At 58.0% G+C, this 54651-nt stretch carries 58 protein-coding genes (2 of these 58 cut by a window edge); 30 read left to right on the forward strand and 28 right to left on the reverse strand.

What is annotated here, in order from left to right; translation table 11 throughout:
• On the forward strand, window positions 1-73 hold the final stretch of the coding sequence (locus ACESMK_RS11955; protein WP_372998732.1) for a DUF6064 family protein. 605 nt of this gene lie to the left of the window's left edge; only the last 73 of its 678 coding nucleotides appear in the window; its start codon lies beyond the left edge, outside the window; the stop codon is at window positions 71-73.
• Here ACESMK_RS11955 and dkgB read toward each other — a convergent pair.
• Window positions 42-851, reverse strand: coding sequence for a 2,5-didehydrogluconate reductase DkgB (gene dkgB / locus ACESMK_RS11960; protein ID WP_372998735.1), 810 nt, complete (start codon window positions 849-851; stop codon window positions 42-44). The genes ACESMK_RS11955 and dkgB overlap by 32 nt on opposite strands.
• A 121-nt stretch (window positions 852-972) precedes the next feature.
• On the opposite strand from dkgB, the gene ACESMK_RS11965 reads away from it, so the two are divergent.
• A complete protein-coding gene (locus tag ACESMK_RS11965) occupies window positions 973-1386 on the forward strand; it encodes a GFA family protein (RefSeq protein ID WP_372998738.1) in 414 nt (137 codons plus the stop codon).
• On the opposite strand, the gene ACESMK_RS11970 is transcribed toward ACESMK_RS11965, so the two are convergent.
• From ACESMK_RS11970 to ACESMK_RS12000, 7 genes are all read right to left on the reverse strand, one after another.
• The gene (locus tag ACESMK_RS11970; RefSeq protein WP_372998741.1) at window positions 1380-2501 is read right to left on the reverse strand and encodes a PQQ-dependent sugar dehydrogenase; all 1122 of its coding nucleotides are present in this window, start codon (window positions 2499-2501) and stop codon (window positions 1380-1382) included. The two genes, ACESMK_RS11965 and ACESMK_RS11970, sit on opposite strands and share 7 nt — an antisense overlap.
• Before the next feature lie 251 nt (window positions 2502-2752).
• Window positions 2753-3574, reverse strand: a complete 822-nt coding sequence (locus ACESMK_RS11975) for a (2Fe-2S)-binding protein (RefSeq protein ID WP_372998744.1) — start codon at window positions 3572-3574, stop codon at window positions 2753-2755.
• Window positions 3561-5591, reverse strand: a complete 2031-nt coding sequence (gene fhuB / locus ACESMK_RS11980) for a Fe(3+)-hydroxamate ABC transporter permease FhuB (RefSeq protein WP_372998747.1) — start codon at window positions 5589-5591, stop codon at window positions 3561-3563. The genes ACESMK_RS11975 and fhuB overlap by 14 nt, the downstream gene beginning before the upstream one ends.
• Window positions 5581-6474, reverse strand: coding sequence for an ABC transporter substrate-binding protein (locus tag ACESMK_RS11985; protein ID WP_372998957.1), 894 nt, complete (start codon window positions 6472-6474; stop codon window positions 5581-5583). Before ACESMK_RS11985 ends, fhuB begins: the two co-directional genes overlap by 11 nt.
• Window positions 6475-6505: 31 nt before the next feature.
• Window positions 6506-7279: an ABC transporter ATP-binding protein gene (locus tag ACESMK_RS11990; RefSeq protein ID WP_372998750.1), complete on the reverse strand. Its 774-nt coding sequence runs from the start codon at window positions 7277-7279 to the stop codon at window positions 6506-6508.
• A 68-nt stretch (window positions 7280-7347) separates the two neighbouring features.
• The gene (locus ACESMK_RS11995) at window positions 7348-9150 is read right to left on the reverse strand and encodes an ABC transporter ATP-binding protein (protein WP_372998753.1); all 1803 of its coding nucleotides are present in this window, start codon (window positions 9148-9150) and stop codon (window positions 7348-7350) included.
• A 102-nt stretch (window positions 9151-9252) separates the two neighbouring features.
• The gene (locus ACESMK_RS12000; RefSeq protein WP_372998756.1) at window positions 9253-9705 is read right to left on the reverse strand and encodes a YaiI/YqxD family protein; all 453 of its coding nucleotides are present in this window, start codon (window positions 9703-9705) and stop codon (window positions 9253-9255) included.
• Window positions 9706-9867: 162 nt separating this feature from the next.
• Between ACESMK_RS12000 and ACESMK_RS12005 the strand changes: the two genes are divergently transcribed.
• Entirely contained in the window at window positions 9868-10440 is a 573-nt protein-coding gene (locus ACESMK_RS12005; protein WP_372998759.1) for a histidine phosphatase family protein, read from the forward strand.
• A gap of 40 nt (window positions 10441-10480) precedes the next feature.
• Window positions 10481-10819: a zinc ribbon domain-containing protein YjdM gene (locus ACESMK_RS12010; protein ID WP_372998762.1), complete on the forward strand. Its 339-nt coding sequence runs from the start codon at window positions 10481-10483 to the stop codon at window positions 10817-10819.
• 3 nt (window positions 10820-10822) lie between these two features.
• Here the strand turns inward: ACESMK_RS12010 and ACESMK_RS12015 are convergent, their stop codons facing one another.
• Window positions 10823-11542: a tellurite resistance TerB family protein gene (locus ACESMK_RS12015; protein ID WP_372998765.1), complete on the reverse strand. Its 720-nt coding sequence runs from the start codon at window positions 11540-11542 to the stop codon at window positions 10823-10825.
• Between the two features lie 227 nt (window positions 11543-11769).
• Between ACESMK_RS12015 and ACESMK_RS12020 the strand changes: the two genes are divergently transcribed.
• Together ACESMK_RS12020 and ACESMK_RS12025 are read left to right on the forward strand one after the other, a co-directional pair.
• Entirely contained in the window at window positions 11770-14046 is a 2277-nt protein-coding gene (locus ACESMK_RS12020) for a putative bifunctional diguanylate cyclase/phosphodiesterase (RefSeq protein ID WP_372998768.1), read from the forward strand.
• A gap of 95 nt (window positions 14047-14141) precedes the next feature.
• On the forward strand, window positions 14142-14654 hold the full coding sequence (locus ACESMK_RS12025) for a copper chaperone PCu(A)C (protein ID WP_372998771.1): 513 nt from the start codon (window positions 14142-14144) through the stop codon (window positions 14652-14654).
• 8 nt (window positions 14655-14662) lie between these two features.
• Here ACESMK_RS12025 and ACESMK_RS12030 read toward each other — a convergent pair whose 3' ends face one another.
• The 3 genes from ACESMK_RS12030 to ACESMK_RS12040 form a co-directional block, all read right to left on the reverse strand.
• Window positions 14663-16681: an oleate hydratase gene (locus ACESMK_RS12030; RefSeq protein WP_372998775.1), complete on the reverse strand. Its 2019-nt coding sequence runs from the start codon at window positions 16679-16681 to the stop codon at window positions 14663-14665.
• Window positions 16682-16809: 128 nt separating this feature from the next.
• Window positions 16810-16986, reverse strand: coding sequence for a DUF2897 family protein (locus tag ACESMK_RS12035; RefSeq protein ID WP_008176045.1), 177 nt, complete (start codon window positions 16984-16986; stop codon window positions 16810-16812).
• Between the two features lie 70 nt (window positions 16987-17056).
• Complete coding sequence (locus ACESMK_RS12040; protein WP_372998778.1) at window positions 17057-17875, reverse strand: zinc-dependent peptidase; 819 nt, start codon at window positions 17873-17875, stop codon at window positions 17057-17059.
• A 146-nt stretch (window positions 17876-18021) separates the two neighbouring features.
• On the opposite strand from ACESMK_RS12040, the gene ACESMK_RS12045 reads away from it, so the two are divergent.
• The 3 genes from ACESMK_RS12045 to ACESMK_RS12055 all read left to right on the forward strand — a co-directional run bounded on the left by ACESMK_RS12045 (window position 18022) and on the right by ACESMK_RS12055 (window position 20355).
• A complete protein-coding gene (locus ACESMK_RS12045; RefSeq protein WP_372998781.1) occupies window positions 18022-18693 on the forward strand; it encodes an SDR family oxidoreductase in 672 nt (223 codons plus the stop codon).
• Window positions 18694-18785: 92 nt separating this feature from the next.
• Entirely contained in the window at window positions 18786-19847 is a 1062-nt protein-coding gene (locus ACESMK_RS12050) for a GGDEF domain-containing protein (RefSeq protein ID WP_372998785.1), read from the forward strand.
• Window positions 19848-19884: 37 nt separating this feature from the next.
• On the forward strand, window positions 19885-20355 hold the full coding sequence (locus tag ACESMK_RS12055) for a MaoC family dehydratase (RefSeq protein ID WP_372998788.1): 471 nt from the start codon (window positions 19885-19887) through the stop codon (window positions 20353-20355).
• 18 nt (window positions 20356-20373) lie between these two features.
• Here the strand turns inward: ACESMK_RS12055 and ACESMK_RS12060 are convergent, their stop codons facing one another.
• Window positions 20374-21228, reverse strand: coding sequence for a PA4780 family RIO1-like protein kinase (locus ACESMK_RS12060; protein ID WP_372998791.1), 855 nt, complete (start codon window positions 21226-21228; stop codon window positions 20374-20376).
• 106 nt (window positions 21229-21334) lie between these two features.
• On the opposite strand from ACESMK_RS12060, the gene ACESMK_RS12065 reads away from it, so the two are divergent.
• A complete protein-coding gene (locus ACESMK_RS12065; protein WP_372998794.1) occupies window positions 21335-22195 on the forward strand; it encodes a DUF6544 family protein in 861 nt (286 codons plus the stop codon).
• A complete protein-coding gene (locus ACESMK_RS12070; protein WP_372998797.1) occupies window positions 22195-23163 on the forward strand; it encodes a M23 family metallopeptidase in 969 nt (322 codons plus the stop codon). Before ACESMK_RS12065 ends, ACESMK_RS12070 begins: the two co-directional genes overlap by 1 nt.
• A gap of 140 nt (window positions 23164-23303) precedes the next feature.
• On the opposite strand, the gene ACESMK_RS12075 is transcribed toward ACESMK_RS12070, so the two are convergent.
• The 3 genes from ACESMK_RS12075 to ACESMK_RS12085 all read right to left on the reverse strand — a co-directional run bounded on the left by ACESMK_RS12075 (window position 23304) and on the right by ACESMK_RS12085 (window position 29447).
• Window positions 23304-24686: a sodium-dependent transporter gene (locus ACESMK_RS12075; RefSeq protein ID WP_372998800.1), complete on the reverse strand. Its 1383-nt coding sequence runs from the start codon at window positions 24684-24686 to the stop codon at window positions 23304-23306.
• A 62-nt stretch (window positions 24687-24748) separates the two neighbouring features.
• Window positions 24749-25936, reverse strand: a complete 1188-nt coding sequence (locus ACESMK_RS12080; protein WP_372998803.1) for an aromatic amino acid transaminase — start codon at window positions 25934-25936, stop codon at window positions 24749-24751.
• Window positions 25929-29447, reverse strand: coding sequence for an indolepyruvate ferredoxin oxidoreductase family protein (locus ACESMK_RS12085; RefSeq protein WP_372998806.1), 3519 nt, complete (start codon window positions 29445-29447; stop codon window positions 25929-25931). Before ACESMK_RS12085 ends, ACESMK_RS12080 begins: the two co-directional genes overlap by 8 nt.
• Window positions 29448-29603: 156 nt before the next feature.
• Between ACESMK_RS12085 and ACESMK_RS12090 the strand changes: the two genes are divergently transcribed.
• Complete coding sequence (locus tag ACESMK_RS12090) at window positions 29604-30083, forward strand: Lrp/AsnC family transcriptional regulator (protein WP_372998809.1); 480 nt, start codon at window positions 29604-29606, stop codon at window positions 30081-30083.
• A 58-nt stretch (window positions 30084-30141) separates the two neighbouring features.
• Here the strand turns inward: ACESMK_RS12090 and ACESMK_RS12095 are convergent, their stop codons facing one another.
• The 3 genes from ACESMK_RS12095 to ACESMK_RS12105 form a co-directional block, all read right to left on the reverse strand.
• Window positions 30142-30348: a cold-shock protein gene (locus tag ACESMK_RS12095; RefSeq protein ID WP_008176018.1), complete on the reverse strand. Its 207-nt coding sequence runs from the start codon at window positions 30346-30348 to the stop codon at window positions 30142-30144.
• A gap of 203 nt (window positions 30349-30551) precedes the next feature.
• A complete protein-coding gene (locus ACESMK_RS12100; protein WP_372998812.1) occupies window positions 30552-34307 on the reverse strand; it encodes a DUF1631 family protein in 3756 nt (1251 codons plus the stop codon).
• Window positions 34308-34450: 143 nt separating this feature from the next.
• Window positions 34451-35422 (reverse strand): ribonuclease Z, encoded by a 972-nt coding sequence (locus ACESMK_RS12105; protein ID WP_372998815.1) that lies wholly within the window; start codon window positions 35420-35422, stop codon window positions 34451-34453.
• Window positions 35423-35532: 110 nt separating this feature from the next.
• On the opposite strand from ACESMK_RS12105, the gene ACESMK_RS12110 reads away from it, so the two are divergent.
• From ACESMK_RS12110 to ACESMK_RS12120, 3 genes are read left to right on the forward strand one after another with little or no spacing between them, the layout of a single operon-like run.
• Window positions 35533-35904, forward strand: coding sequence for a YidH family protein (locus ACESMK_RS12110; protein ID WP_372998818.1), 372 nt, complete (start codon window positions 35533-35535; stop codon window positions 35902-35904).
• 46 nt (window positions 35905-35950) lie between these two features.
• Window positions 35951-36796: a crotonase/enoyl-CoA hydratase family protein gene (locus tag ACESMK_RS12115; RefSeq protein WP_372998960.1), complete on the forward strand. Its 846-nt coding sequence runs from the start codon at window positions 35951-35953 to the stop codon at window positions 36794-36796.
• The gene (locus ACESMK_RS12120) at window positions 36797-37402 is read left to right on the forward strand and encodes a CPBP family intramembrane glutamic endopeptidase (protein WP_372998821.1); all 606 of its coding nucleotides are present in this window, start codon (window positions 36797-36799) and stop codon (window positions 37400-37402) included.
• A gap of 6 nt (window positions 37403-37408) precedes the next feature.
• Here the strand turns inward: ACESMK_RS12120 and ACESMK_RS12125 are convergent, their stop codons facing one another.
• From ACESMK_RS12125 to ACESMK_RS12135, 3 genes are read right to left on the reverse strand one after another with little or no spacing between them, the layout of a single operon-like run.
• Entirely contained in the window at window positions 37409-37828 is a 420-nt protein-coding gene (locus ACESMK_RS12125) for a DUF2721 domain-containing protein (protein ID WP_372998824.1), read from the reverse strand.
• Between the two features lie 36 nt (window positions 37829-37864).
• Window positions 37865-38206, reverse strand: a complete 342-nt coding sequence (locus ACESMK_RS12130) for a gamma-glutamylcyclotransferase family protein (protein ID WP_320407631.1) — start codon at window positions 38204-38206, stop codon at window positions 37865-37867.
• Window positions 38207-38240: 34 nt separating this feature from the next.
• Entirely contained in the window at window positions 38241-39122 is an 882-nt protein-coding gene (locus tag ACESMK_RS12135) for a LysR family transcriptional regulator ArgP (RefSeq protein ID WP_372998827.1), read from the reverse strand.
• Between the two features lie 88 nt (window positions 39123-39210).
• Between ACESMK_RS12135 and ACESMK_RS12140 the strand changes: the two genes are divergently transcribed.
• A complete protein-coding gene (locus tag ACESMK_RS12140; RefSeq protein WP_372998830.1) occupies window positions 39211-39816 on the forward strand; it encodes a LysE/ArgO family amino acid transporter in 606 nt (201 codons plus the stop codon).
• A 115-nt stretch (window positions 39817-39931) separates the two neighbouring features.
• Window positions 39932-40405, forward strand: a complete 474-nt coding sequence (locus tag ACESMK_RS12145) for a DUF4442 domain-containing protein (RefSeq protein ID WP_372998833.1) — start codon at window positions 39932-39934, stop codon at window positions 40403-40405.
• A 20-nt stretch (window positions 40406-40425) separates the two neighbouring features.
• Here ACESMK_RS12145 and ACESMK_RS12150 read toward each other — a convergent pair whose 3' ends face one another.
• A complete protein-coding gene (locus ACESMK_RS12150) occupies window positions 40426-40926 on the reverse strand; it encodes a C40 family peptidase (RefSeq protein ID WP_372998836.1) in 501 nt (166 codons plus the stop codon).
• A 175-nt stretch (window positions 40927-41101) separates the two neighbouring features.
• Here ACESMK_RS12150 and ACESMK_RS12155 point away from each other — a divergent pair, with 175 nt between their 5' ends.
• Window positions 41102-42121, forward strand: a complete 1020-nt coding sequence (locus ACESMK_RS12155) for an Acg family FMN-binding oxidoreductase (RefSeq protein WP_372998838.1) — start codon at window positions 41102-41104, stop codon at window positions 42119-42121.
• A gap of 14 nt (window positions 42122-42135) precedes the next feature.
• On the opposite strand, the gene ACESMK_RS12160 is transcribed toward ACESMK_RS12155, so the two are convergent.
• From ACESMK_RS12160 to ACESMK_RS12170, 3 genes are all read right to left on the reverse strand, one after another.
• Window positions 42136-42516, reverse strand: coding sequence for a ribbon-helix-helix domain-containing protein (locus ACESMK_RS12160; protein ID WP_372998841.1), 381 nt, complete (start codon window positions 42514-42516; stop codon window positions 42136-42138).
• 50 nt (window positions 42517-42566) lie between these two features.
• Window positions 42567-43136 (reverse strand): DJ-1/PfpI family protein, encoded by a 570-nt coding sequence (locus tag ACESMK_RS12165; RefSeq protein WP_343811443.1) that lies wholly within the window; start codon window positions 43134-43136, stop codon window positions 42567-42569.
• A gap of 86 nt (window positions 43137-43222) precedes the next feature.
• Complete coding sequence (locus tag ACESMK_RS12170; RefSeq protein WP_372998844.1) at window positions 43223-43891, reverse strand: SOS response-associated peptidase; 669 nt, start codon at window positions 43889-43891, stop codon at window positions 43223-43225.
• Between the two features lie 72 nt (window positions 43892-43963).
• Between ACESMK_RS12170 and arfB the strand changes: the two genes are divergently transcribed.
• Complete coding sequence (gene arfB / locus ACESMK_RS12175; RefSeq protein WP_014576363.1) at window positions 43964-44377, forward strand: alternative ribosome rescue aminoacyl-tRNA hydrolase ArfB; 414 nt, start codon at window positions 43964-43966, stop codon at window positions 44375-44377.
• Here the strand turns inward: arfB and ACESMK_RS12180 are convergent.
• The gene (locus ACESMK_RS12180) at window positions 44374-45444 is read right to left on the reverse strand and encodes an alpha/beta hydrolase (RefSeq protein ID WP_372998848.1); all 1071 of its coding nucleotides are present in this window, start codon (window positions 45442-45444) and stop codon (window positions 44374-44376) included. The two genes, arfB and ACESMK_RS12180, sit on opposite strands and share 4 nt — an antisense overlap.
• Before the next feature lie 106 nt (window positions 45445-45550).
• On the opposite strand from ACESMK_RS12180, the gene ACESMK_RS12185 reads away from it, so the two are divergent.
• The 8 genes from ACESMK_RS12185 to ACESMK_RS12220 all read left to right on the forward strand — a co-directional run bounded on the left by ACESMK_RS12185 (window position 45551) and on the right by ACESMK_RS12220 (window position 51753).
• Complete coding sequence (locus ACESMK_RS12185) at window positions 45551-45877, forward strand: DUF2007 domain-containing protein (protein ID WP_372998851.1); 327 nt, start codon at window positions 45551-45553, stop codon at window positions 45875-45877.
• Window positions 45878-45943: 66 nt separating this feature from the next.
• A complete protein-coding gene (locus ACESMK_RS12190) occupies window positions 45944-46636 on the forward strand; it encodes an SDR family oxidoreductase (protein ID WP_372998854.1) in 693 nt (230 codons plus the stop codon).
• 30 nt (window positions 46637-46666) lie between these two features.
• Entirely contained in the window at window positions 46667-47425 is a 759-nt protein-coding gene (locus ACESMK_RS12195; protein ID WP_372998857.1) for an SDR family oxidoreductase, read from the forward strand.
• 4 nt (window positions 47426-47429) lie between these two features.
• Entirely contained in the window at window positions 47430-47972 is a 543-nt protein-coding gene (gene thpR, locus ACESMK_RS12200) for an RNA 2',3'-cyclic phosphodiesterase (protein ID WP_372998860.1), read from the forward strand.
• A 73-nt stretch (window positions 47973-48045) separates the two neighbouring features.
• Window positions 48046-49614 carry a GNAT family N-acetyltransferase gene (locus ACESMK_RS12205; protein WP_372998863.1) on the forward strand — a complete coding sequence of 523 codons (1569 nt, stop codon included), beginning with the start codon at window positions 48046-48048 and terminating at the stop codon, window positions 49612-49614.
• Window positions 49615-49637: 23 nt separating this feature from the next.
• Window positions 49638-51158: a YdbH domain-containing protein gene (locus ACESMK_RS12210; protein WP_372998866.1), complete on the forward strand. Its 1521-nt coding sequence runs from the start codon at window positions 49638-49640 to the stop codon at window positions 51156-51158.
• A 53-nt stretch (window positions 51159-51211) separates the two neighbouring features.
• Window positions 51212-51379 (forward strand): YnbE family lipoprotein, encoded by a 168-nt coding sequence (locus ACESMK_RS12215; RefSeq protein WP_372998869.1) that lies wholly within the window; start codon window positions 51212-51214, stop codon window positions 51377-51379.
• 29 nt (window positions 51380-51408) lie between these two features.
• Complete coding sequence (locus ACESMK_RS12220) at window positions 51409-51753, forward strand: YdbL family protein (RefSeq protein WP_372998872.1); 345 nt, start codon at window positions 51409-51411, stop codon at window positions 51751-51753.
• Between the two features lie 20 nt (window positions 51754-51773).
• Here ACESMK_RS12220 and rluF read toward each other — a convergent pair whose 3' ends face one another.
• Entirely contained in the window at window positions 51774-52712 is a 939-nt protein-coding gene (gene rluF, locus ACESMK_RS12225; protein WP_372998875.1) for a 23S rRNA pseudouridine(2604) synthase RluF, read from the reverse strand.
• A 135-nt stretch (window positions 52713-52847) separates the two neighbouring features.
• Between rluF and ACESMK_RS12230 the strand changes: the two genes are divergently transcribed.
• From ACESMK_RS12230 to ACESMK_RS12240, 3 genes are all read left to right on the forward strand, one after another.
• Entirely contained in the window at window positions 52848-53243 is a 396-nt protein-coding gene (locus ACESMK_RS12230) for a hypothetical protein (RefSeq protein ID WP_372998878.1), read from the forward strand.
• Window positions 53244-53291: 48 nt separating this feature from the next.
• Complete coding sequence (locus ACESMK_RS12235) at window positions 53292-54278, forward strand: CobW family GTP-binding protein (protein ID WP_372998881.1); 987 nt, start codon at window positions 53292-53294, stop codon at window positions 54276-54278.
• A 103-nt stretch (window positions 54279-54381) separates the two neighbouring features.
• Window positions 54382-54651: the 5' portion of a class I SAM-dependent methyltransferase gene (locus ACESMK_RS12240; protein ID WP_372998963.1), read on the forward strand. 270 nt of this gene lie beyond the right edge of the window; only the first 270 of its 540 coding nucleotides appear in the window; its start codon is at window positions 54382-54384; the stop codon falls past the right edge of the window.

Here is a 54651-nt window from a genome sequence, read left to right on the forward strand (position 1 = left end):
CCCTGGCGCTACGCTGTTGCTGGTTGGTGCCGGATTCTGGCTCAGTCCCAGGCGGGAGCAAAACCAGGATTAGCGATCCGCTCATTGCGGTCCAGTTCATCAATAGCGCGGATCTCCTCCTCGCTCAACTGAACCTCCAGCGCCTCCAGATTGGCCTTCTGGTGCGCAGGGCGTGTAGAGGAAGGGATGGGCACAACGCCTCTGGCCGCCACCCAGGCGATTGCCACCTGGGCCGGGGACAGGTTTCGCTCACTGGCAATTCTCTGCAGTGTTTCGTCCTCCATAACCTTGCCGACGGCCAGCGGCATGTAGCCGGTTACGGTTATGCCCAGCTTCTGCGCGTGCTCTACCACCTTGCGGTTGGCCAAAAACGGATGCACTTCCACCTGGTTGGTAAAGATGGGGGTATCGCCAAGAATTTCTTTCGCCTCATCCATCTGGGCGCAGGTGAAGTTGGAAATGCCGATGTGTTCGGCCAGCCCTTCGCGTTGGGCATCCCTGAGAGCGCCAAGATATTCTGTCATGGGCACTTCATCGCCGGGGGATGGCCAGTGAATCAACGCCAGGTCCACATGGTCGGTTTTCAGCCGGGCAAGACTGTCGTGCAGGCTGTTGATCAAGTCGCTGGCGTGCAGCTGGTCATGCCAGATCTTGGTGGTCAGAAAGATCTCCCGGCGTGGAATGCCGCTGGAGGTAATGCCATCGCCAACTTCCGCTTCGTTGCCGTACATCTGGGCGGTATCAATGTGGCGGTAGCCCAGGGACAGGGCACTCTTGACCGCATCACGGGCGTCATTGCCCTTGAGTCGGAAGGTTCCCATGCCGATTTTCGGAAGTGCGCTGAATGACATACTGTCCTCCTTAGCGAATCGTGTGTCTCTAAAGTGGTGCCGGTCCACTGGTTCTTCAAGTGGCCCCCGGTTATCATCGCCCCTGAACGACCCTGTCAACTCAAGAAGTGAGGCCCGGACCATGTACACCGGTCGTTGCCTGTGTGGCGATATCAGTTTCGAATACGATGGCCCTCTGGGCCCGGTGGCCCTGTGCCACTGCAGCCAGTGCCGGCGTGCCCACGGCAGCGCGTTTTCAGCCAGCGCACCGGTGCAAAAAGTGCGGTTCCGGTGGGTATCCGGCGAAGACAGGGTTACCGAGTTCGAATCACGTCCCGGCAAGTACCGCGGTTTCTGCAGCCGTTGCGGCAGCCAGCTTTACAGCCGTGTTGATGCCATACCCGGGATTCTCCGACTGCGGATCGGCTGCATCAATGAACCCCTGGACAAGGGCCCGTCCCAGCATGTGTTTGTTGGCTCAAAATCCGACTGGTTCGAGATTACCGACGAACTGCCCCAGTTCGAGAAAACCGAGCGAACCAACGACCCTCACTGATCTGGCACCATCCGGTACACCTTGCCCCGCGGTGAATCTGTCAGCAACCACAGGGCGCCGTCGGGACCCATGCGCACATCGCGGATGCGTTCGCCGAGATCGGTCAGCAAATCTTCCTCTTCGGTCACTTCACCATCGTGAATGCTCAGGCGAACCAGCTTGCGCATCTTGAGTGCCCCCACAAAAAGATCCCCTTGCCACTGCGGGAACCGGTTGCCGGTATAGAACGCCATGCCAGAGGGCGCAATGGATGGGTCCCAATAATGCAGTGGCTGGGCCATGCCTTCCTTCTCGGTTTTGTCAGTGATGGGCAGGCCGGAGTAGTCGATACCGTAGGTTATTGTCGGCCAGCCGTAATCTGTGCCGGCCCGGATGATGTTGATTTCATCGCCACCTCGGGGACCATGCTCATGACTCCAGATCTCGCCGGTTTCCGGGTGGATGGTCATGCCCTGGATATTGCGGTTGCCGGTTGTATAGAAGGTTTCGTTGACGCCGCTGGTGTCCAGGAACGGGTTGCCCGGCGCGGGGGCGCCGTCGGTTGTGATTCGGTGTACGCCTCCAGCGTCGTCGGCGTCGTTCTGGGCGCGATCCATATCTCCACGGTCGCCAACCGCCACGTAGAGGTTGCCGTCCTGGTCGAATTCCATGCGGCCTGCAAAGTGTCGGCCGCCGCTTGAGCGGGGCAGGGCTTCGAAAATCACTTCAACATCGGCAAGGCGTTTATCTTCCAGTCGGGCCCGTGCTACCCGGGTCGTCATGCCGTCGCTGTTTCGATGGGCGTAGCTCAGGAACAGCACCTGATTCTGTTCAAAGTCCGGGTGCAGAATAACGTCCAGAAGCCCGCCCTGTCCGGATACCACAAGCTCGGGTACACCGCGGATGGGTTCCTCCACCAACGCGCCGTCCCGGATCATGCGCAGCTGTCCTTCGCGTTCTGTTACCAGCATGGAACCATCCGGTATGAACGCCAGGCTCCAGGGGTGTTTCAGATCCTCTGCTACGGTCTCCAGTCGGAAATCTGCTTTATCGGAGGAGAAGTTCTGGCTTGCCATGCCGGAAAGGGCAATCAGCAATAAACCGCCTGTCAGGGCCAGGTGCTTGGTGATCGTCATTGAAACCTCCGTTCCTAGCAGTGCCATTTAGCTATTCAGAGTAGCAGTTGAAACAGGCTTCGCCGAGGAGATGCCTCCGGCTATCAGAATATAGGGTGACCAATAAATTACGGATCAACTCCCGTTATTTACAAACGATAATAATTCGCATTAAAGTTGTGAGTGTTAACTCACTTCAAACGGGAGAAAGGGAATGGCACCCGAACAGGAAATGATTGAAGGTCTTAAACTGGCAGCAGGCGCCGGTGTCTTTATCGGCCTGGTTGCCATTGGCCTGGCGTTGTCGTCCGCCGTTGGGGCCTGAGTGCGGCGAGTCGTTCCTTGCGATGCACACCACAGGTGCCGCAGTAACCGCCTTCCGGCAAGAGGTATTTCAGGCAGCACCCCTTGCGTTGTGGGATGGCCGTGGGCTGCCCTCCGAACACCGCCGGAATCCAGTCGATGAACTGGTTTGCATCGTTCTGAAACTGCTCCAGCCAGCCTTGCGCCAACTGGCAGAGCGCGTCTGGTTCGGCCAGATTCCAGACGGCTGAAAATGGCGCCCCCAATCCCAGACCGATACTGCTCCAGTAAGCGCCGGGGCTGACTCCCAACTGGTGCCGGAACACCGGATACCACTCCGCTGTGATTCCTCCTACCGACGTAACAAAGGTCTTCTCATCAACTTGCGTCGCCTCAGGCGCCTGGAACCATCGTGATGCTGTTTGCCCCAGTTCTTCCGCCGGGGCAAGAAAGATCTGGCTGGCGTTGGGCAAAGGGGCGTGGCCGTCGCGGAACAGCTGCAGAGTGAGCGGAGCGATCACGCTGAGGGCGAGGTCCTGCTGCAGCACGGAGAGGAGGGCGCGCACCGCTCTGGGGCCGGAGGTGTTGGGATGGTCGATGCCAACCTGTCGGAGCAGCAAGGATGGCTGCTCCAGGCACTGGGCCAGGGAGATCAGTCCGCGTGGGTGCCCTGCTGAAGGTTGCAGGGCCTGATTGAGAACCAATTGCCGGTCCAGACCCGAAAGGCCCAGGAGGCGGCTGTACGCTCGGGCCCATGGGCCCTCGCCGGGCTTGCAATCAGGCTCTGCCATGGCGACTTAACCCCCAGAGGAAGTACAGGCCACCGACCAGGGCGGCCAGAAGCCCCGCCGGAAGCTGGTTGGGGTAAACAACAATTCTGGACAGGTAGTCGGCGACTCCGAGCAGCAAGCCACCGGCAAGGGCAGCGACAATGAGCTGCCGCCCTACCGTCTGCTGACCCAGAACACGGGCCAGGTGGGGGGCGATAAGGCCAACAAAACTCAGCGGGCCGATCACAACCGTCGCAGAGGCGGTCAGCAGCGCCGCCAACAGAAGTAACAGCAGGCGGACTTTCGCCACCGGTAAGCCCAGTGAGCTGGCCGAGGTTTCACCCAATGGAAGAAGGCTCAGGGGCCGGATAATCACCAATAAACCGACCGAAATCAGCACAATCAGCACCAGCAACCCCAAAGCCTCGGTTTCCGAGACCAGCCAGGTGGACCCGTACATCCAGTTGAGCAGCTGCGAAGCGACCGTGCCACCGGAAGCCATGACCAGGCGAAGGCCTGCATCCATGAAGACGTAGAGTGCGAGTCCACCAAGAAGAAGCTGGTTCCCGGCAAACCGGTGTTTGCGGGCGAGCATAATCAGCAAACCCAACGCCGCTGCAGCGCCCAGGGTGGCCGCGCCCAGCTGCCCGACCCGGCCAATGTCGGCGCCGAACAGAACAATCAGGACCATGACCACCGCTGCGCCCCCGCTGATCCCGAGCATTTCAGGGCTGGCCATAGGGTTGCCGGTCATTCGCTGGATCAGCGTTCCCGAAAGACCCAGGGCCATGCCAGCAAGAATGGCAGCCAGTAATCTTGGGCCGCGCCAGACCCAGGCGTCGTTCCATTGGTCCAGCGGCGTCCAACGCCATTCGTTCAGTCCGGGAGACCAACCCATGGAGACGCCGATGGTGATCAGAAGGAGCGTTGCGATAGCGCCTCCAATCACAAAAGTGGAGCGTCGTCTGGGCAGGAAACCGGCGGGATTGTCATCCTGCCCGGGCATATGATGGGTATTTTTCAGGCCCTGCAGAGCCAGCAGAATAATAGGTCCACCGATCAGGGCGGTGGTCGTGCCGGTGGGCACCAGAGACCCGTCGCCCCAGGTGGATGCCCAGTGGGCGAGGGTGTCCGCCAGTAACAGCAGACCCGCGCCCAGGAGACTGCTCCAGATCAGGCGCTCAGCCAGGGTACGGGCGCCCAGCAGTCTTGCCAGCACCGGTGCCGCAAGACCGATGAAGGCCACGACACCGACCCGGCTCACCACGGTGGCGCTCATCAAAACCACCAGCAACAGAGCCAGCACGCGAATCAGACCGACTTTGGCACCGAGGGACCGGGCGGACGTCTGCCCAAGTTGCATGACCTGCAGAGGGCGCATCAACAGCACCATGCATACCCCCAGCACCAGCACCCGGGGCCAGAGCTCCATGAAAGGTTGCCAGTTATTCTGGACCAGAGAGCCCGCGCCCCAGATAAACAGGTTTCCCAACCATTCCCCCTTGAGCAACAGGAACGCCATGTTCACGGCACCCAGGAAAAAGGTGACGACAAGTCCTGCGAGAATCACAGTGACCGGGGAAAAGCCCAGACGCCAGGTCAGCGCGATCACGAGCCCGATTGCCAGCAGGCCGCCGGATACCGCTACCAGGTCCGGGCTGAAGGCCAGCAGGGCGGGAAAGAACATGGTCGCAAGGGTTACCCCGAACTGGCCCCCGGCCTCCACGCCCAGGGTCGTGGGTGAGGCAAGGGGGTTGCCGAGGATCTGTTGGGTTACTGCTCCGGCGAGACCCAGGCCGCAGCCAATGAGGATGGCAATGGCAACACGGGGTGCCCAGCTGTAGTGGGCAAGTACCGACGCGTAATCGCTGGCCTCGAACGTCCAGAAGGCGGTAACCAGGGCACCGGTTTCGAGCTGACCGAACCAGGGCGCGGCGCTCGCGAGAAACGCGCCACACCAGATCAGCGCTGCAGCCACTGGTAGTCTTGCTGGCAGGGATGGTTGAGCGGCCGGGCTGTTTGCGGATTCAGCGTACATTGTCTGAGCCTCCGTCCAGCAGACCATCGGCAAGTAATGTCGCCAGTCGCTTGACCGGGAAGACCCCGCCGAACGGCCAGACCGGATCAATCTGGTAAACCTGCTCGCGCTGAACTGGTGGCAGATAGGTCCAGAAAGGGCTGTTGGCGAGGGTGTCCGACAGCCCCGGCAAAGTCGGAGAAATCACGACAATCCGGCTTTCCTGATACGGAGCGAGTGCTTCAAGCCCGACGACCGAAAAGCCCCAGTAGTTCCCGGAATAGGGCCACGCATTTTCAAGGCCAAGGGCGTCGAGGGCACTCTGGAAGAGACCATTAGGTGCATAGACACGAACGTGGCGGTCGTCCAGAAAGTTCACCAGCGCCACCGGTCGGTCCGTAAGGCCGGCGTTTTCCAGACGACGACGCTGTTTCTGGAGGGTCTGGTAAATATCATCGAGAACAGCTTCGGCGCGTTCCTCTCGATCCAGCATGTCTCCGAGCGTGGTCAACATGTCGCGGGCCTTCCTGAACGGCCGTGAGCCCTGCTTGTAAACGCTGACAACGTACGTGGGCGCAATGCGCCCCAGCAGGTTGGCGGCAGGCGCCATCTCGGAGCTGGTGACGATCAGGTCCGGCTTGAGTTCGGCAATGGCTTCGAGGCTCGGCGCCACCCGAGTGCCGATATTGGCGACCCCCTCAGGAAGTTTCGGTTCTTTGACCCATGCGTTATAGCCGTCGCGATCAGCAACGCCGATTGGTGTAATCCCCAGCAACAAGAGCGCCTCGGTAGCTGCCCAGTTGAGAGCAATCACCCGTTCCGGCGTTTTATCGAGGGTGAGGGTCCCCTGTTCATGTTGCCAGCTTGCCGCGCTGGCAAAGACAGGCAGCAGGCTCAGCAGCATTGCCACGACGTGTCGCCAAATGCATTCAAACCTAGTGAACATACGATACCCACTGTCCGGGAGCCCGCTCCATTACGCCCATGGGCACGCCATAAATGGATTCCAGGATGCCGGAGTCCATGATGTCCCGGGGGCTGCCATCGGCGACGAGCTGACCGGATTTAAGGGCGACCAGACGGTCGCAAAATCTTGCCGCCAGATCCACATCGTGCAGCACCACCACAACCGTCAGGTCTCGCTGCTCTGCGAGACGATGGACGAGGCGAAGGGTTTCGACCTGGTGTTTTACATCGAGGGCCGATATGGGCTCATCCAGCAGCAGGCATCGGGTCTGTTGGGCCAGCAGCATGGCGATCCAGGCACGTTGGCGTTCACCACCCGAGAGCGTGTCGACGGAACGATTCCGGAGCAGGCTGAGACCAGTGTCTTCAATAGCCTGGTCAATCAACCGATGGTCTTCGTCGTCATAACGGCCCAGCGGCCCGCGCCAGGGATAGCGACCCAGGGCAACCAGCTCGCGAACGGTCAAACCGTCGGTTCCCGGCGGATGCTGGGGCAGGTAGCCCACATTGCGGGCAAACTCCCGTGCACCTGTGCTCTGGAAGGATTTGCCCAGAAGCTGTACTTCGCCAGAAGACGGTGCAAGCTGCCGGGCAAGCACCTTGAGCAGGGTGGACTTGCCGGAGCCGTTATGCCCGAGCAGGGCCGTCACTTCACCTTCAACGAAACCGAGGTTCAGGTTCTGAAGTATGGTGGTGTCGCCGATGCGGACATCGAGACTGGAAACGTCAAAAAAAACAGGCATGCAGGCTCCCGGAAGACTGAGGGCCTGCAGGATAATTTAAATGCGAATCACTATCAATATATATTGCGTTAAACGGCGGCCTGTATCTGCCCGGTCTGCACCCGCCACTGGTTGGCGTAGGCGCCGTCCTGGTCGAGCAGCTCCCGGTGTGTTCCCTGTTCCAGCACCTTGCCGCCTTCGATTACCGCAATGGAGTCGGCATCAACGATCGTGGAGAGTCGATGGGCAATCATAATGACGGTCCGGTTGTGGCCAATACGCTTCAGTGACCGCTGGATGGCGGCTTCCGTTTCGTTGTCCACGGCACTGGTGGCCTCATCGAGGACCAGAATGGGCGGGTCTTTCAGTAGCGCCCGCGCGAGGGACAGTCGTTGGCGCTGTCCTCCCGACAGTCGAACGCCCCGTTCGCCGACCGGTGTATCCAGCCCCTCCGGCAGGGCGTCGATGAAGGACCAGGCTTCTGCGGTTTTGGCTGCCTCGGTTATCTCGGCGTCGCTGGCAGCCGGGTTGCCGTAGGCGAGGTTTTCCCGGATGGTGCCCTCGAACAGATAGACATCCTGGCTCACCAGCCCGATCGCGCCGCGCAGAGATTGCAGGCTGAGATCTCGAATAGGCTGGCCATCGATTCGGATTTCGCCGTTGCTCGGGTCGTAGAACCGGAGCAGTAACTTGATCAGGGTCGATTTTCCGGAACCGGTCGCGCCGACCAGCGCGAGTGTGTTACCCGCTGGCACGGTCAGGCTGATATCGCGGATGCCCGCGCCGCTGGAAGGATAGTGAAAGCTTACTTTTTTCAGCTCGACATCGCCTTTCACCGGTTCCTGAAGATCCTTGCCTCCCTCGTCACGGACGTGCACCGGTTCGGCCAGGAGGTCCAGAATCCGACGGGTGCTGGCCATGGCACGTTCAAACAGGTCAATGACTTCGGCAAGCCCAGTCAGGGGCCAGAGCAGGCGTTGGGTCAGGAACACCAGCACACCGTAGGCCCCCACGTTCAGGCTGCCCTCGAGCGCCATCATGCCGCCGACCGTAAAGGTGGCCAGGAAGCCGGCCAGGATGGCCATCCGGATGACCGGGATAAAGGCGGAGCTGATTCGGATGGCCCGTCGATTGGCCTCCACGTAGGCCTCGCTGCTCTCTTTCAGACGCTTGGCCTCCCGCTGTTCCGCGGTAAAGCTCTTGATGGTGGCGATGCCGCCCAGGTTGTTGGCCAGCCGGCTGGACAGGTCGCCCACTTTTTCACGAACGTCGGCATACAGTGGCCCGGCTTTGCGCTGGAAGTAAAAGGCGCCCCAGATGATCAGGGGAATGGGCGTGAATGCCAGCAGCGCAATGAGCGGCGAGAGCACGAAGAATACAGCACCTACGGCGACGACGGTCACCAGCACCTGAATCATCGCGTTGGCTCCGCCATCAAGGAAGCGCTCGAGCTGGTTTACGTCGTCATTCATGGTGGCCACCAGCTGACCGGAGCTACGGGCTTCGAAGAAGCTCATATCCAGGCGCTGGGCGTGTTCGTAGGCATCCTGCCGCAAGTCCGACTGCAGGCGCTGGGCCAGGTTGCGCCAGAGGATCTGGAACAGATACTCAAACAGGGATTCACCGGCCCAGATAAAGAAGGTGAGTACGGCCAGTATGGTGATCTGTTCCTGAGCGGTTTCAAAACCCAGGCCAGCCACAAAGCTCTCTTCCTGGTTGACGACCACATCAATGGCAACGCCTATGAGGATTTCCGGGGCAATATCGAACAGTTTGTTGAAGATGGAACAGGTGGTGGCGGCGATGATCTGTCGGCGATATCCCCGGGCGTATCTGAGCAGGCGGGCGAGGGCAGAAAAACTGCTGGTGGTTTTGTGGCTGTGTGAGGACATACTCCGTTTCTCTCCCGTGAATCAGGCAGGCCCATGGTTAGCCTGCAAACAGTAAGGCGGGAAGGGTAGCGGATCTGTCTGGATTTTAAAATAGAATCATTATCAACTGCGGGCGTTTCTTTGCAGCCAGCGGTCAAGCTTGTCGGCGAACTCCTTACGGTCGGTCTGGCTGAATGGGGCGGGCCCTCCAGTCACCTGGCCGGCGTTACGCATTTCTTCCATGAAATTGCGCATGGCCAGGCGCTGGCGAATATTTTCTTTGGTGAAGGCCTGGCCACGGGGATTGAAGACGTCGGCGCCTTTTTCAATGGCTTCGGCGGCAAGGGGGATGTCCTGAGTGATCACCAGGTCGCCTTCGTGCATCTGGTCCATGATTTCGTTGTCGGCCACATCGAAGCCCTGGGGTACCTGTCGGCGCTTGATGTAAGGGCTTGGGGGCAGGGTGATGGCGTGGTTGGCGATGAAGGTGGTGTCTATTTGCCAGCGGGTGGCGGCGCGGCAGAGGATTTCCCGGATTGGGACGGGGCAGGCGTCGGCGTCGACCCAGATTGGCATGGTGGTTCCTTCTTTTGGCTTGGCTCTGCTGGGAGTTTACCTTTTGTTGTTGTGAGCTTGGTAGTTGGTATCCGCGTATTTAGGATTGTGGTTCTACGTCAGTGGTGGAGGCATCCGTGGTTTACCCGCGATTGCAGCAACCTTTAATGAGAGGTGTTGGAGATGATTATTCGAATTCTGCTTTCAGGTCTGTTAGCCCTCCTGTTTTTTCTACCAGCGTCGGCTGCCGATAACAACGAAGAAGCCTGGGACGCCCTGAGAGACGGACGGGCTGTGCTGATGCTGCGCCACGCGTTGGCGCCGGGGACCGGGGACCCGGGCAATTTTGATATTAATGATTGCAGCACGCAGCGAAATTTGAACGATACCGGCCGGGAGCAGGCCCGGGCGTGGAAGCCGTTTCTGGCGGAGCATGGTATTACCGAGGCGCGGGTGTTCAGCAGTCAGTGGTGTCGCTGTATGGATACCGCCACGGGGATGGATATGGGGGAGGTGACCGGGTGGCCGTCGCTGAATTCGTTTTTCCGGAATCGTGGTGACGGGCCGACTCAGACGCGGCAGACGATTTCTCTGGTGAATCAGTTGGAGGAAGGAGCGCCGGTGATCATGGTATCGCACCAGGTGAATGTTACGGCTCTGACCGATATTTTCCCATCGTCCAATGAGGGCGTGATCATTGCCTTGCCCCTGTCCGAGACGCCAACGGTTCTGGCGAGGGTGTCGCCCGGTCGTTGATGGTATAATCCTGCACCCATTCAATTAACAGGAAATGATAATGTCGCAGCTTCCCCCATGCCCCCAGTGCAGTTCTGAATACACCTATGAGGACGGTGTTCAACTGGTATGTCCCGAGTGCGGGCATGAGTGGTCGGAGGCGGAGGCAGCGGCGGCTGACGCCGCGAAGGTGATTCGCGACGCCAACGGCAATGAGCTTCAGGATGGCGATTCGGTGACTGTTATCAAGGATCTGAAGGTCAAGGGCTCCAGTTCCGTGGTTAAAGTTGGCACCAAGGTGAAGAGTATCCGCCTGGTTGAAGGCGATCACGATATCGACTGCAAGATCGACGGTATTGGCGCCATGAAACTTAAATCGGAATTCGTCAAGAAAGCCTGACTTTTACCCGGTTGTAGCACTCTGAATCTGTTGCTCGAGTTCCCTGGCAAGGCCCGGGTCGAGTTGCAGGGCGCTGGCCAGTTGGTCCAGCCAGGCCCGTTCCATGGGGTTCTGGTCATCAATCATGACTGCGCTGACGATGTAGATTTCCCGGCTTGCCTGTGGCGAGTCGGCATTGCGGGCCAGGGCAGATGCATCCAGCGGGGCGTCGAACTGCTGTTGGATCCAGGCGTGGAGTTCATCATCCGGACCCAGTTTTTCGATTTCCTGGGTGAGAAGGGCGCGCTCGTTGGCGTCGATGTGGCCGTCAGCACGGGCCGCCATGATCATGGCCTGGAGTATTTCCAGTCCCCGTTGTTCCTGCGCCTGCCCTTGGAGTTGCTCCAATGGTTGGCCCTGTTGCGCTGTTGCCGGCTGGGCCGGAGTCTGACTGTTGCTCTGGTAGTTCTGATATGCCTTCCACGCCAACACGCCCACGCCGGCAAGGGCGCCGTATTTCAGGGCCTTGCCGCCCATCTTCCGTCCACGCTTTGACCCCAGCATCATACCCAGGGCGCCGCCGCCCAGCAGGCTCTTCACGTCGATACCTGAACCGGAACCCTGGCCGCCTTTGAATTGGCTGCCAAGGCTGTTCACCATTTTGTTGACGTCCATGCCCCCACCCTGGGCCTGACTTCCCTGGGCCTGTTTCATGACCTGGTTCAGTACAGACATCACGTTCATAGACACACTCCTGTCATATCGATTGCCGTTCGGCTTTTCAGACTATACCACCGGGTGTTTTCGCTATTGGTGGGCCTGGAATTACTCTGTTGTCATGAATCGACGCATTAAGTTCCTTGGAAAATGACCAGGGTTAAATTAAGGGGGAAATAGTAATGCGGTTTGTAGCCTCTCCCGTATACTGATCCAAAGTTGTCTTTAAACCTCCTGAATTCCTGGAACTGCTTTTGGCGATTCTCAAACGCAACCTGTGGACACTCTTTGCTCTTATCATCCTGGGTGGCGTGGTACTTGTATGTAGCCTGCTGTTTTTTCGGTGGCAGGGGCTGATTTCGGACGAGAAGCTCTACCAGACTGCTCGTGTTGAGCTGGTTGCACAGTCCGTTGATAGCATTCTGCGAACTCAGGAGCTTGTTCTTGATGTTATCGGCCGCGAGTTGCTGAATCAGGACGATATGCTGTCCGCTAGCCGGCAGATTCCTTTCCTGGATAGCATCCTCGCAGCCAATCCGGTGCTCGTAGGCTTCGGGCTGGCGAGGCCTGATGGCACGCTGGTGCGTGTCAGCTCCAATCTCGATCTGTCGAGCCTTCCAAATCTCAGAACCGATCCCGAAACCCGTGAGAGTTTCCTGGAAGCTCTCTCTTCTGAAGCAATGGTCGTGGGGCGGACTTATTTCGTAGGTGCCCTGGGCGCCTGGGTAATACCAATCCGGAAAGCGATACGGTCCGGGACGGGTGACGTGATTGCCGTCATGACAGCGGGAATGCGGCTTGATGGCCGTGATTCGGTGTTTGGGAAGACCTTGCACGACGGCCCCTCTGACACGGTGATGCTATTCCGTGAGGCAGACGGCTATGTTCAGTTCATGTCGGCTGACGAGATTGGTCCGCAACAGTATTCTCGTATTCAGGTGCCGATCGATCAACGGGACAAAAACCGGGCAGCTTATGAGAAAGACCTCGGCCTCAGCATGGAGGAGGTCATGCAGGGGCGCGAATCAGTGGTTATCCGAACCAATCGTCGGGGGGAGGATTATCTGACTGCCGCTATTTTCAACAAGCGCTATCAGTTGTGGACGATCTCAGAGACCCGGTTTGCCCCGTTATACCGGGCGTTTCTCGAATCCCTGATGCAATACCTCCTCGTATTCCTGGTGGTCGGGATGGTTTTCTACAAGGGATTCCGGATCATCGATAATGCCGAGAAAAAGCGGCGTCAGGAACTTTCTTACCTTTCCAGGCACGATGATCTGACCGGACTGTTGAATCGCAATGGATTGCTGGGCCGGCTTGAAGACCTCTTACCAGACAGGAAGCCTTTTTGTCTGGTGGTCGTCAATATAGACAACTTCAAGGGCATCAATGATCGATTCGGGCTGGAAACCGGAGATCAAACCCTTCTGGAGTTCAGTCGGCGACTGGCCGAGCTTGTTGAGAGCAGGGATGATCTCGCCCGCCTCGGCGGCGATGAGTTCGCCATTGTGACTCCCAATACCAACCTTGAGGACGTTGAACAAGGCTGTGTAGCGCTGGCAGGCGACCTGTCCCGTACCTTCGATGTGGGTCGATTGAGGTTGCAGGTGACGGCGAGCATTGGCGTGGCCCGCTTCCCCGATCACGGTGATTCTCTCAGCAAAGTCATACGCAGTGCCCATCTTGCGCTTTACGAGGCAAAGCAAAGCCGCAACGACGTCTGCACATACCGGGCCGAGATGGAAATGGCCTACCTTCGCAGGCTGTCGGTCGAACAGCGCCTCAGATACGGCCTCGCATCCGGTTCCCTGTATATGGTGTACCAGCCTCAGGTGGATCGGGCCCAGGCAACGGTTGGTCTGGAAGCGCTCGTGCGGTGGCAGGACGAAGAACTCGGGTTCGTTTCGCCGGCGGAGTTTGTTGAGGTTGCCGAGAAAAGTGGTCTGATGGTTCCTCTGGGGCGGTTTGTTGTCGAGACCAGTATCCGGGAATTCAGTCTGCTTCGCGAAATCACTGGTCGATCCATAGATCTGGCTATCAATATCTCGGTTATCCAGTTTCGCCAGCCGGACTTTGTCGACACAGTGCTTGAGGCTCTGAAGGTGCATGATGTGTCGCCCGCTGAGCTGGTCCTGGAGATCACCGAAAGTCTGTTCATGAGCGATTTTGATAAGGTGTTGAAAACAATCGAACGATTGCGTGAACACGGTATTCGAATCTCGATGGATGATTTCGGCACCGGTTACTCCTCGTTGAGCCTTTTGCGCAAGCTGCCGCTTGACGAATTGAAAATCGACAAGAGCTTCGTTGACACCATTCTGGAAGACGAGAAAGCGGCGAATATGATTCGCAGTATCATCGCTATCGCACAGAGCCATAACATGGAACTGGTGGCAGAAGGTGTTGAAGAAGAAGCTCAGGCCCGGGCCCTGACAGAAATGGGCTGTCGACGCTTTCAGGGGTATTACTTCAGTCGGCCTCAAGCCCTGGACAGCCTTAAAGCAAATCCGGCTTTGACCGTCGCTGGCTGAACCCCTCTGCGACCATTCGTCGCATCGAAAAGCTTGGATCCCTGGGTCTGTCTTTCTATCCTTTACCCTTACATCATCGACAAGGAACACCGGACATGAAGTACTGCCTGAGCATATTTGTGCTGGCGCTGGCCCTGGTTGCCCCGACAGCTCTTGCCCATGATTACAGTCAGGGTTCGGTCACGGTTGATCACCCGTGGAGTCGGCCCACCCCGCCTGGTACACCCATGGGGGTGGGGTATATGAAAATTTCCAACAGTGGAAGCAGCGATATTACCCTGGTTGGTGCAGAAACGCCCAGAGCGGGTCATGTCTCTATTCATGAAACCAGCATGCACGACGGCGTCATGCGAATGCAGCCCGTCAAAGGTGGGTTAACCATTCCGGCAGGGGAAACTGTGGAGCTGAAACCACACAGCTTTCACCTGATGCTGGAAAAACTGAAAAGCCCGCTGCGCGAGGGTGAGAGCATTCCGCTGACCCTGAGCTTTGAGGGTATGGAAGAGATGCAGGTTGAGCTGAATGTTGCGCCGCTGGACGGGCAAACCATGATGAACGACCAGAAGGAGAATCATTCTGGTCATTCCATGGATCACAGCGGCCACTGAGCGTCGACTCAGTTTCGTCCGCGAAGCTTGTCAAGGACGCCCTGAACCCACCCTTTGGCCTCGTCGAGGGTGTGGTTTTCTTCCACCAACTGGCGGATCGCCTGTAACTGGGTTTCGAACAGCCCGGCTTTGTGCAGATCGGCCGGGGCTTCATCAGGGCCAAGTGGCAGAATATTTTCAAAGTAAGTGCCGCCCAACAGTCGGCGCAGAATACCCTCACCCAGAAACGCGTCGTTGCTGTTAAGGGTTCTGGTTGCCCGCAGCAAACGCCGTATGTCGTATTGTCCCGGATAAATATCGGGCACCTGTTTTTTGATGCCCAGAAGGCTGTAAGCCCCAATGCGGGCGGTCCGCACCGAGCTTTCCAGTGTGAACACAACGTCGTTATGAGTCTCCACGAACTGCCCGATGCAGGCGAGATTGGTGCAGCCTGAAGGCACCACTTGAGGACGGTCGCCTTTGGCCCTTGGCATGAACTGAGACGTGATGTAGGGCATCAACGCGATGCGGGTTTTGGTGGCAGCCAGTATTTCGTCTATCTGGTCCTTCAGGCCCAGGTGGTAGCACAACTCAACCAACACTTCTTTGCCGGTACACTCGGGCATCGTCTTGTTGACGTAATCGCCGGGTTTATCCATCAACAAAGCATAGGTCCACAACACAATCACGTCGTCGGGCTGATCGGGGAAGTGTGGCTGACGGTTGCAGGTGAAGCTCATCAGCCAGGCGGAATCTGTAAAGGTGACAATTCCGCCAGTAGCCGTGAACCCGGAATAAGGGTCATTAACTGACAGCTCTTTGAGCTTTTCCATCAAAGGTGAGGGTTTACAGGTAAGCGTCACTGATTCCCAGGTTGAGCGGGGTATGTCTCCACAGAATTTGTCTGGCCGGCCGAAGACGTCGGATTTCTCGGCCAGATTCCTCCAGAGTTGCCAGCCTGACCCTTGGCCGGCCTTGTCATTATCTTTCAACCTCGGGGCATTGTCGTCGTCGCCGTAAGCGGTATCCTCGGTCATGGATCCGGTTGTGACGAACACCAGATCACGTGCGCCGACATTGAAGGTCTTGTCCCCGTCTGCACTGTGGCACTGGATGGTCTTGACGGTTCTGGTGCCATCCCCGCTCTCCATATCCAGATCCGTCACGGTCATGTCGTACTGGATATTCACACCCTGGTCCTTGAGCCATTGCATGAGAGGCCTGACGAAGCTGTCGTACTGGTTATATTTCGGGAAAACCAGAGACGTCATGTCGTTCAGTCCGTCCATCAGATGCAGGAAACGATGCATGTAGAGCTTCATTTCAAGCACCGAGTGCCAGTTCTGAAACGCGAACATGGTGCGCCAGAAAGTGTAGAAATTGGTGCTCAGAAAACCCTCACTGAACCATTGCTCAACCGTGATGTCGTCAAGGTCCTCTTTCCGGGCCAATAGCAGCCGGATGATCTCAAGCTGCTGGCGCCTGGTAAGATCCATGGTGGAGAAGTCTTTGATCTGTCCCTGGTTTTCCAGGAGCCTGGCTTTCGACCAGTTCTTGTCGGCGTCGTTCACGATGCGATACTCATCAAGCACGGTGAACGGGGCAGGGAGTTCGAGCGCGGGTATTTCCGAGAAAACATCCCAGAAGTTCTGGTAGGTCATCTCCATTTCACGACCGCCACGGACGATATATCCGTCCTCGGCATTACCAGCGCCATCCAGCGAACCACCCTCTATGTCCTGCTCCTCGAGAAAGGTGATATTGCCAGCAGGCATGTGGCCGTCGCGAATGAGAAAAAAGGCCGCAGACAGGCCCGCAATACCGCCACCGATAATCCACGCCCGGCGCTCTGCGATACCGTCTGTCGGAAGTGGTCGGTTGTTGGTATAGCTTCCGTGCAGGTCTGCCGGGGGCAGGGGAGTGTCGATCCCGTTGTGAAGGTGCCTCGATGAGGCGTCGGGTGCCACATCGACGCTCTGCTTTCTCAGTGCTTCAATATGAGGCGCGAGTTTTGAGCCGGGCTTTCTGGTGAGATTGGATCTGGCCATTCAGGAATCTCCTTTCCTTGGGGGGAACTATCCATACAGTATGCTGGACGGGCAGGAATTCCGGGTGACACACATCAAAGGGGCTTGAATCGTCACCAGAAATTCACGGGGGAGGCAGGAGCAGATTGCTACGATTCCCTGTCTTCGGCGCTTTCCTCCGCCTCTACTTCCGCTTTCCGCGCCTGGATTTTCCGCATTTTTTCATCGGAGATCGGGAATTTGTTCGCACTGTCCCGCAGCATCAGAAGGCTGCCAACGACCAGAGCGATAGCGAGTAATAGGAATACCCAACCAATGAGTGGCATAGACCTGTCTCCCTCGGCTATTGGATTCCCCTTATAGTGGACCAGAACAATTGCAGACCACAACCGGTATTCACAGATTCATCGGATCCAGCCTGTAATAGCCCTTCAGGGCCTTGTAAACCTCTGGTTGTTCTTGTTGAAGGTGGCCCGGTTGCTGGAAAAACGCTTCGGTCAGCACGGCGAAAAATTCCGCCGGTTCGGTTGCGCCATAGGGGTCAAGCCACGGTTTATGGTGATGCTGCAAAGAGTGCCTCAGGTCTTCGTAGGCCTTTGTCATCGAACTTTGCCAGTGCCTTGCCTGCTCTCCATGCAGGGGTGGTGCCCCATCCGCGGTGCCGTCGAGATAGTCCAGTTGGTGGGCAAATTCATGGAGTATCACGTTGTGGCTGCTGTGCGGGTTTCCGGCGGCCTCTTCACATTCCTTCCAGGCCAGCACCACCTGGCCCCGGCTTGAAGCCTCGCCGGCCCGGATTTCATTACTCTCGCTGACAACCATTCCGTCGCTTTCAATGTCCCTGACATGATAGGCGTCGGGATAGACCAGAATGCTGCTTACCTCATCAAAATCCGAATACGGGCGGGCAAGAATCAGCAAACAGGCATGACCGGCGATGGTGACCCGCACCTTGTCATCCACTTCAAAGCCGTCGCAGCCGTAGAATTCTTTCTCGGAGAGAAACAGTTGCACCCGCTGCTCCAATGCCTGCTTCAGCGGCTCGGAAAGTTTTCGGTAAAGGGGCACGCTGGACTCAAGGTGTCGCCTCCAGGGTGCCGGAAAAGGGGCTCTCAGTTCCCGTTCTCTTCGCCAGTTGCGGTAAAAGAAGAGGTAGAAAACGGTGGCCGCGATCAGGGTCACTGCGAATATTGCGAAAACAAGTGCTGCTGACATGCTGCTCCGAGCGACCGTTGATTGAATTACCCGTTATCTTACAGAAAAATTGCATCTGCAAGCAGGCAGGTTCCGTATTGCTGGTTGTTCTTGAAGGCAGGGGATGTGAAGCTGCATGAACTGTACTCACCGTCGAGGAGGCTGATATGCCAGAGAATTCCGTTGTAGTGATTACCGGGGCAAACCGGGGCATTGGTCTGGAGCTTGCCCGGCTGTATGCGGGTCGCGGCTGTTCGGTCATCGGTGTGTGTCGGGAGGCCTCGCCGGAGCTGGAAGCGATTGCCAAGCGGATTATCGAGAGCGTCGACGTGACGACCGATGAGGGCGTGGCCAAGCTTGTGGCCGGTCTGGAGGGCGAGCGTATCGATCTGTTGATCAACAATGCCGGTCTGCTGCAGGACGAGAAGTTGGGCAGTATCGATTTCGATTCCATCCGCACCCAGATGGAGATCAATGCCTATGCTCCCTTGAGAGTGGCTGAAGCCTTGTTCGAAAAAATCCCCTCTGGAGGGAAAATCGCCAACATCACCAGCCGGATGGGCTCTATTGCTGACAATGACTCCGGCGGCCGCTACGGCTACAGGGCGTCAAAGGCGGCGCTCAATGCGTTTGGCAAGTCGCTGGCCATGGACCTCAAGCCCCGCGGTATTGCCGTGGCCCAATTGCATCCTGGCTATGTTCAAACCCGTATGGTGAATTTTGGCGGGTTGATCACGCCTGAGGAATCGGCGAGGGGGCTGGCTGAACGTATTGATGCCCTGAACCTGGAAAACACAGGGTCGTTCTGGCACAGCAATGGCGAAGAACTGCCCTGGTGACGCTGAAATCATTTTCATTTGTTTGCAATGTCGGGCAGCAGGATTCCGAATTAACGAGTATTCTTGTTACCTAAAAAGGAATTCTGCCGTCTATGAAAAGAGCGACTGCTCCAGTGAATTATGAGCCCGCGAGGGAGCGCAGGCCGCAATTCTGGCGTCTGGCCATGCGGTGTGCCCAGATTGCCGGGGCTGTGGACGTTATCTTTTTCTTTCTCTTCCACGCCCTGGGTTCGCCGATACTGGCATGGGTGAACGTGGTGAGTGTGGCCATGTATGCCGGAGCCTATTACGCGCTCAAGTATCACAGGAACAGGGTTGCGGTCGCACTGATCTGGTCAGAGGTACTGGGCCATGCCGGCCTCGGCATCGTTCTTATTGGCTGGGAGAGCGGTTTCCACTATTACCTGCTGATGTTCATACCGGCGATCTGTGTTTCCGCATCCCGGAAATGGGCGATCTATGCACTGTTGGCGCTCTGGGGCTACTACATCGCGCTGGATGTCTTGATGTGGAATATTGAGCCGCTGCAGCCCATTCCTCAAACGGCTCTGCAGATCGTCCATCTGTTTAACCTGAGCGTGGTGTTTGCCATGTTCAGTTACCTGGCTTCCTACTACCTCAGAATGGTAGTAACGGCCCAGCGAAAACTTCGGGAAATGGCAACAACGGACTCTCTGACTGGCCTTTTCAACCGTCGCCATATGACCTACCTCGCTGAAAAAGAACTGGCCCGGTTCAAGCGCAGTGGTCATCCGGTTGGCTTTCTCCTGCTGGATGTCGATCACTTCAAATCGATCAATGACCGATATGGCCACGAGACCGGCGACCGGGTTCTGGGTTTTGTGGCCGATGTGATTCGTGAGGAGTTGCGGGCTCAGGATCTGATCGGCAGGTGGGGTGGAGAGGAATTCCTTGCCATCCTTCCTGATACGGATTCCGGCAAGGCACAGGCAAGTGCCGAGCGGATACGACGGGCTTTTTTGGCCATGGACTGGGGCGCGATCATTGGCGGTGAAGCGGATGTCACGATCAGCATCGGGGTAAGCGAACTGCGTGCTGGCGACGATCTGAGTACAGCGGTCAGTCGAGCCGATGAGGCTCTTTACCGCGGTAAAACCGGAGGCCGGAATCGGGTAGAGCTGGAAGCCACCTGAGTGATAGATAACGGGTTAGTTACGATGAGTCCTGCCGATGCCTGATATTCGAAAGAGAGCCATTGCCGGCCTGAAAGCCGGGGATTCCTTTACCCTGGTTCGAACCTTCACTGAAGAAGAGACCCTGCACTTCGGTGAAATCAGTCGCGATCACAACCCGGTGCATTACAGCGACGAGTTCGCACAAGCCAAGAACCTCCAGGGCAGGATCTGCCATGGCCTGTTGGTTGGTGGAATGATCACGGAAGTGGGCGGTCAGATTGGCTGGCTGGCGTCCGGGATGAATTTCCGCTTCCGTCGGCCGGTGTATTTTGGCGACACCGTCACCTGCGTATTCACCATTACCGACGTGGATGAGCGGAACAGGGCCCGGGCAGAGGCGGTGCTCTCGAATCAGCACGGTGAACCGGTCATCGAAGCCTGGCTAACGGGAGTGCTGCCGGGGCCGAAGGAGAGGGAGGTCATGTCAGCGATGGTCAGCGAACAGAAAACGATACCTTCCCGCTGACCCGGATCCGTCCGTGCTTCAGTCCTCTTCAGCATCCCTCATGCGTTCCTGTCGCTCCCACTCCTCTTCTTTTGCAGCGTCGATGATTTCCATCAGTTCGTCGACGTCGGCGGCGGTATCATCATACTGGAAGCAGCCGGTGAGTTTGCTGTCCGGGTGCAGGTTGCCTGATTCGTAGAGCGCCCAGATCTCCTTGCCATAATCGGTATTTAACAGCTCCGGGGCAAAACGGCCGAAATACCGGCGCATATTGTCGACGTCGCGTTCCAGCATGCGTTCCGCATTGTTATTGCCAGACGCATTGACCGCCTGGGGGAGGTCAATGATGACCGGTCCGTTGGCATCGACCAGAACGTTAAACTCTGACAGATCCCCATGGATAAGCCCTGCGCTAAGCATGCGGACCACTTCACGGATAACCTGGCTGTGGAAGTCGCGGGCCTGCTCCGGGGAAAGGGTGACATCGTCCAGCCGTGGTGCGGCCTTGCCATCTTCATCTGCCACCAGCTCCATCAACAGCACACCGTCCACGAACCCCAGTGGTTCCGGAACCCGGACACCGGCAGCCGCCAGGCGGTAGAGCGCGTCCACCTCGGCGTTGAGCCAGGCATCTTCCTGCTCCTTCTGGCCGTATTTGGTTTTCTTGCTCATGGCCCGGGCCCGTCGGCTGTTACGGACCTTTCGGCCTTCCTGGTATTCCACCGCCTGCTTGAAGCTTCGCTTGGAGGCTTCCTTGAAAACCTTGGCGCAACGTGTCTGGTCGCCACAGCGCACCACATAAACCTGTGCTTCCTTGCCGCTCATAAGCTGGTAGAGCACTTCATCCACCATGCCGTCATCGACAAGCGGTTGTAATCTTTTCGGTACTTTCATAAAACCTTTCAGACTGACGGTGAGCGTGCCAACCACGTTCGTTGATCTGGAACAAGGCCGGGTATGGGCAGCGCGGGGACAATGGCTGCTACGGAGCATAGCTTACATGAAAATCTTTTTCCTGATTCTGTTGATTCTGGTGGTTGCGGCCACCGTCGCTCTGTGGTTCTGGCGCCAGACTGACCACGCTGCAGACCATGCCGCCATGGCGAGGTTGGCGTCCCTGCAGCCGGTGTCACCGCAGCGTTTTGATCTTACTCAACTCGAGGGGCTGCCAGAGCCCGCCCGGCGGTACTTCCGGTACACCATTCAGCCCGGTACTCCGCTTTATACCGTGGCCCGGATATCCATGACCGGAAAATTCGGCATGGGCAATCGGCAGTCGCCCGATTACATGGATATGCAGGCCACCCAGATGCTGGCCATGCCCGAAGGGTTTATCTGGAAAATGAGCGCCAGCCGTGGACTGCTCCAGATTTCCGGCTCAGACACCGAGCAGTGGACGCGGTTCTGGTTGATGGGATTGCTCCCGGTGGCCCGGATGGGCGGCGATCCGGATTACACACGCTCGGCATTCGGCCGGTATGTGGCAGAGGCGGTGTTCTGGACGCCAGCAGCGCTGCTGCCAGGGCCAGGAGTTGCGTGGAAGCTCGTGGATGTAAATACGGCCAGGGTGATTGTCCGCCACGAGGGTATGGAGCAGGCGGTGGATGTTGTCGTGGCTGAAGACGGTCGTCCCCTGCAGGTAAGCTTCGACCGCTGGAGCAACGCGAATGCAGAAAAAGTCCATCGTCTGCAGCCTTTTGGCGGCTACCTGTCAGAGTTTCGGGAGTTCGAGGGCTTTATCTTGCCGACCCGCGTGGAAGCAGGGAATTTCTTTGCCACGGACGATTATTTTCCGTTCTTCATCGGTGAGATCAGCAACATAGAGTTTCCTCGATCCAGTGTTACCGGAAGTAGCGACTGATGTCGCTTATGGTCATGCTCACCCAAATCGCCCTGCCAGTTCTCCTGTTGGTATGGTTGGCACGGTTCCCTTCCAGGGGATTGCTTGCACTTGGCGTGCAGGGTCTGTCGGTTGCAGCAGTGCTCATTGGTCTTGGTCTGGCCGCCCTCTGGACCATGCCCCCGTACTGGGTGCCGTATATCTATTACGGGGTTTTCGCGCTCATTATGGTGTTTCATCTCTGGCAGGGACGGTTCAAGGGTGACGGCTTCTGGCGAGTCTCAGCCGGGCAGACCTTGCTTGTTCTTCTTGGGTTCGGGCTTGGCTGTCTTGGCGGGTACATGGCGTATATGGCTTATCAGGGGCGGAGTTTGCCGGCGGTTGAAACTGTCGACATCGCACCGCCGTTCGGGCCTGGCACCTATCTGGTGGCCCATGGCGGGTCCAACGTCATGGTGAATGTGCATCTGAACACTCTGGATACATCGGTTGAGCGTTTCAGAGCCTGGCAGGGACAAAGCCGGGCCCTGGATATTTTCCGGATTTCGCCGTTGGGCATCCACAAAAATGGTTGGCTGCCTTCCGATCCGGCCCGCTATACAACGTTCGGAACCCCGGTGTTGGCGCCCTGCGATGGCGAGATCGCAAAAGTTGTCGATGGCCGGGAGGACATGCCGGTTCCGGTGATGGATCGCGATCATATGGCGGGAAATTATGTGGCGATCAATTGCGGTCAGTTCTTCGTGATTTTGGCCCATCTGAAGAAAGGCAGCGTAGCGGTCTCTGCTGGTGACCGGTTGGCTGTTGGCGACTTTCTGGGAGAAATGGGAAACTCCGGTAACAGTTCAGAGCCCCATCTGCATCTACACGCCCAACGGGGCCTGCCGGAGCCCGCAGCGTTTGGAGGTGAGCCACTGACACTGACCATCAATGGTGGGTTTCCCGTGAGGAATGACAGGATCCAGATTGCAGAGCCTGCTGCCCGATAATTCCGCCCTGCCGAACAACGAACACCGACACATCACTATGCCTGACGATATTGGCCCCGTTAGAGTGCAGAATATGAAGCCTTTCGCAAAAGCCCGGTGAAGTTCACCGGGCTTTTGCGGTCAAGGGTGCCGGATTACCTTCACACCAGGTTGTAAAGGAACACCACGGCGATACCGGCAGGCGTTAAATACCTGAGTACGAACATAAACGCCGTGTAGCTGCTTCCCTGCAGACCAATGTCGGCCGGCAGGCCCTCACGTTTCATCGCCCAGCCGGCGAACAACGCAATGGCAAGTCCGCCAAGGGGCATCATCAGGTTGGAGACGAGGAAATCGAGCAGATCGAACACCGTCTTGCCCTCGAAGAACGGGATGAAACCGAGAGGGTGTACGCTGTCCCAGAGGTTGAATGACAACACAGTCCCGATGCCGATAAACCAGATCGCCAGACCACCACCAAGTGCGCTTTTCGCCCGGCTGACGCCTTTGTGTTCCTCCAGCCACTCTACCACCGGTTCCAGCATGGATATGGCCGAGGTGATGGCGGCCACCAGCAGCAGGGCAAAGAAAATGGTGCCGAACAGCGCACCGCCGCTCATCTGGCCAAAGGCCAGTGGCAGGGTGACGAAAATCAGGCCGGGGCCCGCGCCCGGTTCCAGACCGTTGGCAAATACCAGCGGAAAGATCGCGAGGCCTGCCAGCAGTGCCACGCTGGTGTCCAGAATCCCGATCGTCATGGCGGTTCTTGCAATGTTGACGTTCTTGGGCAGATAGGAGCCGTAAGCCATGAGAACGCCAATGCCGATGCTCAGGGTAAAGGCGGCATGGCCCAGGGCTGTCAGCACGCCGGCGGTGGTCAGCTTGCTGAAATCGGGAGCGAACATGAAACTTACCGCCTGGCCAAAGCTGCCGCTGTTCATGGCGTAGATGACCATCACGATCAGCAGCAAAAACAACAGTGGCATCAGCATGTTGACGGCCTTCTCAAGCCCGGAGCGAATGCCCCTGCCAACGATGAACACAACGATGGCCATGAAGAAGGAATGCCACATCAGCAGTTCCCAGGGGCTGGCCAACAGGCCGCCAAACTGACCGCCAATGGCTTCGGCGTCTGCACCGGTAAACAGGCCGGTTGCAGCCTTGCCAATATAGACCAGAGCCCAGCCGCCAATCACGGCGTAGAAAGATAACACCAGGAATGAGGCGATAACGCCATTCCAGCCGATCGCTCTCCAGCCCCTGGCAGTGCCTTCGGTCTCGGTCAGGGTGCGCATGGTCGCCACGGGACTCTGGCCGCCACGGCGACCGATCATGGTCTCGGCGATCAGGACCGGCACGCCGATCAGGAAGATGCATGCGAGGTATATCAGAACGAAGGCGCCGCCGCCGTTTTCTCCGGTAATGTAGGGAAACTTCCAGATGTTTCCGAGGCCGACTGCCGAACCGGCTGCGGCCAGGATAAAGGCCATCCGTGAAGACCAGAGGTTACTGGCCTGCTGGTGTGGTTGGGTACTCTCACTCATTCTTCTCTCCGGCTAATTGTTTTTGTCGGATTGATTGGTTTTGGTCGTGTACTTGGAAACGTTTACTTGCCCAGAACCTCGCCCAGGGCTGCTGACACTTTTGGCAGAACCCGGTCATTCAGCCCTGCCACATTTACCCGGCTGCTATCGAGCATGTAGATTCCATGCTGCTTCCGCAATTCGCCAACCTGTTCCGGGCTGATGCCGAGGAACGAGAACATGCCCCGCTGGCGGGCGATAAAGCTGAAATCGCCCACCGGTGCCAGTGCGTCAGCAAAGGCTTGGCGCAGGTGCAGGATGCGTTCACACATGTCGCCCAGCTCCTTCTGCCACTGGGATCGCAATCCGTCATCACCAAGAATGGTCTCCACGATTGAGGCGCCGTGGGCCGGCGGCATCGAATAGTGGGACCGGATGACACTGAGCAGTTGGCTGGTGGCGGCAGCGTTCACAGTGGCCGTTCCTGAGATCAGGGCCAGGGCGCCTGTGCGCTCCCGGTAGAGGCCGAAGTTCTTGGAGCAGGAGGCTGCAATCAGCATTTCCGGTACCGCCCCGGCCAGGTGTCTCAGACCGCCCGCATCGGCATCCAGGCCTTCGCCCAGCCCCTGATAGGCCATATCTACGAAGGGCAGCAGGCCCTTACGCTGGATCAGGCTGGTTACGTCCTGCCATTGGGCCAGGCTCAGATCCGCGCCAGAGGGGTTATGACAGCATCCATGAAGCAACACCACATCACCGGCCTCGGCCTGTTCCAGGGTTTCCAGCATGGCCGCGAAGTCTACCTCTAGCGACTTTGGATTGAGGTAAGGATATTCGCGAATGGTCAGGCCTGCGCCACCAAGAAGCGGCAAGTGGTTGGCCCAGGTGGGCGTGCTGACCCAGACCCTGGTGTCCGGCTTGCACAGCCTCAGAAACTCGGCGGCCATCCGCAGGGCGCCACAACCGCCCGGGGTCTGGACGACCGAAACTCGACCATCCCGGATCAGCGGGCTGTTGCTCCCCAGGATCAGCTCAGCCATGGCATTGTTGAAGCCGGCGGAGCCTGCCGGACCCACATAGCTCTTGGTGGTTTCGCCCTCCAGCAGACGTCTTTCCGCTTCGTGCACGGCAGCCATGATCGGCGTGTTGCCGGCATCATCCTTGTAGACACCAATACCCAGATCCACCTTGTCCGGCCGGTTGTCTTCACGGAAGGCCTGCATCAGGTGCAGGATCGGGTCCTGGGGCAGTGGCTGGAGTGCTTCAAACATGGTTTGCCTCCTCATCGGCCGGTTGGGTGCGAATCAGAGTCGGGCGACCGGTGTCCAGCGCCTTGATCAGCTGAGCCTGTTTTTCACGGATACTTTCTGCCGCTTGTTCCCTTACCGGGCCGTAGCCCCGGACATCCGCAGGCAGTTCGGCAAGCTGCAGGAAGGTCTCGTAGTTGCTGGCGTTGAGTTCACGGCCGATTCGCACAATCAGGTTCTGGTAGTCCTTCAGCATGGCGCGGTCCAGCTTGCGGTCTGCGGAGTAGCGGAACGGGTCCACCGCGGTTCCACGCAGGCCGCGAAGCTTGGCCAGCAGTCGGAAGGCCCGGAACATCCAGGGGCTAAACCGACGCTTTTTCGGGCGACCCTGGGCATCGGTTTCGCCACTCAGCAGGGGCGGGGCCAGGTGGAAATGAACTTTGAAGTCCCCCTCGAAGGTGTCATTAACCTCTTTCATAAAGTCGGTTTCGGCAAACAGCCGGGCCACTTCGTACTCATCCTTGTAGGCCATAAACCGGTAGAGCTGGTGAGCCACTGCACGGGTCAGCAGAAGATTGGTTTCTCCGAGGGCTTCCTCGGCCTTGCGGACTCCGGCAACACTGTCACGGTATTGGTCGGCCCAACGCTGGTTCTGGTAGTTGACCAAGTGTTTCTGGCGGATGTTGATCAGTTCGTCCAGGGTTGGCTCGGATTTGACCTCAACAACCTGGGCTTTGTTGTCGTCCAGCAGATCCGTGACTGCGTTCAGATCCACGGCCGCCAGTCGGCCCCATCCGAAGGCTTCCTTGTTCCGCTCGATGGCGACGCCATTGAGCTCAATGGCCTTCATCAGAGCCGCCTCTGAGAGCGGCAACAAGCCCTTCTGCCAGGCGAACCCGAGCATCATCACGTTGGAGAATACCGTGTCGCCCATCAGTTTTTCGGCGATGCCATTGGCATCCAGCTGATCAAAGTGATCCTTACCGACCGCGTCCTGCAACAGGCCCAGTCGCTTGTCGGCCTTCATGTCAGCGTCCCGGAAAAGCACATAATCGGCGGTGGGCAGTTCTGCTTCGTTGGCGACAATCCGGGTGTGGTTTGGTCTGAGTACGCTCAGGGCCTTCTGTGAAGACGCCACCACCAGGTCGCAGGCGATCACTGCATCGGCCTGGCCATTGCTGATCCGCACCTGATGGAGCTTGTCCGGAGACGGAGCCATGCGCACATAGCTGAGCACCGTACCGCCTTTCTGGGCGAAGCCCATGAAATCGAGTACCGAGGCACCGCGGGATTCCAGATGGGCCGCCATGGTAATCAGCTGGCCGACAGTCACCACGCCGGTACCGCCCACACCGCCCACGAGCAGATCGTAGGAGCCGGTCAGTTCCGGCAATCTGGGGGCTGGAATGTCAGCCAGCTTGCGGGTGAGTACGGAGCCGGTGTCAACGCCCCGGGATTTTCGCAACTGGCCGCCTTCAATGGTCACGAAGCTGGGGCAGAAACCGTTAACGCAGGAGAAGTCCTTGTTGCACGAGGACTGGTCAATCTTGCGCTTGCGGCCCAGTTCCGTCTTGCGCGGCACCACCGAGAGACAGTTGGACTGAACGGAACAGTCGCCGCAACCTTCACACACGTGATGGTTGATGAAAGCTCGCTTGGCCGGATCCGGGAACTGCTTGCGCTTGCGCCGCCGGCGCTTCTCGGCGGCACAGGTCTGGTCGTAGATCAGCACGGTACAACCAGGGATGTCACGCAATTCGCGCTGCACCTGGTCGAGCTCGGACCGATCGTGGAAGGTGACACCCTTGGGGAACAGGCCGTGATGGCCATCGTATTTCTCGGGCTCATCACTGAGCACAACCACCCGATTCACCCCTTCTGCGGCCATTTGCTGGGCGATCCTGTCGACGGTGATCTGCCCGTCCACCGGCTGACCGCCGGTCATGGCCACGGCGTCGTTGAACAGGATCTTGTAGGTAATGTTGATGCCTCCCGCCACCGCCTGGCGGATGGCCATGGAACCGGAGTGGAAGTAGGTGCCTTCACCCAGGTTCTGGAACACGTGTGGATTGCCGGTATAGCGGCTCTTGCCAATCCAGTTGACGCCTTCGCCGCCCATCTGGATCAGGGATTCCGTGTTCCGGCCCATCCAGGAGGCCATGAAGTGGCAGCCGATGCCCGCCAGGGCCTTGCTGCCCTCAGGGACTTTGGTGGACGTATTGTGGGGGCAGCCAGAGCAGAAATAGGGCATGCGCTTGACGCCGCCCGGGTCCTGAGCGGTGGTCATGGCGCTGATTTCAGCCATGCGCTCACTGAAGTCCACCGCGAAGAAGCGGCCAAGGCGGGCCGCCAGGAAGCCGGCAACCAGTTTCGGGCTCAACTCGCCGACATAGGGGATGAGCGGTCGGCCCAGCTCATCCTGTTTGCCGGTAATCAGAACCTCGCCAGGGCGATCCGGCTCGGACATGTATTCCTTGATCTGGCTTTCAATGATGCCGCGCTTTTCCTCGATCACCAGCACTTCTTCCTTGCCGTGAACGAAGTCGAGGATGCCGCGACGCTCCAGGGGCCAGACCATGCCAACCTTGTAGATATCCAGCCCCATGTCCCGGGCCTTGTCTTCATCGATGCCCAACAGGTCCAGGGCTTCAAGCAGATCCAGGTGACCCTTGCCGGTAGTGACTATGCCGAAGCGGGCTTCCTTGTTGTCGAACAGGCACCGGTCAATGCGGTTGGCTCGGGCAAAGGCCTGAACAGCCGCAAGCTTGTGCTCGATCCGGGTTTCCAGTTGTGGTCCCGGCAAGTCCGGCCAGCGGTAGTGGAGTCCGCTTTCCGGTGCTGTGAAATCGTCCGGGGTGACAAAATCCGGCTCCGGTGGAATTTCAACAGAGGCGGCGCTTTCCACGGTTTCCGAGATGGCCTTGAAGCCGACCCAGCAGCCGCTGTAACGGGACAGGGCGTAGCCCCAGAGACCGAATTCCAGGTACTCGGCGATGTTGGCCGGGTTGATGGTGGGCATGAAGAAGCTCATGAACGCCACATCGGACTGATGGGGCATGGAGGACGACACGCAGCCGTGGTCATCACCCGCCACTACCAGTACGCCACCGTGGGGGGAAGATCCATAGGTGGTGCCGTGTTTCAGGGCGTCGCCGGCGCGGTCCACGCCCGGCCCCTTGCCGTACCAGAGGCCGAAAACGCCTTCTACCTGCCGATCATCGTCGGTTTCCACCTGCTGGGTACCTAGCATGATGGTGGCAGCGAGATCTTCGTTAATGGCCGGTACAAAATCGATACGGTTCTCGTCCAGAAGATCCTTGGCCTGCCAGAGTGCCTGGTCGACAGCGCCCAGGGGAGAGCCCCGGTAACCACTCACCATGCCAGCGGTGTTCAAGCCTTGCTTGCGGTCCAGAGCCGCCTGCATCAGGGGAATTCGAACCAGGGCCTGGGTGCCGGTCAGGAAAACCCGGCCGGACTCCCGCAGGTAGCGGTCTTCCAGTTTGTAATTGTCGAGTTGTGGGGTATCGGCGGACATGGCGCCCTCCATTTGTTGATTTTATGACCAAAATTCTAGAGGGAAGTCCGCAAAAGGTGCTTGCTTATTCGAAGAGACTTTCGGTGATTTGCGAAAGGATCTTTGATAAAAGACAATAATGAAAAAGATCCTTTGATAAAAATCAGGTGTTACCAAATGAAACAGGTGGAGCTGGACAAGCTGGATCGGAAAATCCTTTCGGTGCTGCAACAGGATGGACGTATCAGCAACCAGTTACTGGCCGAACAGGTGGGGTTGTCACCGGCCGCTTGCTGGCGTCGGGTGCGAACACTTGAGGAAAGCGGTGTGATTCAGGGGTACAGCGCCAGAGTAGACCCGGAGCGCATTGGTCAGGGACTGTGTGTGCTCGTCAATCTGTCACTGCAACGGCACAGCATTGATAGCACGGCGGAGATTGAGCAACAGGTCAGCAGTTACCCGGAGGTGCTTCAGTGTTTTGCCGTGACCGGTAATGCGGATTTCGTGCTCAGGGTCATCGTGCCGGATATGGCCAGTTATGACCGGTTCCTGAATGAAAAGATTTTCACCCTGCGGGGAATTGCCCAGGTGAACTCGAACTTTGCCTTGCGGGAGATAAAGAATACCGAGACGATCCCGGTAGACGGGATGCAGTAGGGGGAAGAACGAAAAAAGGCAGCCGAAGCTGCCTTTTTCTGAACGTGTCGTCTGTTATTTACAGAGCGACTACGTTTTCCGCCTGGGGACCTTTCTGGCCCTGGGTAACGGTAAACTCGACCTGCTGGCCTTCAGCCAGAGTCTTGAAACCGCCGCCCTGAATAGCGCTGTAGTGAACAAAAACGTCCGGGCCGCTTTCGCGAGTGATAAAGCCAAAACCTTTTGCTTCGTTGAAAAACTTAACGTTGCCGGTAACTGTAGACATAATATACTTTCCTGATTTCAATCTTTTAATGTGCCGTCAAAGCATCGATTTGATGTCTGATCGGCGGTATGCGGAAACAAAAAACTGGCGTGATCAAAAACAGGACGTGCTACTTGTTACAACTGAGCGGTCTTATTGATGAAATGCTTTGCTAAATCTTTCCAACGAGGCCCACTGTACTCCTGCCGCGCGGAAAAGCAAAGCTATTTCTTGTAGGCATAAACCGGGGTGCCGGTTTTGCTGTCGCCAAGGCTGTCCAGCCTGCGTGGTTTGGCAATGGCAAAACCTTGCGCGTAGTCGACCTGAATCTCCTTCAGGGTGTCCATGATTTCCATATCTTCCACGTATTCGGCAATGGTCTGAAGGTCCAGGAAATGGCACAGCTCGTTGATCGAGCGCACCATGGCGTAGTTGGTCAGGTTAGTCGCCATGTCCCGAACGAAAATTCCGTCAATTTTCACGAAGTCCACGGGAAGCTTCTGCAGGTAGGCGTAGGAAGACAGACCGGTGCCAAAGTCGTCCAGGGCGAATCGGCAGTTCAGGCGCTTCATTTCACGCATGAAATCGGACGCAAAGTGGAGGTTGGCAACGGCAGAGGTCTCGGTCACCTCGAAACAGAGTTTGTGGGCCAGTTCCGGATTTGCCCTCAGGTTCGACTCCAGGCCGAGCATGAAACTGTCATCGCTTAAAGACGAACCGGACAGATTGACGTTCAGAGTGGCGATCTTGTCCAGGGCCTCAGGGTTGTTTCGCATCCAGGCCATGACTTCGGAAACCACCCACAGGTCCACCCGTGTACTTCGCTTGAACTGTTCTGCAGCCTCAATGTAGCCCTGGGGCGAAATTTCTTTGCCGGATCTGTCTTTGAGCCCGAGCAAAAGCTCATACATTGTGCCTCCACCGGCTTCCGGGGCAAGGGCAACAATGGGCTGGGCCCGAAGGTAAAGACTGCCGTCGCGAATGGTCCGGTCAATCTCGGTGACCCACTGCGGTGTGCCGATCTGGGTCTGGTCACGGGATTCCCGGGCCAATTCAATGCGATTGCCGCCCAGTTTCTTGGCAGCTTTCAGGGAAAGGCTCGCCTGGTTCAGTAGATCGCCCGGCGAATGTGCTTTGCCGGTCACCGGTCGGATGCTGATACTGACCGTTGCCCGATATTCTGCCGCTCCGTGCCGGAAAACCTCCTGTTCGAAGTTTCGCCGTAGAGATTCGGCGAAGTCCAGGCAGTCTTCCGTGCTGATGCCATCGATAAGGACGGCGAATTCGTTGCCACTTATCCGGCCAACATGAGAGTCGCAGAAGCGAGACTGGCATTTGTCCCGTACCGTGCGCGCAACCTTTTGCAACAGGGCGTCACCGGCTTCTGCGCCATAGGAGGCGTTGATAACACTGAACTCATCAATGTCCAGAACCATCAGGGCCGCGCCATCGTCTTCGACAGATCGCGGCTGGGTGCCAATCAGCTGCGACAGCTGTTTTTCGAAATCGTGACGATACATGCAGCCGGTGAGGGCATCGTGAGTGGCTTGAAAGTTCAGCTTCCGGTAGACATCTTCAACGATTCTGAACAGGCTTTGATCGAGGAACGGGATGTCACCGTCCTCAACCAGCCAGGCGTCGCCTTCGGCCAGCTTCTGAACAAACTCCGGGAATCCGTAGCTGGCTTCGCTCATGCCTTTGGGCGACAGGAAAACGAATCGGAGTGCATCCTCGCCACCCCATACCAGTCGCATTCGGCGTGTGTTGCCGTTTTCGAGCCGGACCTCAACCCAGTCGCCCGCTGAGAGGTCTCTGGCTCTTGATGCCCAGCGGCTGTGCTCGAGTTCCGGGGGTATTGTCGGAGGTGCGTCATCCATCTCGCCGTATTCCTCGAGCCAGGTGATCTCTGCCGTCACCCGACCCTCTAGAATTTCCGATAACTCGTCAATGACCGGGCGGATTGGTGCGGCGTCGCCGGCCGTTTTAAGCTCTCGTGCAATGAACTGCACCATGGCGCTGCTCTCAAGCTCTCTTTCGAACGCCAGCTCCCCTGAATGGCAAGAGGGAGAGAGCCAGTCCCGGAGCTGTGCCACTACGTCGAATAGCTCCTCGCAGTGGCCGCTCTCCGGCCCCTCCCGCAGCATCGTGAGTACCATCAGCTGTTCCCAGCCGGCCTGAAGAAGACGGATTAGAATCTTGGGAACCTGGCGCCCGGCCAGCAGCGAGTTCAGCCGTTGCCTGACATCCTTGCGGGTCCGGCGCAAACGCTCTTTGCCTTCGAGGGTTTTCGCCAGTCGTTCCGAATTTCGGATGAAGGACTGGTCCTGTCGTTCTACAAGCTGCCTGAGCCGCTCGCCAAGGCCCTCCAGCAGGTCCGGGTCAGACGCTTCGACCTGCGTGAGCTCTTCGACGATCTCAGCGACGGTCGCCTCAAGCTTCTTGCTTGACGCCCTCTCGGCAAGACAGATGTGCATCAGGTTGTTGATGATGTCCCGGGCCGGATGGTCGTCTGCACTCAGGAAGTCCGGTGTTTCAATCAGTGTTTCGAACACCGGTAAACGCAGTTGTTGCAGTTGGTGGCGAAGTGAGCCGGAAAGTTCTTCATGAGTTTTCAGTGGTGCAAACAACCTGTCCACGAGGTTGGCTTTCTCCACCGCCGTAGGGTCGAGGGAGCTGGCCAGTTCGGAGTCTGAACTGGCCAGCTCCCGGAGCAGCCCTGCCATGTCAGGTTCGTCGTCGCGCAAACGGTCCAGAAGTTCGCGACGCCGGGACCGGAGGTTTTCCGAGAGTTGCGGGTTGGGTTCCTCCCAGTCTGCCGGCTCGGATGTCGGGCTGGCCTCGAGCGCCATTAGCTGGAACAGCGAGCGCCCGGCAGATGGCATTTCCGTTGCCGTCTGCCGTGGGGCGTCGGGTACCTGAGTCTCGCTTGACGTGGCCTCGCTGGTTTCCGTTGTCAAACCCGGTTCATCTGGAGTGTGTGCCCTCTGCGACCAGTTTGCGGGCAATTCGGTGATATCCAGAGCTTCGAGCCCGGCCCGACGGCAGTCATTGATGAGGGACCGCATCGCCGGGGCCCAGACGCTGGAAAGCGCATTCTCCCAGGCCCTGTAAATGGTGACACGGTGTTCCCGGGCAATACCCAGATGATCGACCATAAATTGCAGGCAGACACACAAAGCCCGGGGTGTCAGTGGGTTATTGTCGTCGTTGACGTCCTGCCGGAAGATCTGGTTGAGAAACTGGTTGAGCAGGAACGTGACGCCGGTATTTGCCTTGTTGATGCCCGTGGCAATGGCCTGCAAATCAAGCCAGTCCTCGAATTCATGTTGTTGCAGCAGGTGCAACTCTTTGGTGTTGGCCCGGAGCTCTGGGGCCGGTTCAAGGCTGGCCTGATTGGCCTGGAACTGGGCCTGGAAGTCCTGGAGCATCCGCTGCTGACGGCTCTGGAAGATAAACCGCATATCCTTCAGGCGGGTAATTTCACGGAGCTCGGCGGCCTGTTCGAGGTCAGTTTCAATGCCCTCGAAAGTGCCATCCATGAATTCGGGAAGTAACTGTTCCAGAAGCCGTCGGTAATGCTGGTGATAGAGCTGTTTCAGTGAAGGGTTCGATGGTGCTTCAGACACGCCGGCTCTGCCCTTGTGCCGAAGCAGTCGCTCAACGTCTTCGGTCATGCTCTGAGTCAGGGGGCTGATCTCAAGCGAGATACTGTTGCTGCGGCCCGTGCGGACGGTCCCTTTGAAATGGATATGCTGTTTGTCGATGCCGTTTTCGAGAAAGGCGTGCAGATGCGCCTGGGCAGCGGCCGATGAGGCTAACTGGTCGAGTACGGCGGGTGAGGAAAAGTGCTTCAGGCTGAGGCGAAGCATTTCGCTATCCAGGGCAACGCTGTCAATGACACAACCGCAGGGAATCAGGCCCGGTGTGACGACAAGTGCATCCTTGTTGAGTCTGGAGTGTTTTGCGTTGGGCCGGGCCATTGACCGCCTTCCTGAGCAGTGAAAAGTGAATCGGTGTTCAGTTTTATCCCTGGGTGCAGTGTAATTTGAACTTCACCAAACGCAAAGTGAATCTGCAAATGCGGCACAATTCAACATCCCGGCGCTCTGAATCCACGATTGAATTATAGCCGCTCGACGGCTCTCAAAACGAGATCCTTGCCAAGGGCAAAACATGCAAAGTCCCTGGCCAGATACAGGTTTCCCCGGTAAATGCCTCTGGCTTCGGATTCGATCTCACCAATGTAGGGATAGGCATCCGGATTTGGCTGATAGCGTGAACTGAAATGGGTTAGTACAAGATTCGGAACGCCTGCAGCCTCGGCGAATCGGGCGACCTGGGCGGCGGAGCTGTGTTGTGGCCAGGGTCCTACCCGGTCAGATACTTCCTGCGTGTAGGTTGCCTCATGAATGACCACCTGAACATCAGTGCAGGCGTCCCGAAGCAGTTCGGGCTGGTCGTTGTCGCCGGCGACGATCGCTTTGCGTGGTTTTCTGGCGATCCGGGTGTAATCATCGCAACGGGCAAGGCGCCCGTCGTTGAGAATCACATCGTGGCCCTGCTGCAACCGGCCCCAGGCCGGACCGGCCTCAATGCCATCGGCCTCAAGTCTGTCCCGGAGCAGTTGACGTTCGAGTTTCTTCTCGGTGAATTTGAAAGCCCGGCAGGACACCCGATGGGATAGCGGCACGGTGGTAACGGCCAGGGTCTCATCCTCCCAGTGGAAGCCCTCTGCCTCGGAATCAACGAATCGCAGCTCAAAGCTGAGGCTGGAGTCGCTGTTGCCAATGGCGGCTTCCAGAAAGGTTTTTACTGGTCTGGGGGCAATCAGGAAAAGTGGTTCCGTGCGTCCGAGCATCGAGGCGCTGGTCAGTAATCCCGGGAGGCCGAAGGTGTGGTCACCGTGGATGTGGGTAATGAAGATAGCCTGCAGCTGCATGACCGAATGGCGTGTCCTTAGCAGCTGGTGTTGGGTACCTTCCCCGCAATCGATCAGATACCAGTGTTTCGGGCTTCCATGCATCAGCGCGAGGCCGGTCACGTTCCGTGACTTTGTCGGCGTACCGGCGGAGGTTCCGAGGAAGGTGAATTCCATAGCAGGCCTTTTCGGGTTAACTTGTCGTCCGTTACTCGACCATAATACGAAAGTGGAATTCCTGATGATACAGACGAAGAGGGATTCCCTGTCGGTTTTGAGGAGCTGCAATGTCTGATCTGAAAGACCCGAGAGTCCTGTTTGCGGCAGAGCGTACTCTGTTGGCCTGGAACCGCACCAGCCTGGGGCTGACCGCGTTTGGGTTCCTGGTCGAGCGCTCTGGCCTCCTGTTAGTGGCGTTGGTTCCCGAGCGGGCCAATATGGCAAATACAGAGATAACGTTCTGGCTTGGTCTGTCATTCATAATTCTCGGAGCACTGTCTGCCCTCTATGCCACGCGTCAGTATGCCGTGGTGCTGGAAACCCTCACGCCAATAGAGTTTCCGGAGGGCTACAAGGCGCGATGGGGTATGGTCATCAACCTGGTTGTCGCGATGTTAAGCACGGCGCTGGCTCTTGCCCTGATCCTTGGCCGCGGCTGATCGCCTGGAATGAGAACGTCAAATAAGGAGTACTGTCTTGTCTGAGTTGTCCAGTTATGAAAGTTTTTCGATCGAGGTGAGCAATCACGTTGCCCACGTTCAGTTCAGCCGCCCAGAGGCGTTGAACACCATGAACAAGGCATTCTGGCTTGAATTGCCCCGCTGCATGCAGGATATCGAAGCCAACACCGACGCCCGTGTGATCGTAATCTCTTCCACCGGCAAACACTTCTCGGCCGGCATGGATCTGGGGGTCTTCAGCGACCCTAAAGCCGTGCCCATGAACGGCGATCCCGGGCGCATGGCGGAAAACCTGCGTCGGGTGGTGCTGCAGCTCCAGGACACCCTGACTTCACTGGAGAAGATCCGTCTTCCAGTGCTGGCGGCCATCCACGGTGGCTGCATTGGCGGAGCCCTTGATCTCGTGTGTGCCGCTGACAGCCGTTATTGCACAGAAGATGCCTACTTCACCATCAAGGAGACCGAGCTGGGCATGACCGCCGACGTCGGCACGCTCCAGCGCCTGCCCAAACTGATGCCCGAGGGTGTGGTGCGGGAACTGGCTTACACCGGTCGCAAATTTTCCGCCACGGAAGCGCAGAGTCTGGGCTTCGTGAACGCCGTCTACGCCGACCAGGAAGTCATGCTGGCAGCAGTTATGGACATTGCCGGGCAGATTGCGGCCAACTCCCCATTGGCCGTCACAGGCTGCAAGGAAATGCTCAACTACAGTCGCGACCACAGCGTGGAAGACAGCCTGAAGTACATGGCCACCTGGCAGGCGGGCATGTTCCGCCCGACAGACATGATGAAAACTTTCCAGGCCAAAGCCCAGAAGCAGGCGCCGCAGTACGATGCACTGTTCCCGGTCAAGCCGTTGTTCGATCAGTAAATGGCGCTGAGGAAACGGCGAAAATCCGGTATTTCCTCCAATGCCGCTCTGTTATTCCAGGGCGGCATTGGTGTCGTCGGCTTACTGGCCATACTGGTGTTCGGAATTCCGGTGCTGCTTCTCGGTTCCGGTTTCTGGCCGAGCCTGCTCTACGGCGCTATCGGCGCAGTGGCCACCTACGGGCTGCTGCTCCTGCTGACGCGCGTGCCGGGCTTGTTTCCTGAGAACCTCGAGCGCCAGATGCAGGGCCTGTATGACTTTGCCACCGGCTACTCCCCGGCCGTGTTGGTCCTGCTGTCCCTGTTGGCCGGTGTTGGCGAAGAGCTGTTGTTCCGCGGCGCGATCCAGGGCTGGCTGATGGCGCATACGGACCCGGTGACGGCCGTGTTGGCAGCCTCCGTACTGTTCGGGCTGGTGCACTACGTATCGTTTACCTATTTCCTTGTGGCAGCCGGTCTCGGCTTGATACTGGGTGCAGCCTATGTGCTATCGGAGAGCCTGGCGTTGGTTATGATCTGGCATGCCCTCTACGACATGATTGCGTTGTATTGCCTGCTGCGGTTTCCACGCTGGTTTGGTGTCAGAATTGTCGGCCCCCGGCCGTAACCGGCTTCATGAGTAATCGACATCCTCGCGGCCCGCACTCTTGCGGGCCTCAAAGCTGGCCAGCTCAACGTTGATGGCATTGGTTGAGATCTGGATTTCATACAGCGAATACAGCAGCGAAAAGGACAGCAGGACCAGACTGGCGCCGAACGCCACCACACCTGGCATGTCCGCTCCGAGGAAGAGCAGGAACATGGAAACCGTACACAGGAAGAAACTGAGTACCCCATAGGCCTGCATCCGTTTGGTCAGGACAATCCGTTTACGCAGCATGCCGATCTGCCGGGCGATCAGCGCGTGGTCTTCCTCGGTGTCCATTTGCTTGAGCTGGCGTATCAGCTGAGCCAGCACCAGAAACCGGTTCGTATAAGCCAGCAACAGGAGTGAAATGGCCGGGAACAGCAGGGCGGGCGTTGTCAGATCCAATCTAGTGTCCTTTGCCGTGGTGGTGTGTGAGCTGGCTTACCAGCTCCCGGAGTTCAGCCGCTGGATCGTTTTAACCGGCCTATTGTAAATATACACCCAGGCCGGCCCGTGGCGGGTGCCCATGGTCTGGCGGATATACAGGCTGCTTTGCGGGCGTTCAGGAGCGTAATCTTCCAGTTCGTCCAGCACCCTCAGCATCGGATCCGTTACTGCATAGACTTCCACGCGAACGCCCGGGGAGGGTTCCTTGATGGCGCCGGGGTAAGGACCCAGGTGGTAAAGGCTCAATTCAGGCATTCGGTCGGTTCCCACAAACCGCGCGCCTCGCAGAATATGGCTGTTGTTCCGGCCTCGTTTCAAGGTGCCGTAGACGGCCACACGGTGCTTCAGTCTGATCGCTTTTCTCCTTCTCTCACGAGCCCGAATGAAGTATGGCGGCAGACCGAAGGGCGTTGGTCAGCCGGTCCATCACGCCGCCGCCGTGGCGCCAGAAGTGCCAGTATAGCTGCACTTCCAGGGTTTGTTCAGGCGCGATGCTCACCAGTCGCCCCGCTGCAATTTCCGGTCGGGCCTGCATTTCCGGAATCATACCGTAGCCCATACCAGCCAGGGCCAGTTTTACAAAACCTTCCGAGGAAGGGCAAAGGTGGTGGGGGAAGGTGCCGTGATAGCCGCACTGGGCCAGGAACCGGTGTTGCAGCTGGTCATTCGGCCCGAAAACGATGGCCGGCGCACTCTGCAGGCTGGCCTCGCTGAGGCCGTTTCCGAAATAGCGTTTAACATAGTCCGGAGTTGCCAGCGGCATGTAGGTCATGGTGCCGATGGGCACGCATCGGGCACCGGCAACTGGCTGAGGGCTGCTGCACAGGCAGGCAGCCACATCCCCTTCACGCATCCGGCGGAGGCCAATGTCCTGGTCCTCCACCACAAGATCCAGCAGCAGGGTCTCGTCCGCGCAGAAACTACCCACGGCGGCTGCCCACCAGGTGGCCAGGCTGTCGGCATTCAGCGCGATGCGCAGTCTTGCCGTGGGTTCCGAGATCGCCGGAATGGATTTTGTCAGGTCTCTTTCCAGCAACTGCACCTGCTGAACGTGGTTGAGCAGGCGTTGCCCTGCCGGCGTGGCTTTGAGCACCGGGCTACGAACCAGAACCGGCTGCCCGAGGCGGATTTCAAGGGTGCGAATGCGCTGGGAAATGGCCGACTGGCTTAGTCCGAGTGCCAGGCCGGCCCGTTCGAACCCTCCGCATTCAATGACCGTCGCCAGCGCTTCCAGCAGTTTGTAATCAATCATAAGGAAAACTGATGCAGCATTATGAGTATGAATTTCAAGTATAGATGGAAGGCGGTAACCTTGCGTCATTCATTGAGGAGAGACCAACGTGCTTGAGAGTTACCTGACCGGATTGATTGTGTGTGGCGGCATTATCGTGGCGATCGGTGCGCAGAACGCCTATTTGCTGAGCCAGGCAATCCGTCGGGAACACCATTGGTGGTCAGCCGGATTGTGCATGGTGGCGGATGTCACTCTGTTTACCCTGGGCATGTTCGGCATCAGTGCTGCCTTGATGGCCATGCCTGAGGCGTTGCAGATTCTCCGCTGGCTGGGGGTAGCCTTCCTCGGCTGGCTTGCAATCCAGTCCTTCGTTCGCGCCAGCCGCGGCAGGGCGGCTCTTGAAGCGGGAGAAGTAACCAAACGAAGCCTGAAAGCCGTGGTGTTCACCACCCTGGCAGTCACCTTGCTCAATCCCCAGGTCTATCTGGACACGCTGCTTTTGATCCCTGCTATCGGAGCCCAGCAAGAAGACGCAGCCACCTTCGTGGCTGGCGCGAGCAGTGCCTCGATTCTCTGGTTCGGGCTGCTGGCCTGGGGCGGTTCGGCGCTGGCCCCGATTCTTGCCCGACCGCTGGCCTGGCGGATTATCGATGGTGTCATCGGCGTTATGATGGCAGCCATTGCTCTGCACCTCACGTTCAGTGGTCTTTGATACCAGTGGTCCTTAATATTCAAACGGTCGTATGAAATTCTTGCATCGGCACGCTTCGAATTGGAAGATAGCGTGCTATTGAGTTTTCCATCATTTTTACCACCGGGGATATTTGATGAATGCCACTGTACGTCGCTGGCTTGCCAGTGCCGGTGCCATGCGCCGTGTGCTGTCTACGTTTGCTCCCTATCTTGGAGCCGGAATCCGGGTGACCCATATCGCTGAAGATTTCAGTTCGGCCCGGGTGGAAATGGGCCAGCACTGGTACAACACCAATTACGTGGGCACTCACTTTGGCGGCTCGCTCTACAGCATGGTTGACCCCATGTACATGCTGTTGCTGATGCGACGACTGGGCAACGACTACATCGTGTGGGATAAATCGGCGAGTATCGATTTTATCCGCCCGGGCAAGGGCAAGGTGATGGCCCGGTTTGAACTGACTGACGAGCGAGTTGAACAAATCCGGGCCGCAACGGCAGACGGAGAAAAAATGCTGCCCGAGTGGGACGTTGAGATTGTCGATGAATCCGGCGAGCTGGTGGCCCGTGTCCACAAAGTTCTCTATGTGCGTCGGAAAAAGGGCTGAATCAGATTGGCCTGTTGGTTTCAGTCAAAGCGCCGTGCCTGAGAAAGGCGGCCCTTCCAGTAGTAGCCACTGATTGAGGACAGTGTAACGCCGGTTGATGTGGAGGCGTGGATAAACCGGTCTCCGCCCATGTAGATACCGGCGTGCTGTTCCTTTCCGCCTATCCGGAAAAACACCACATCGCCCGGCTTGATCTCGCCAGGATGCACGATGTCTCCATTGGCCAGCATTTGCGAGGTCGTGCGGGGCAACTGTTTGCCCAGGCCTTCCTGATAGGCGGTCAGAATGAAGCCCGAGCAGTCGAAGCCTTCGGAAGAACTGCCGCCGTATTCATAGGGGGTGCCTCTGTACCGCTCGAAGACCTGCCAGAGTTTTTGTGCCTTGTCCGAATCTGACGCTTCGGTGGGTATCTGGTGGACCCGGGCCGATGACTCAGGCTGCAGATTCCCGCTGCTGGCGCAGCCGCCGAGCGTAAGCACGATGAGCGCCAGAAAAACGATGTTCTGACCGGAATTACGCACTCTCAGCCCCGATACCATGGTTTAAAGATTTCACTCTAATCTTCGCTGGTAAGGATGTCAGGTTACGATTCGTGAGATTTTGTTGATACAGCGCATGGCATAACCCGGCGATCGCCCGCTATCTTTTCCTCTCGGGCAGGCATAGTCTGGCAGGATACCCTTCAGGAGACCTGTTATGAGCGAAGGAATAGGCACGGATTCAATACCGCCAGAAGCTCTGGAAACCATTCTTGAAAGCGCACTATTGGCGCCATCCAGTCACAACACTCAGCCATGGCGCTTTGAAATCAGTGACACTGGGGTGTCCTTGTATGCCGATCGGCTGCGCGCCTTGCCAGTGAACGACCCCGATGACAGGGAGCTTACTATCAGCTGCGGGTGCGCTCTGTTCAATCTCAGGGTCGCTGCCGCCCATGCCGGGTTTATTGCTCACTGTCACTTGCTGCCGGACGGGGACGATGAGGACCTGCTTGCGACAGTTTCATTTGCGCCCGGTTCTGGACTGGACGGCCGGCAAGCCGAGCTGTACAAGGCAATTGCCGGGCGACGCACCTACCGTAAGCGGTTTGAGCCAAAGCAGGTGCCTTCAAATGTTCTGAGCACCCTGGAGGAGTCCGCAGGGATCGAAGGAGCCTGGTTCCAGGTTCTGGAATCGGAGCATGCCCGCCACCAGGTGGCCGAGCTTGTTGCAGAAGGTGACGCCGCTCAGTGGTCCAACCCAAGCTGGCGAAGGGAGCTGGCGGCCTGGATGCACCCACGCCGCAAAGGCGATGGTCTGGCGGTGCCCGGTATGGTTGCACCCGTGGCGCAGTTGGTTGTGCGCACCTTTGACATGGGCAATGGCGTGGGTGCCAAGGACCGGCAGCTGGCGGATGAATCGCCGGTGATTGCTGCACTGGGAACCGCCGGAGACGGCGTAGAAGACTGGCTGAAGGCAGGGCAGGCGCTGGAGCGGGTCTTGCTTCGGTCCCTCGGGCAGGGGTTGCAGGCGTCTTATCTGAACCAGCCCATTCAGGTTGCGGTGCTGCGGCCGAAGCTTCAACACCTGCTCGGCCGCTCAGGTTTTCCCCAGATCCTGCTCAGGCTTGGTTATCCGGCTACGGATTTGCCTGCGGCTCCCAGACGTAATCTGCAGGAAGTCGTGGAAAACTCGGACGTTCGGGATATCAAGGCGAAACAGGCGAGCCGGCAATAACCGGCTCTTACTGGTCAGTGTCTGGCTTTGGTGACCACTTCCGGTGTCGCTGGCTCACCGGATGTGCCAGCGAGAATGCGGTCAGCATCAAGAGAGGCAATCGGCACCCGGGTATCCCGGGGAACGTCGCCGCTCAGTTGCAGCTCAAGGTAGCGGAGCGCACAAACCCGAAGGAAGGACGTGAAGTTGCCGAGGTCGTGGCCGGCATCAATGGATTCGTGATAAAGCCGTGTGATCATTTGTGGCAGATTCATGCCATCCCGTTCGGCCAGTTCTGCCAGAACCTGCCAGAAGGCGTTTTCCATTCGCACACTGGTCACCATGCCATCAATGCGCAGTGAGTGGGTCCGGCTGACCCAAAGCTCCGGGTCGGCGTTGATAAAGAGCTTGCACATGGGGGCCTCCCGGGCAGCGGTGAGGGGCCGGTGGGCTGGCCCCTGCTGCGTTACTGATCCAGCAATTTGAAAAATTGCGCCAGCCAGGCCGGATGAGCAGGCCACGCAGGCGCTGTTACCAGATTAGCATCGGTGACCGCCTGATCAACCTCGATACCGGCGAACGTACCTCCGGCCAGTTCCACTTCGGGTTGGCAGGCTGGATAGGCAGAGCATTTGCGTCCCTCCAGAACCCCGGCTGCGGCCAACAGCTGTGCACCATGACAGATCGCTGCCACCGGCTTGTTGGTCTCAAAAAAGTGACGAACCAGATTCTGGACCTCTTTGTTGAGGCGCAAGTATTCCGGCGCTCGACCGCCCGGTACTACCAGCGCGTCGTAGTTCGCCGGGTCCAGTCCATCAAAATCCGCATTCAGGGCGAATCGGTGCCCTGGTTTTTCGGTGTAGGTCTGGTCACCCTCGAAATCATGAATGGCCGTGGCAACAGTGTCGCCGGCTTTTTTGTCGGGGCATACGGCGTGAACCGTGTGGCCAACGGCCTGCAGTGCCTGGAACGGCACCATGGTTTCGTAGTCTTCGGTGAAATCACCGGTAATCATCAGAATCTTCTTCCCGCTCATGGCTATCTCCTTGTGATTGTCTCGCCAGGTTTGGAAACAGTAGCAGCGTCGGTGAGGAAGCGGGTATTAAAGGACTACTACAGGATTCAGGGTTCCCGGATCAGCTCCGGCGAGTTATGCCTGGGGTTATTCACCTCCGCCGAAACGGGAACGGCTTTCAGCTGTTCAGGATCCAGGCGATGGGTCACCGACCGCACCTGCGACCGGTCTGAAATTTCCGGATTCAGCCAGTCCCTCAGGCAGGCCGGATCAAGCACCACGGGCTGACGGTCATGGATATGCTTCAGGTGTTCGCTGGCCGGTTCGGTTATGATGACGCAAGCCGTGGTTTCGTCACCTTCTCGCGGGGTCCACAGGCCGGCGAAGAAAATCGCCGGATACTTCCCGGAATCCTTTGGTGTTATGTAGTGGGGTTCCTTGCCGTGTTCCGTTTGTTGCCATTCGTACCAGCCATTGGCAGGTATCAGGCAACGGTGGTGGGCAAAGGCGTCCCGGAAGTATTTTGAAGTCGCCGCTGTTTCCGCCCTGGCATTGATCGGGGCAGGGGCTTTTTCATCGGCCCAGGCCGGGCGGAATCCCCAGTGGGAGTGGGCCATGATCAGGCTGCCGGTCATGGTTTTCCGGATCATGGGAATGCCTGTGCCGGGAGGGATGTTGTAGCTGGGATCAAAGTGCCCGTCCACTTCCATACCCTCGGGAAAAAACTCGAGGATCAGGGTGTCCGGCGGCGTATAAAAGGTGAATCGTCCGCACATGGTCGTTGGTTGTTCCTTGATCGGATCCTGGTGCCGAAAGCCCGCGGTTCTGTATTCTGTTAACCTTAGCAGATGCTGAAACTATCCAACGCTGTTGAACTTGCCGACTGGGAGATCGAAATCACCCAGATCCGGGCCCAGGGTGCCGGTGGCCAGAACGTAAATAAAGTCGCCTCCGCAGTGCACCTGCGCTTCGATATCCCGAACTCCTCTTTGCCGCCGTTTTACAAGGAACGGCTGATGTCGCTCAATGACCAGCGAATCAGCAAGGAGGGCGTGCTGATCATCAAGGCGCAATCCTTCCGAACCCTGGAGCTGAATAAGGAAGATGCGCTGGAACGGCTGAAAGAGCTGATTCAGGAGGCCGTAAAGCCTCGCAAGGCACGCCGGCCCACCAAGCCGACCCGCTCCTCACAGCGCAAGCGGGTGGACAAGAAAACCAAAAAGGGCAAAACCAAGGCGTTGCGCGGAAAGGTGCAGGTTTAAGCCGAAGCCTGTGCGTTGCCCTGAGACTCCAGTTGCTCGAGGAACGCCTTGATGTCGTCGAAGGCCTCTTCCGCCTCCGGAAGCAAGGGCACGAAAATCTGCCATACGTGCACCATGCCGTGCCACGTGTGCAGGGTCACCGGAGAGCCTGCGGCTTCGGCCCGTGCTGCGTAACGCCGTGCGTTGTCCAGCAGCATCTCGGTGTCACTGGCCTGGATCAGAGTGGGTGGCAGGTTCTGCAGATCGCCCCGCAGTGGCGAGGCAACAGGATTGGTAGGCGAGACCCGAAAAGCCGCCAGGGTCGCCCACCAGATCACCGGCAAGGGGATTTTTGATAACCCGCCGAAGGTAGGTCCAAGCAGAGGATCGGTGCCGATGTTGTTGCGATTGCTCGGGGCTGTGAGGGTCAGATCCGTCGACGGTGAGAAAGCGATGGCGGCGTCTGCCTGGCGCAGGCCATTGTCCCGAATCCAGGCAATCAATCCCAGAGTGTGACTGCCCCCGGCAGAATCCCCGGCGACCACCATGAAATCTACCGGCTCGGCGCCGTCGGGCCCGTGTTTCAGTAGCCATTTATAAGCCTCGCGACAATCCCGGACACCGTCCATGAACCGGTTCTCCGGCATCAGCCGGTAATCCACCGCAAAAACCGCGGCACGGGTTATCTGCGATAACCGGTCGGTAATGGCCCGATGACTTCTGGGACTGCCAGCCGCCCAGGCGCCGCCATGGATGTACAGGATGCGGCGGCGGGTATCGCAGCCCGGGGCGAGAACCCATTCACCGCGGGGCGACTCGCAATGGCGCAGTTCGGAGGTCAGTTCAATTCCTTCGCTGAGTCTGTCCATGTGCGTTCGTAGGGCCATCAGCCGCGCCTTGCCGCGGAGGCCTTTCGAGGATTGCCCCAGTTCGCGGATGCGCCCCAGCACTTCCCGGTTGGCTTCGCTGGGTGCAGCTTCCTGTACCGGGTAATCATCCCGGTCCAGATGTGACAGATCCTCAATCCGGAACAGAAGCAGTGTTGCAGCAACAATAAACACGATGATGGCGAGAATAATCCAGAGCATGGTCGATCCGTCTGTTATTGGCCCCACGAGTCAGGGCGAACTATCCTTCAGATAATACTCGCAGATTTGTCCCGGTTCTGCCCGGAACGGTCACAGAAGGAGTCGCGTGTTGCAAATTGCCTATCGGGCGAGAGACATAACCGAAGCCCATATTGTGGCTGGTCTTTTGGAAGCCAACGGTATTGAGGCCCATGTCGGAGGCCATTATCTCCAGGGCGCCATGGGTGAGATCGGTGCCGCGGGTTTCAGCAACGTTCATGTTGATGACGAGGATCTCTACCGGGCACGGCAATTGGTTTCAGAGTACGAAGAGACTTCAGGCGACAGTGTCAGCCGCACTGCCACCGATGATGAAGACCGCCCAGACCACTACGCTCGCTGGTTTCTGCTGGCCCTGGCCATCGTCGCCCTGATCCTGTTACAGATCTACTGACTGATCGATCTGCTGTCAGCGGGCGTAGTCCTACCCACACTTTCCAAGCGACAGGAGAACAACCTTATGGCAGACGAACCTGTAATGCTTATCACCGGCGCGTCATCGGGTATTGGCGCAGAGACAGCGCGAGCAGCGGCGAAACAGGGGTATCGACTGGTACTGGCCGCGCGTTCCGAAGACAAGCTCAAAGGCCTGCAACAGGAGTTGGGTGGCGAAGAAAAGGTATTGACGGTGCAGTGTGACGTCCAGAGTGGGGATGACCAGAAGAACATGGTCGATCAGGCACTGAAGACGTTTGGTCGCATTGATGCGGTCTTTGCCAATGCTGGCCGGGGTGGTGAACCGGGCGGCTTCAGCGGCGCCGACCCCGAGGTCTGGAAGGATATGATCCTCACCAATATCTACGGTGTCGGCCTTACCCTCCAGCATTGCATGCCTGCGCTGAGGGAGAGCAAGGGCCACTTGCTGCTGACCGGTTCCGCGGCTGGCCGTGCGACCATTCCCGGTTCCATGTACAGTGCGACCAAGTGGGCGGTAACCGCCATTGGCTATGGTGTTCGTGAGGAGCTCCGTGGCTCTGGTATCCGCGTTACCCTGATTGAGCCGGGTATGGTGGACACGCCCTTCTTTGACGAACGTCCTGGCCACGCACTCAAGCCGGAAGACATCGCCAATGCCGTCATGTATGCCGTGGCGCAGCCGGCCCATGTGGATGTAAATGAAATTCTTGTCCGGCCCACGCCCAAGGTTGAGTAACCCGTAAGGTTGGTCGTAACGGAGGTTGTTTTGAATCGAACCGATCGCGTCGCATTGGTGACCGGCGGCGCCAGAGGCATCGGTCGGGGCATTGTGCTTCATCTGGCCGATGCTGGCTGGAAGGTGGCGTTCTGTGACACCGACAGGGCCGTAGGTGAGCAGTTGGCCGCCAGTGCAGAGCACCAACTGCGCTTTCTGCCAGGCGATGTGGCCTCGGAAACTGATGTGGAGCGCATCGTTGCCGAAGCCCTTCGCTGGGGCGGTCGCCTGGACGCCGTTATCAATAACGCCGGAATCGCCAATCCGGAGACCGGACCGGTGGAGGAGCTGAGCCTTGAACAGTGGCAGCGCCGGCTGGATGTGAATCTGACCGGGCCGTTCCTGGTGACAAAACACTCGGTGCCACACCTTCGAAAAACCAAGGGAGCTATCGTTAACATGGCCTCCACTCGAGCGCTTCAATCCGAGCCAGATACCGAGGCGTACGCCGCCACCAAGGGTGGCATAGTGGCACTGACCCACGCCCTGGCTATAAGTCTTGGGCCGGATATCCGAGTTAACTGCATCAGCCCCGGCTGGATCGATACCCGGGCCTGGCAGGGTGATTCAGAGCCAGTGGAACCGCTTTCCGAAAACGATCATCTGCAACACCCAGCCGGCAGGGTAGGGCAACCAGGCGATATTGCCTCGTTGGCGGCTTTCCTGATCTCGCCTGAAGCTTCGTTTGTCACTGGTCAGAATTTTGTGGCAGATGGCGGCATGGTGCGCAAGATGATCTACGAGGAATAAGACTTTGCCACGGCTTTTCTTCGGGCTGGAGCTCCCGTCCGAGATCAAGGACCGGTTGCTGAAGATTCGATCAGCGGTTCCGGGCGCCAAATGGCAGAGTGCTGAGCAACTGCACATTACGCTCCTGTTTCTGGGTACGGTGAGCCAGGAAAATCTTGACGCTTTGGCCGGTTCAGCCCGTGACATCAAGTCAGAGCCCTTCCTGCTCGACGTTGCCGGCGTAGGGTGTTTCGGGCAGCCCCAGAGGCCGAAGAATCTGTGGGCTGGTGTTCAGCCGGAGGCGCCGGTCGCTGCTCTTAACAAGCGTCTCGGGGCGCGGATGGAGAAATTCGGTTTTTGCGCCGAAAGTCGGGTGTTTCGCCCGCATATTACTCTGGCTCGTTTCAAACGCCAGGCGGGTTCTGTTGAACCTTTGTTGGTTGAATACGGTGACTCTGGGTTCGGGCAGTTCCAGGTGACTGAATTCGTCCTTTTCGAAAGCAACCCCGGCCCCGCCGGTTCCGTGTATTCGGTGATTGATCGCTTCCCCCTGCCAAACGACGGTTAACCGATTTGTCTTGACGAAACACTGCCAGCCCACCAAAGATGGAACCAAATCAACGCCTTTTCTTGAGGTGTGTATGTGTCCTCCGTTTTCCGATCCTGATCAGCGCCTGTACGTTCGCAGCGCCACGCTGGCCGACATCCCTCGCATCATCCAGCTCAGCCGTCGCGTTTACGAAGGCACTGGCATGTATGGTTACACCAAGGGGCCATTGACCGGGCAGATCAATACCTTTCCCGATGGCCAGTTTGTCGCCATGCTGGGCGATACCGTGGTGGGTTACTGTGCCACGTTCCGTATTGCCGAAGAGATCGCGCTGTCCGCCCACGACTGGACCTCCATCACCGGCAACGGCTATGCCTCGCGCCATGATCCGGAGGGTGACTGGCTATACGGGATGGAGGTGTGTGTTGATCCGGAATGCCGCGGCTACCGCATCGGGGAACGGCTGTACAACGAGCGGAAACAGTTATGCCAGGCCCTGGGTCTGCAGGGTGTGGTCTTTGCCGGGCGGTTGCCGAGTCTGCGTCAGCGGCTGAAGAAATTCACCAGCGTTGAAGAATACGTCGAAGCCATCCGACGCAAGGAACAAAAGGACCCGGTGCTGTCCTTCCAGCTTCATCAGGGTTTCGAGGTGCACGGCATCATTCCGCATTACCTGGACGCCGACCACGATTCCATGGGCTATGGCATTCATCTGATCTGGCGAAATCCGAAAGTACCCCAATCCGAGAAAAACGGCCGCAAGAAACGCTATGGTCAGCGCATGCGCGATACCGTACGAATCGGTACCGTCCAGTACCAGCAGCGGCCGGTAGGGTCGTTCGACGAATTCAGCGAGATCGTCCGTTATTTCGTGGATGTTGTGTCCACCTACAAAGGCGATTTTGTGGTGTTTCCGGAGCTGTTCACCCTGCAGTTGCTTTCCATTGAAGCCCGCAAGGGCAGCCCCGCCGAGACCTTCGCCGCTGTGACTCATTATGCGGATCGCTATCGCGAACTGATGCGGGATCTGGCACTGCGCTACAACATCAATATTGTCGCCGGCTCCACGCCGGTCCGAGAGGAAGACGGCACCATCCGTAACATGGCGTATGTGTTTCTGAGGGATGGCCAGGTATTCAGCCAGCCCAAGATTCATCCGACGCCAAACGAGGCATTCTGGTGGAACGTTCAGGGCGGCAACCGGGTCAGCGCCATCGAGACCGACTGCGGCACCATTGGCGTGCTGATCTGCTATGACGCGGAGTTCCCGGAATTGACACGCCATCTGGTGGACCAGGGCGCGCATATCATCTTTGTGCCTTTCTGTACCGATGAGCGGCAAAGCTACCTGCGAGTTCGCTATTGTTGCCAGGCCAGGGCGGTAGAGAATCAGGTTTACGTGGTGATGTCCGGCAACGTTGGCAACCTGCCGAATGTGCCGAACATGGAAATCCAGTATGGCCAGAGCTGCATCCTGACCCCCTGCGACTTTCCCTTTGCCCGGGATGGCATCGCCGCCGACACCGAACCCAACGTGGAGACCGTTGCCTTCGCCGACCTCCGGCCCGAAGTGCTGATCACGGCCCGGAACAGTGGTACCGTAAAAAATCTGCAGGACCGCCGGCACGACCTCTACAGCGTGACCTGGCGGGGCGAGTGAACGGAGCTGACAGGAGTGTCGTTTTGCCCAGTGAAGGGGGTGCCAAGCCAACGTGGATGTCCAGGCGCTATCTGCTGGCTGGCAGTTGGCTGCTGTTGGCCTGGCCGGCGTCTGTGGCAGGCTGGTCTCTCGCCGTTGAACAGGGAAAGATTGGCATGAATCTGCCGGATTCCCGGTCTGGCGGCTGGGAAATAACCGGAAGTCGCGCCGATGTCCGGCCCTCGGTGACGGCTAACAGTGATTCTGCGACCATCGAATTTGCCCCTTCCTCCCTGATTGTGACGGATTATCTGGCGTATACCGGCGCGGAGCAGCCCCTGAAGCTTAACGCGCTGCGAACAGACCTCAGCAACTCCACCGTTACTTTTGATTACGGCGCGTCGGGTTCCTGGGCAGAACGCATCGCAATTGATGGCGATATCGCCGTTGTTGCCACACGTGTTGAGCATCCGATGCTGGTGCCGCAGGCATGGAACTTTGAGGGCAGGGCAGCTGGCCGTCTGGCTGACCTCAGGGTCCAGGGAACGCTGGTTTCTGGCTCCGGCCTCACGGCGGATCTCGACATTCAGCTCAATCCCGATGGTGGCGTTTCGGTTGCCATCGAGTCTGTTATCGACGGTGAACAGGGTTTTCGTGCCCTGGCAGACACCCTGATCGGATGGCCGGATCTGCTAACGGTGGATACGGGCAATACCCGTTTGTCGATGGAGGTTTCGACCGATCGGGTTGGTGAACTTGAGGCCAGTGGCCGGGCTGAACTGAAAGATATCACTGGCGTATTCAACCGAACTGCGGTCTCCGGGCTATCAGGGCTGATGCGAGGATCCCTGGAGAATGATCAACTGGTTGCAAATTTCAGGGAGGTGACCGTTGGCGAGCTCAATCCCGGCATCCCTGTCAGTTCGGTTCGTTTCACCGGCGATTACACGGCTCCGGTGTCGCAACTGCTTGAGGGTAGCCTGGAGGTTCAGCAGGCCAGAGCCCGGTTTCTGGAGGGCTCCGCCAGGATTGCGCCTGGTGTCTACGAACTGGCAGGCAGGGCTGGCCGAATACCCCTTGAGGTAGAGAATGTCTCGCTGGGCCGGCTGATGGAGGTCTATCCGGCAGAGGGGCTGGCAGGTAGCGGTCTGCTCAGTGGGCGTATTCCGGTTGCCATCCGCGGCAACGGCGTGCAGGTGAGTGAGGGCCTGGTCTCGGCCATTGAGCCCGGAGGCCGTTTGCAACTGCCGGCGGAGAAGCTTCAGGCGATGCTGGGCGGCAATCAGGCCATGGATGTTGTGGTTCAGGCGTTGCAAAACTTTCACTATTCGGTCCTCAACAGCACGATAGACTACGATGAACAGGGTAAGTTAACCCTTGGCCTTCGCCTTGAAGGCCAGAACCCGGAACTCAGGGGAGGGCAGCCGGTTGTGCTGAATATCAATCTTGAGGAGGACATTCCCGCGCTGCTCACCAGTCTGCAGTTGAGTGGCAGGGTCAATGAAGCCGTAACCCGGCGTGTCCGGGAGTTGCTGCAGGAATCCGGTAAGGAGACAGCACCATGAGAAAACCGTTGCGGCCCTGGAGGCCTGAAAGGTCGCCTTTGGCAAGAATATTGATGATAGCGATGCTGCCGCTGGCAATGGCCGCCTGCACACCCACGGTACAGATGGCGGCACCGAAGGAGCCGATTACCGTTAACCTGAACGTGAAAATCCAGCACGAAATCTACGTGAAAGTGGATAAGGAAGTGGATGACCTGTTCAGCGAAAAGGGTCTGTTCTGACTGGGTGCGGATAGTTTAAGGGGTTAAAGATGAAACGAATAATGCAGATGTTTGCGCTGGTTTTGGCGTTTGGTATCAGTGCTTCCGTGCTTGCCATGGGGCTGGATGAAGCCAAACAGAAACTGGACTCGGTCAAACAGCAGGGTCTGGTTGGGGAAACGCCGACAGGCTACCTGGCGGTAGTGCGTGCCGAAGGGCAGGCCAGTGAAGTGGTGGAAGCCATCAACAGCGCCCGTCGGGACGAGTACAAGCGTATCGCCGAGAAACACAACATTCCGGTAACCCAGGTCGAAACCGTTGCGGGCAAGAAGGCAATCGAGAAAACACCGGCAGGCCAGTGGGTGCAAATCGACGACCAGTGGGTGAAAAAATAGGCCGAGGCAGACGGCCCAGGTTACCGTTTAACGCTCTTTTGCCTTGGCTTGCCGCCCTTGGGCCGTTTTCCGGGAGCAGGCTTCTTGCCACTACCAGGTTTACCTTTGGTGCCCGACCGGTGAGCGCCCGCGGGCTTACCCGGTGCAGAAGGGGAGCCGGGCTTGCGATTGGTTTTGGGCCTGGCCTTTGCCGCTGGTTTCTTTTTGGCTGTCTTGCCGGCGTTGGGCGGTGCTTCTGAAGACGAGTCCCGGATGGCATCGAACAGCCCGGCGAGTTCCTTCTCGGTCAGATCCCGCCACTGGCCAACCGCAAGCCCCTTCAGACTCACGTTCATGATCCGGATACGTTCCAGTTTGGTAACCTCGTAGCCGAAATACTCGCACATCCGGCGAATCTGGCGGTTGAGACCCTGAACCAGTGTGATCCGGAAGACAAACCTCGATTCCCGGGACACCTTGCACTTTTTCGTCACTGTGCCGAGGATCGGGACGCCATGGGCCATCCCCTCGACAAACTCCCCGGTCACCGGCTTGTCGACCGTAACCAGGTATTCCTTTTCATGGTTGTTGCCCGCCCGCAGGATCTTGTTGACCAGGTCGCCGTTGCTGGTCATGAAGATGAGGCCCTGGGAGTCCTTGTCCAGTCGTCCGATCGGGAAGATGCGTTCGCTGTGACCGACAAAACGCTGGATATTGTGTCTTTCGGCGCTGTCCGTGGTGCTGACAACCCCTACCGGTTTGTTGAGGGCAATGAATACCAGATCCTCTTCGGTCCGAGGCTCAATCACCTGGCCGTTGACCTTGACCGTGTCTCCCGGAAGTACCTGATCGCCGACAGTCGCCCGTTTGCCGTTGATGTAGACGTTGCCTTGCTCGATATAGCGATCAGCTTCTCTGCGGGAGCACATGCCGCTCTCGCTGATGTATTTATTAAGCCGGGTGGAATTGCCAGTGGTCATCGGGTGTCCGGTTGCCAGTGAGAATGTTGGGCATCATATCAGTCTGGAACACCGGTCGCAGCAGGGGTGGTTCTTTCAGGGCGTCTCTGCCATTCTTGACAGCGCCTTCAACCAACCCAACAAAAACAGACCACCATGGAAAAGACCCGCATCACCATTGTTGCCGTTACCTGCATTGCCCTGTTCTTCCTGACCAACTACCTGTTCCGGTACCTGATAGGATTTACCGGATTGCTGGCTTCACTGGTCATTGCTGCGCTGATTGCCGTGTACATGAGCTTCTCAATCGCACGGACCCTTGAGCGTTTACCAATGCCCGAGGAGCGTTCACGGGCATTGTGGATCTATGGCGGTTTTCTTGGTGCCATGTTCGTCGCTTTTGGGGCCTGGATGTTCCTGGATGCCGGGATGGATGCAGTCACCCTCGCCACCTTATTTGTCCACTATCTGCCCTATCCGGCACTTGCTCATGCCCTGCTGTCGGATAAGGTCATCGGTATATTCCTCAAGGAGGATCGTCCTGGCGGATAAATTGTTATATTATAACATTTTGAGTCTCAAAGGAGTGCCTCCGGCGCCATGACGCAACCTATTCCAACCAGCCTTATCCTGGGCTTTCTGGGTGTTGGTAAAACCACCGCCATTCTCGACCTTCTGAAGAGCAAACCGGAAAACGAAGTCTGGGCGGTTCTGGTCAACGAGTTCGGCGAGGTGGGCATTGATGGCGCCATGCTGCAGACGGAAGGCGCCTTTATCAAGGAAATACCCGGCGGCTGCATGTGCTGCGTTGCCGGTCTTCCGATGCAGATAGGGCTCAACCAGTTGATCCACAGAGCAAAGCCGGATCGGCTGCTGATCGAACCGACCGGGCTCGGTCACCCCTCCCAGATCCTGGAAACCCTGACCAGCGAGCACTATCAGGATGTACTCGCCATGGGTCCTGTAATCTGCCTGGTGGATCCCAGGAGGCTCGAAGAGCCGAAAGTGCTCGGCAATGTGCAGTTCCGGGACCAGGTGGCTGCGGCGGATATTCTCGTTGCCAACAAGACCGACCTTTGCACCCCGGAACAGCTGACCCATTTCGACGATTGGGCGGCACAGCTGGAGCCCGGCAAGCGGGCCATTCACCACACCCGGTTCGGACAGCTGGCACCGGGCTGGCTGGACGGTCAATCCGATGCCCTGCCGGCGACTGATCCGGACGCTCACCATCACCACCATCACAAGGCGGCATCGCAGGCTCCCGCCATTGATGACGAGCCCTGGCAGCAAGTCACCAATCAGGGGCAGGGGCACTTCAGTGTCGGCTGGAGGATCCATCCGGACCTCATCCTGGATGAAAACGCCTTGCTGGTGATGGCCATGGATTCGGCTTTTGTTCGCTTCAAAGCGGTCGTTAACACCGCTGAAGGCTGGCGGGCCCTCAATGTGGTTGATGGCGCCCTGACAGTTATTCAGGGTGAACCGCAGGCCTGTAGCCGGGCAGAGATCATAGCGTCCGATCAGATTGACGCCCGGGAACTCGATGCCCGCATGAGGGCGGCCGCGGGACTTGATCCGAGGTGAGGGCGTGAGTCTTTGTCCGGTGTGCGAGCAGGGCAGTCTCTCGGATTTCCGGGTGGTGAAGGCCCAGCGTTACCTTCGATGTAATGTCTGTGAGGCCACGCTGATGGATGAATCCTGCCGGTTATCGCCCGAGCAGGAGCAGGAAATTTATCAACTGCACGATAACGATCCGTCTGATCCGGGGTACCGGAAATTTCTCTCGAAACTGACAGAGCCTCTGCTTGATCGTCTGCCTTCGGGTGCCAGCGGCCTGGATTTCGGCTGCGGCCCCGGCCCGGCACTGGCGCGAATGCTTGAGGCGGAAGGCATGGAAGTCAGTCTCTACGATCCCTATTTTTACCCCTCTACAGCCGTTCTGGCTAACACCTACGAC

Source organism: Marinobacter sp. (genome assembly GCF_041687235.1).
In the GTDB taxonomy this organism is placed as follows: domain Bacteria; phylum Pseudomonadota; class Gammaproteobacteria; order Pseudomonadales; family Oleiphilaceae; genus Marinobacter.

Coding starts and splice junctions, on each gene's coding strand:
- ACESMK_RS12145 (WP_372998833.1), top strand. CDS start 39,932: ATGAATGCCACTGTACGTCGCTGGCTTGCCAGTGCCGGTGCCATGCGC.
- ACESMK_RS12030 (WP_372998775.1), bottom strand. CDS start 16,681: ATGGCCAGATCCAATCTCACCAGAAAGCCCGGCTCAAAACTCGCGCCT.
- ACESMK_RS11975 (WP_372998744.1), bottom strand. CDS start 3,574: ATGGCAGAGCCTGATTGCAAGCCCGGCGAGGGCCCATGGGCCCGAGCG.
- ACESMK_RS12065 (WP_372998794.1), top strand. CDS start 21,335: ATGAAAATCTTTTTCCTGATTCTGTTGATTCTGGTGGTTGCGGCCACC.
- ACESMK_RS12045 (WP_372998781.1), top strand. CDS start 18,022: ATGCCAGAGAATTCCGTTGTAGTGATTACCGGGGCAAACCGGGGCATT.
- ACESMK_RS12035 (WP_008176045.1), bottom strand. CDS start 16,986: ATGCCACTCATTGGTTGGGTATTCCTATTACTCGCTATCGCTCTGGTC.
- ACESMK_RS12180 (WP_372998848.1), bottom strand. CDS start 45,444: ATGCTCTGGATTATTCTCGCCATCATCGTGTTTATTGTTGCTGCAACA.
- ACESMK_RS11995 (WP_372998753.1), bottom strand. CDS start 9,150: ATGTCCTCACACAGCCACAAAACCACCAGCAGTTTTTCTGCCCTCGCC.
- ACESMK_RS12085 (WP_372998806.1), bottom strand. CDS start 29,447: ATGTCCGCCGATACCCCACAACTCGACAATTACAAACTGGAAGACCGC.
- ACESMK_RS12215 (WP_372998869.1), top strand. CDS start 51,212: ATGATAGCGATGCTGCCGCTGGCAATGGCCGCCTGCACACCCACGGTA.
- ACESMK_RS12050 (WP_372998785.1), top strand. CDS start 18,786: ATGAAAAGAGCGACTGCTCCAGTGAATTATGAGCCCGCGAGGGAGCGC.
- ACESMK_RS12190 (WP_372998854.1), top strand. CDS start 45,944: ATGGCAGACGAACCTGTAATGCTTATCACCGGCGCGTCATCGGGTATT.
- ACESMK_RS12135 (WP_372998827.1), bottom strand. CDS start 39,122: ATGATTGATTACAAACTGCTGGAAGCGCTGGCGACGGTCATTGAATGC.
- ACESMK_RS12025 (WP_372998771.1), top strand. CDS start 14,142: ATGAAGTACTGCCTGAGCATATTTGTGCTGGCGCTGGCCCTGGTTGCC.
- ACESMK_RS12205 (WP_372998863.1), top strand. CDS start 48,046: ATGTGTCCTCCGTTTTCCGATCCTGATCAGCGCCTGTACGTTCGCAGC.
- ACESMK_RS12100 (WP_372998812.1), bottom strand. CDS start 34,307: ATGGCCCGGCCCAACGCAAAACACTCCAGACTCAACAAGGATGCACTT.
- ACESMK_RS12005 (WP_372998759.1), top strand. CDS start 9,868: ATGATTATTCGAATTCTGCTTTCAGGTCTGTTAGCCCTCCTGTTTTTT.
- ACESMK_RS12000 (WP_372998756.1), bottom strand. CDS start 9,705: ATGCCAATCTGGGTCGACGCCGACGCCTGCCCCGTCCCAATCCGGGAA.
- ACESMK_RS12120 (WP_372998821.1), top strand. CDS start 36,797: ATGGCGCTGAGGAAACGGCGAAAATCCGGTATTTCCTCCAATGCCGCT.
- ACESMK_RS12070 (WP_372998797.1), top strand. CDS start 22,195: ATGTCGCTTATGGTCATGCTCACCCAAATCGCCCTGCCAGTTCTCCTG.
- ACESMK_RS12095 (WP_008176018.1), bottom strand. CDS start 30,348: ATGTCTACAGTTACCGGCAACGTTAAGTTTTTCAACGAAGCAAAAGGT.
- dkgB (WP_372998735.1), bottom strand. CDS start 851: ATGTCATTCAGCGCACTTCCGAAAATCGGCATGGGAACCTTCCGACTC.
- ACESMK_RS12235 (WP_372998881.1), top strand. CDS start 53,292: ATGACGCAACCTATTCCAACCAGCCTTATCCTGGGCTTTCTGGGTGTT.
- ACESMK_RS12075 (WP_372998800.1), bottom strand. CDS start 24,686: ATGAGTGAGAGTACCCAACCACACCAGCAGGCCAGTAACCTCTGGTCT.
- ACESMK_RS11985 (WP_372998957.1), bottom strand. CDS start 6,474: ATGCTGCTGAGCCTGCTGCCTGTCTTTGCCAGCGCGGCAAGCTGGCAA.
- ACESMK_RS12220 (WP_372998872.1), top strand. CDS start 51,409: ATGAAACGAATAATGCAGATGTTTGCGCTGGTTTTGGCGTTTGGTATC.
- ACESMK_RS12090 (WP_372998809.1), top strand. CDS start 29,604: ATGAAACAGGTGGAGCTGGACAAGCTGGATCGGAAAATCCTTTCGGTG.
- fhuB (WP_372998747.1), bottom strand. CDS start 5,591: ATGTACGCTGAATCCGCAAACAGCCCGGCCGCTCAACCATCCCTGCCA.
- ACESMK_RS12230 (WP_372998878.1), top strand. CDS start 52,848: ATGGAAAAGACCCGCATCACCATTGTTGCCGTTACCTGCATTGCCCTG.
- ACESMK_RS12015 (WP_372998765.1), bottom strand. CDS start 11,542: ATGAACGTGATGTCTGTACTGAACCAGGTCATGAAACAGGCCCAGGGA.
- ACESMK_RS12165 (WP_343811443.1), bottom strand. CDS start 43,136: ATGAGCGGGAAGAAGATTCTGATGATTACCGGTGATTTCACCGAAGAC.
- ACESMK_RS12010 (WP_372998762.1), top strand. CDS start 10,481: ATGTCGCAGCTTCCCCCATGCCCCCAGTGCAGTTCTGAATACACCTAT.
- arfB (WP_014576363.1), top strand. CDS start 43,964: ATGCTGAAACTATCCAACGCTGTTGAACTTGCCGACTGGGAGATCGAA.
- ACESMK_RS12105 (WP_372998815.1), bottom strand. CDS start 35,422: ATGGAATTCACCTTCCTCGGAACCTCCGCCGGTACGCCGACAAAGTCA.
- ACESMK_RS11965 (WP_372998738.1), top strand. CDS start 973: ATGTACACCGGTCGTTGCCTGTGTGGCGATATCAGTTTCGAATACGAT.
- rluF (WP_372998875.1), bottom strand. CDS start 52,712: ATGACCACTGGCAATTCCACCCGGCTTAATAAATACATCAGCGAGAGC.
- ACESMK_RS12160 (WP_372998841.1), bottom strand. CDS start 42,516: ATGTGCAAGCTCTTTATCAACGCCGACCCGGAGCTTTGGGTCAGCCGG.
- ACESMK_RS12155 (WP_372998838.1), top strand. CDS start 41,102: ATGAGCGAAGGAATAGGCACGGATTCAATACCGCCAGAAGCTCTGGAA.
- ACESMK_RS12060 (WP_372998791.1), bottom strand. CDS start 21,228: ATGAAAGTACCGAAAAGATTACAACCGCTTGTCGATGACGGCATGGTG.
- ACESMK_RS12110 (WP_372998818.1), top strand. CDS start 35,533: ATGTCTGATCTGAAAGACCCGAGAGTCCTGTTTGCGGCAGAGCGTACT.
- ACESMK_RS11970 (WP_372998741.1), bottom strand. CDS start 2,501: ATGACGATCACCAAGCACCTGGCCCTGACAGGCGGTTTATTGCTGATT.
- ACESMK_RS12040 (WP_372998778.1), bottom strand. CDS start 17,875: ATGTCAGCAGCACTTGTTTTCGCAATATTCGCAGTGACCCTGATCGCG.
- ACESMK_RS12170 (WP_372998844.1), bottom strand. CDS start 43,891: ATGTGCGGACGATTCACCTTTTATACGCCGCCGGACACCCTGATCCTC.
- ACESMK_RS11990 (WP_372998750.1), bottom strand. CDS start 7,279: ATGCCTGTTTTTTTTGACGTTTCCAGTCTCGATGTCCGCATCGGCGAC.
- ACESMK_RS12080 (WP_372998803.1), bottom strand. CDS start 25,936: ATGTTTGAAGCACTCCAGCCACTGCCCCAGGACCCGATCCTGCACCTG.
- ACESMK_RS12055 (WP_372998788.1), top strand. CDS start 19,885: ATGCCTGATATTCGAAAGAGAGCCATTGCCGGCCTGAAAGCCGGGGAT.